The organism is Arthrobacter sp. CAN_A1 (genome assembly GCF_015751665.1).
In the GTDB taxonomy this organism is placed as follows: Bacteria; Actinomycetota; Actinomycetes; order Actinomycetales; family Micrococcaceae; genus Arthrobacter_D.
Window position 1 is genome coordinate 1 of record NZ_JADOUR010000015.1, and the last position, 55,699, is coordinate 55,699.

Consider the following 55,699-nt stretch of genomic DNA (forward strand, 5'->3'; position numbering starts at 1 on the left):
CCCTCCTCCAACGCCGCCAGGGTGGTCGGGAAGTCCCGGGTCAGCAAATCACTATGATCGATCAGGATCCCCGCGGTCACCTCCGGCACCAAGGTAGCAGCAGCGAGTTCCGCCGCGGCCAGGGCCCGGACCCGGCCCCCATCCGAAACAAAGGGATGCGCGTCCGCGGTGAGGTCGTGAAGGTGGGTGACCGCTTTGGCTTCCTGCGCATCAACCCAGGACCGCAACCGTCCCAGATCCTTCAACACCCCCAGCGTCTGCCCCGGGTCCAGGGCGGCCATCGCCGTGACCGCCACCCGGCCCGACAACACCGACGGTTCCCCAACGAGGTGTGTCTGGGCATCAGCATCACTACGACCGCCATCACGGGAACCCGCCCCGGAACCGGGGGAAGCGGCCTCAGGTCCGGGCTCCGGCGCCTGCACGGGAGGGGAAGCCCACACCGCGTCGACACCCAAGGGGCCACCAGCACCGTAACCACCCGATGTCCGGCCCGACGTTCCGCCCCGCGTCCCGTCCGAGGACCCGCTGGAAGCCCCCGCCGAGGTGTCCGCACCGGTATCCGCAGACCCGCTTGCCGAGCCGGAATCCGCGCCCGAACCGGGAAAGAATCCCGTTCCAGTAGAAGAAGCTGTCCTGCTTTTCATACCCCCATTCCATCACCGAGCACCGACATTTTAAGGGGCTAACTGGGGTGCTTGAGAAATCTTTTTCCAAGTTTTTTGGGAACCGATACGGGTCCCGAGCGCTCTTCAGCACCCTTCGCCGAAGAGTGAGACACAACAGGCCGCCGACCAACCAGAGCTCACTCTTCGACGAAAGGGGTTGAGCGAGCCCTAGTTGTACTCAGTCAGTAGGTTGGTTGCACCTGCTGATGGGTGGTTTGCCTCCGAGGCTGCCGTGGGGCCGGTGGTTGTTGTAGAAGTTTAGCCATGGTTCCAGGGCGTTGGTGCGGTCCTGGTTTGAAGTGAAGGGCTGGCGATAGGCCCAGCCTTCCTGCAGGGTGCGGTTGAAGCGTTCTGCTTTACCGTTCTGCCATGGTTGGCGGGGTTTGATCAGGATGTGCTTGGCGTCCAGTTTGGTCAGTGCGTGCTGGAAGTCTGTGGAGAGCCGGTAAGCGAACGCGTTATCGGTCATTACTCGTTGCACTGGCGCTCCGTGGGATGCCATGAACGTTGCTGCCCGGGAAAGGAACCCGGCGCAGGTGGCCCCCTTCTCATCAGGTAGCACTTCGGCGTAGGCCAAGCGGGAGTAGTCATCGACGGCGACGTGCACGTAATCGAACCCGACTCTTTGGTGGCCGGTGGCGTGGTTCGCCCGGCTCTGTTCCGGGTCTGCCCTCCATCCGCCGCCATCGGGGATCCTGCCGAGTTTCTTCACGTCGACGTGGATCATATCCCCAGGGGCGTCACGTTCATAGCGGTGATTGGTAGCACGGGAGCTGCGGATCCGGGCGCCGGTGACGGGGTCGAGCTCCCACAGCCTGGGCATACCTGCCCGCGCCAGAATCCGTGACACCGTCCGAGCGCTGACCCCGCAACGTCGTGCCAGGTCCACCGGCCCCTCACGGTGCTCCAGACGCTGCGCGAGGACATCGGCGACAACCGTCGTGGAGGTGGCGTGCGGGCAGGACCCCGGACGGGAACTGCGATCTTTCAACCCGTCCCACCCATGAGCGCGGTAGCGATTCAACCAACGGTGCGCGCAGGTCCGGGAGATACCCATTTCCTTAGCGACGTGAGCAACGGGACGGCCAGCGAGGACACGTTCGATGATGATCCGCCTACCAGTCGGAGTCAGGCGGGCATTACGGTGGGACATGAAGACCTCTTAGATTCAGTTGGCAGTTGTGGTAACCACCAACCTAAGAGGTCTTCACCCATTCACCGTGTAACCAACGTACTGACCCAGTACACCTAGGGGTTAGCGGGGGCGGGCGGGGCGGGCGGGGCGGGCTAGCCGCAGTAGGCACCCTCGGAAGCCGAGTGCACCAGCTTCGCGTACTTCGCCAGCACGCCCTTGGTGTAGATCGCCGGCAGCGGCTCCCAGCCGACCTTCCGGCTTTCCAGTTCGGCCTCGTCCACCAGGAGGTCAAAGGACTTGTTCGGAATGTCGACACGGATCCGGTCGCCATCCTTCACAAAGGCGATCGGGCCGCCGTCGACAGCCTCCGGTGCGACATGCCCTATGCACAGCCCGGTGGTGCCACCGGAGAAGCGGCCGTCGGTCAGGAGCAGCACGTCTTTGCCCAGGCCAGCGCCCTTGATTGCACCGGTAATCGCCAGCATCTCCCGCATCCCCGGACCGCCCTTGGGGCCTTCATAGCGGATAACGACGACGTCGCCGGCCTTCACTTCGCCGTCGGCGAGCGCCTTCAACGCTCCCTGTTCACGCTCGAACACGCGGGCGGTCCCTTCGAACACCTCGGCGTCAAACCCTGCGGTCTTGACCACCGCGCCGTCCGGGGCCAGCGAACCCTTCACGATGGTGATGCCACCGTTGGCGTGGATCGGGTTGTCGAGTGCGCGCAGGATCTTGCCGTCGAGGTCCGGAGGATTGATGGCCGCAAGGTTCTCGGCGAGGGTCTTTCCGGTCACTGTCAGCACGTCGCCGTGCAGCAGCCCGGCGTCGAGCAGCGCACGCATGATGACGGGGACGCCGCCCACCTTATCGACGTCGGTCATCACGTAGCGACCGAACGGCTTCAGGTCTCCGAGGTGGGGAATCCGGTCCCCGATGCGGTTGAAGTCATCAAGGGTGAGCTCAACCTCGGCCTCGCGGGCAATCGCCAGCAGGTGCAGCACAGCGTTGGTCGACCCGCCAAAGGCCATGGTCACGGCGATGGCGTTCTCAAACGCCTTGCGGGTCATGATGTCGCGGGCGGTGATGCCGAGGCGCAGCAAATTGACCACTGCCTCTCCCGATTTGCGGGCAAACTCGTCCCGACGCCGATCGACCGACGGCGGCGCAGCGGAGCCCGGCAGGGACATGCCCAGCGCCTCGCCGATGCAGGCCATGGTGTTAGCGGTGTACATGCCACCGCACGCGCCCTCACCGGGGCAGACTGCCTTCTCGATGCGGGTGAGGTCCTCTTCGCTCATCTTTCCGGCGGCGCACGCGCCCACGGCTTCGAACGCGTCGATCAGGGTGACTTCCCGCTCGGTGCCATCCTCTAGCTTCACCCAGCCCGGCATGATCGACCCCCCGTACAGGAAGACGCTCGCCAGGTTGAGCCGTGCCGCGGCCATCAGCATGCCGGGCAGTGACTTGTCGCAGCCGGCCAGCAGCACCGACCCGTCGATCCGCTCGGCCTCCATCACGGTCTCCACCGAATCGGCAATCACTTCGCGCGACACCAGCGAGAAATGCATGCCGGAGTGGCCCATCGAGATTCCGTCGGAGACGGAGATGGTGCCGAACTGCATAGGGAAACCGCCCGCCGCATGCACGCCTTCCTTGGCACTCTGAGCCAGCCGGTTCAACGACAGGTTGCAGGGAGTAATTTCGTTCCAGGAGCTCGCGACGCCGACCTGCGGCTTGGCGAAATCGTCATCGCCCATCCCAATTGCCCGGAGCATTCCGCGGGCCGGAGCCCGCTCGAATCCATCGGTGACGGCCCGGCTTCGCGGCTTGATATCTGGGGTTGTTTCCATGCTCATGGGTCAAAGTCTAGGCGTACGCGGATTCACTTCACTTCCATATGACCGGCCTGTTACGGGATCGGCGCGCCGCCCGCGCGAAGTTCCTGCCCGACGCCGTCGGCCCCGGTTACCTGCAATCCGGGGCTTCGCGGGTGCTCACCAACCTGCCGTTGGACCCTCGCACTCAGAACCGGGCACGTAAACTTGGCACTATGTCGACGCCTCCATCGGACCCTGCCCTGCCGGAACCGCCAGACCAGGCCCCCGATAGCGACCAACTCAAGGACAGCCTGCGGAAGATTTTCGATTCGCAGATCCCCAACTACGGCGACTACAACCTGGTCTTCGCGGCCAACGAACGCTATCAACACCGGGAGCCGGACGGCGCCCGCGTGGTCAGCCCCCGGTACTACGTGGTGGGCTACCGGTGGAAGCCCACGGAGATCATGATTGCCCCCGTCGACGCGCAGACGCTGGCCGGCGCGGGGGTGCCGGTGGAGATCAACATGACCAACCTGTCGCATGCCCTGCGCCTCGCCGGCGGCTTCTTTGAGGTTGGTACCAGCACCGGGCGGACCTTCCGGTTCGGCGTCCAGCCTGAAGCGCGCTTCAGCTCAGGCCCGCACTCCCGGCTGATGATCGATCAACGGGATGACCACCAGGACTTCAGTGCCTTCATGACCGCGTTCATCGCGATGGGCTGAGAGCACCGAGGATCAGCTGAACAGGGACCCTCGCTGCACCAGGTTCTCCGGTTCCTTGCCGGTGGCCAGGCAGTCCAGCTGCCGCTTCAGCAGCTTGATGATGCGTGGCCAGAAGGCGCCGGTGTTGCCTCCGCTGTGCGGGGTGATCAGGGCCCCACTGGCCGACCACAGCGGATGACCCTCCGGAACGGGTTCCGGATCGAACACATCAAGTGCCGCCGAGAGCCGGCCCGAGACGACCTCCGCGGTCAACGCCTCGCTGTCGACCACTGCACCGCGGGCAACGTTGACCACCAGGGCGCCGTCGGGCATGGCCGCCAGCACCTCGGCGTTGATCAGGCCACGGGTGGAATCGGTGAGCGGGGTGATGGCAATCAGCACCTCGGCCTGTCCGGCGAGCGCCACCAGCTCGTCGGTGCCATGCACGTGCCCCCACTCGTCGTCGCGGGCTGAACTGCCCACCCGGGTCAGCTCGACCTCGAAGGGTGCGAGCCGGCGCGCAATCTCGACGCCGATCCCTCCCACCCCGACGAGCAGCACCTTGCGATCGGCGAGGCCCTGGTAGCGCGCTGGTTTCCACTGGCCGAGGGTCTGGTTGCGCACGGCGTCGTCAATACCCCGGAGCGAGGCAATCGCCAGACCGATCGCCAGCTCGGCGGTCGCAGCGGCGTGAACCCCCGCGGCGCTGACGACGGCGACGTCGTCGCCGACCAGTTCGGGAATGCCCTCATAGCCGGTGGATTGGGTCTGCACCAGACGCAGGTTGGGAGCGCTCCGCACCGCGTCGGCGAACTGATCGGGCGACGACATGTACGGCAGAACCGCTGCATCAATGTCAGCCAGCTCCGCTCCCACCGGGCCCTCGTCGAAGTCCCACACCACCAGCGAAATGCCTGCGGGCGCCGGCTGCAGCGCATCGAACATTTCCACACTGGGCACCGAAACGGTGGTGATCTTGTCCATTCGATAGAGCCTAGCCTCCCGTTGGGTTGGAAGCCCTGCAGCGGTGGACACCCGCGAAGCGTGGCCGTAACGTCGAAGGCAGCCGGTTTGCGGCATCGGGAAGGGGGTCGTCTCGTGGATGCACTGCTCTGGGTACTGCTGATCGTCGTCGTCGTTGGCGCCGTCTGGTGGTTCCGCTTCCGCGCAACCCCCGGTTACGGCGGCCAGACCACCGATGGATCGAGGCCGACGCCGATTCCCCCGGCATCGGACGACCCCGACCCGCAGGGTCGCCGGATCGAGGAGTAGCCCGCCATGCTGACTAACCGACAGCTCACCATCGCGTTTCTGACGGTCCCGCTGCTACTCGGCGTGAGCGCGTGCACCGGCCCTGAACCCGCACCCATCGTGGCCGGGGGCACGACGTCGGCCACCCCAGCGCCGCCCATTACACCGCCGACATCAGTACCCGATCTCTCCTCCGCCGAGAATCTCGCGGAGAACCTCACCGTGCCGTGGGGGATGGCGGCGTTGCCCGACGGGTCGCTGCTCGTCACCGAGCGGGAGTCCGGCGAGATCAAACGGATCGTCGACGGGACGACCACAACGATCGGCAGCCTCGGCGGCGAAGTCGCCGCTGCGGGCGAAGGCGGGCTGCTCGGCCTCGCGATCGGCCCCGACTTCGACACTGATCCCCGCCTGTTTGCCTATCTCACCGGGCCGACCGACAACCGGGTGGTCAGCCTCGAGTACAACGTGGACGGTCTGGGCGAGCCAGTGGAGGTGCTGACCGGCCTGCCGAAGGCCAACATCCACAATGGCGGACGGATCAAGTTTGGACCTGACGGATACCTGTACGTCGGCACCGGTGACGCCGGGCAGGACTCCTCAGCTCAGGACCCGGCGAGCCTGGGCGGCAAAATCCTCCGCATCACGGCCGACGGCGAACCGGCGCCCGGCAACCCGCTGGAGGACTCCCCCGTTTACAGCCTCGGGCACCGGAATGTCCAGGGCCTCGCATGGGACTCGGCGGACCGGCTGTGGGCCAGCGAATTCGGCCCCGAAATCGACGACGAGCTGAACCTGATTGAACCCGGCGGGAACTACGGCTGGCCCACGGTGACGGGCGCCCCTGGCGCCGACGGGTTCATCGATGCCCAGGTGGTGTGGCCATCGACAGCCACCTCCTCCCCGAGCGGTATGGCGATCATTGACGACGTCGCCTACATCGGCGGCCTGCGCGGTGAACGGCTGTGGCAGGTGCCGCTTGCAGCCGGGACGGCCGGAACGCCGGTCAGCCATTTCGACGGCCAGCACGGGCGGCTGCGCGACGTGATCGAAGGGCCCGACGGCGCACTGTGGATTGCCACCAATGAGGGGGACGATTCCCGGGTGTTGTCGGTAACCACCCGCTAATCGAGCCGTGGAGGATCAATTTCTGATTTCAGCCGAAGTGCTGGTAGAGTTTCATGCTGTTGCGGTTGGCCCAATGGGCCGAATCAACATGCACCTCTAGCTCAATTGGCAGAGCATCTGACTCTTAATCAGAGGGTTTCGGGTTCAAGTCCCGAGGGGTGCACAGACACACCAATACCGCCCACCAGGTTGCGACCAAGTGGGCGGTATTTTTTTACAGAGGACTTCCCTCAGTCATTCTCACGGGCATCCGATCGCGGGATTGAAAGCGGAGTACATACCAGCAGGATTGTGCTTCCACACCCACGCGTGGAGGGTGAAAGAATATGCCCCGGGATCTACCTCAGCATCAAACACTATGCCATCGACCACCGGGGCCTGTTCAGCTGTCGACAGGAACTCAGCAGCAACCAAACGATACTTACCTGCCTTATTGGGCATGTACACCAGAACCTCGGGCTGTGCCGGATCTGTTATAGCGTCAAGCAGCCCGGGCTTAAGGAAATGCACTCCCATTCCACCAACACCTGGCACCTCAATGCAAGGGGTTACAGCCTCATATCCGTCGGCCAATGCCTTATCCAGCAGGTGATACTGGGCGGTAGCTTGCCGAATGTCGACCGCCAACTCTTGACCGTCAGGAGCACCTGGCGAGCCACCCTGTGCTGAGGCGACACCCGGCGCCAATCCTCCGACGAGCAGAGTCGCCAAGACCATGGTCGTCACTTTCACTCTTCGTTTGTACATTGTCCGCTCCAACTTTATAAACCACATCATCTATGGCCGGGGCAGACGCTTGAACAAAGACCCGTAAGCCCCGCTTGCGGAAGGTCGGTGGATTTACCGGAAATCCGGCAAAACCACCGGGCGCCGCCTAACTACCTCTACCGCTTTCTTAGCCCCCTTCGGCGCTTGTCTAGCGGCTGGTTGACCGAAGTGCATCGATGCTCGCGAGCATGATGATCAGCGTCCAGAAGCCAGCGTACGGATCTGAAGGACGCTCCCAGAAGGTGGGAGCTAAATTATCGGCCCACCCAAGAATCGCGTCAAGGTGAGATATGGGCCTATAGACGATTAGACTGGTGGGCCTTCGGCCCACCGGTTTAGGTACCAATTGGGTTGCATTTCCCGGTCAAGAGTGACGACAGTGCTCCCCAGCAGTACATTATGGCCATGGACGGGGTGGCATCCTTCGGGGAAGTACACACCGATGAAATCGGTCGGCGGGTAGCACGCGGCCGCTGGGCCTCCATTGCTGCTGAATTCGGCATGCTCACCGGCTCTGAGGTTGACGACAAGGTGGGTCCCCTCTCCCCTCCGGCTGGCTGCCTTGCGGCAAAACGGCAGATCCTCGGCGTGGTCACCAGGGCAGGGCGGGTCCTCTATCCGGGATTCCAGTTCGACCCAGTGAGCGGCCGGGCACGTCCCATGATTGCGCGGGTGGCAGTGATCGGGCTCGCGGGAGGGTGGAGAGACAGACACCTGCTGCAGTGGTTCTGCTCGCCCAATGGATACCTTGGCGGCGACAGGCCGGTCGACGTTCTGGACGATCCAGAACGCCTGATCTACGCGGCGCACAGCGATCTTGACCTTGTCTGGTGAGGTCGTCGGCTAGCCCGCCATCTGGCCAGACCAGTTCTCCCTCAAGAAATGCTGTGGCTTAGCGTTCGCCAGCGACTACTGCGCCGGGGTCATCGGAGAATCCGGCGGGCGGCAGGTCCGCGTCGGGCCGAGGATCGACGTCCAGCGACGCAACAGGGGTGTTCGAGGTCCATCGGGGGGCTCCGAGCTCGCGGATCACTCCCTGCAGGTGGTCGCGCAGTTCGTCTGAGACCAGACCTTCACCGGTGATCAGGGTACGTTCAATATCTTTAGCCTGCACCAGGACATTGCTGCCAGCGTCCGTTATGGAAACCATATGACTTCGGCGATCAAGATCATTCCGCGCGCGTGAGACGTGCCCCCGCGACTCGAGCCGGGAAAGTGTTTTACCCATTGTCTGCGCCTGGACCCGCACGATCTGGGCGATGCTCGCCTGGGTCATTGGCCCCTGGGACTCCAGGACTCCCAGGGCGATGACTCCGGCATGCGTAACGCCGAGCGAGACCAGCCGTTCATTCCACGCATGCTCGACAAGGCGAGCGGCAGTGGTCAGCAGGCGACCGGTTGGCCATTGCTCCAGGTCCGGCATAAAAGAAAGCACTTCCTCTCGCCCCACAGGCGTGCGGCGTTGATCTTGGTCCCGCTGCCGGGTGTAGTTTCAAACGTATCGACCTTATTTACTTATGATAGCTACGGATTTGCGAAAAGTGTCAGCGCAACCATGTCCAAGGCAACTGAATAGAATAGCTGAAGGAATACTGAAATGGCTGAACGACTAATACCGGGCGATACGGCTCCTGGTTTCACCCTGCCTGGTGCCGACGGATCATCCGTCTCCCTGAAGGACTATGCGGGGACCAGCGTGGTCGTCTATTTCTACCCAGCCGCCGCGACGCCTGGGTGCACCACCCAGGCGTGCGACTTCCGCGACAACCTCGCATCGTTGGCCGCTGCCGGTTATACGGTATTGGGCGTCTCCCCCGATGGTGTCTCCAAGCTCAAGAGGTTCGCCGATTCCGAAGAGCTCACGTTCCCGCTGTTGTCGGACCCGGATCACGTGGTGGCTGAAGCGTGGGGTGTCTGGGGCGAGAAGAAGAACTACGGCAAGGTCTACGAAGGGCTGATCCGCTCGACCGTCGTCGTCGGTCCCGGTGGCCTGGTGCACCTGGCCCAGTACAACGTCCGCGCGACTGGTCACGTGGCGAAGCTCAGGAAAGACCTTGGAGTTGAGTAGATTCGCGTACACTGGAGGCTGATGTTTTGGGCAGCCTGGTTGCCTGAGCTTCGAACGCGCGAGTGGCGGAATTGGCAGACGCGCTGGATTTAGGATCCAGTGTCTTCGGACGTGAGGGTTCAAGTCCCTTCTTGCGCACCATGGTGGAAAAGGCACCCCCAGCTTCGGCTGGGGGTGTTTTCTTTTGCCCGGGGGTCCCGCTCGGCTGGTGCAAAGCTCACCACATTGCCAGCGTAACCATTCCGTTACCCAATCGGGCACCGAGACAATGGGAGCTGGGTCACATTTAGCCCGAAAAATCCCCGGTTTTACGCGGTTTCTTATCCTTGTAGAAGATTTCAGGAATAGCCACCAATCCTCCGTTCGCACACGATCGAAGTACCTATGAGACATCGACACGATGTGTTCAACACGTTAGATAGCTGATCGGCAGAGTACGCCCGGTCACACCAATGAAGGAGAAAATTCAATGGGAAACATCACGAGCCGTAAGCTCTCCATCCTCGGTGTTGCTGCAGTGGCCATGTTCGGCCTCGCAGCATGCGGTGGCGGCGACACCGCAGCCGAGTCCACCACCGAAACGACCAGCGAAGAAATGACCACCACCGAGGCTGCCCCCGAAGCCACTGAGTCGGAAATGACCGAGGAAATGGACCCAGCCGCTAACCTGGTTGGCCCAGGCTGCGCCGGCTACGCCGAGCAGGTTCCAGAAGGCGACGGCTCAGTTGCCGGCATGGCCCTGGATCCAGTAGCTACCGCTGCTTCGAACAACCCGATCCTCACCACCCTGACCGCTGCTGTCACGGGCGAGCTGAACCCGGACGTCGACCTCGTTGACACCCTCAACGGCGACGAGTTCACCGTCTTCGCACCAACCGATGATGCGTTCGCCAAGATCGACGCGGCCACCATCGACACCCTCGGCACCGACGCCGACCTGCTCACCAGCATCCTGACCTACCACGTAGTCCCCGGCCAGCTGTCCCCGGACGAGGTCGCCGGAACCCACACCACCGTCAACGGTGCAGAGCTGACCGTTGAAGGCATGGGCGACGAAATCACTGTCGGCGAAGACGGCTCAGCCGTTGTCTGCGGTGGCGTCATGACCCAGAACGCAACCGTGTACATGGTTGACACCGTTCTGATGCCTCCTAGCGAGTAATCAACTCCCTGATTCGACCCCTCTAACTCGGACCAGGGTTATTTAGGCTGGGATCCCGAGCACCGTCATGGTGTTCGGGGTCCCAGCCTTTCCTCGTTGTGGGCGGCTGACCGCCGACCAGTCGCCGCCCGCGAAGGTGATCATCATTTAGACTGGAGAACCTAATCAATTTTCCGCCGTGTGCGGCTACGGCTGAGGAGACCAGGGCAATGACCGCTGCTGCCAGACCGTCCCGTTGGGCCGGACCGACACGCGGCACCGTGGCAGCTATTCTCGGCCTCACCCTCGCAGGGTGCACTGGCGCAACCCCCCTTCCAGCCCCGACGACGACGTCGTCCGCTCCCACGCCGTCGGCAACCGCTCCCGCCCAGGACCCCGAAGCCATCTTCACCTTCGGCGCAGCAGCCGATCCCACCGGACTCGACCCGGCACTGGTCGCCGATACCGAGTCCTACCGGATCACCCGCCAGATGCTTGAGGGCCTGGTAGGTATCGATCCCCTAACCTCCGAGCCCGTCCCCCTGCTCGCCGCGTCCTGGGAGGAACGGGATGACGGCCGCGCCTACGCCTTCACCCTTCGCGAGGACGTCCAATTCCACGACGGCGAACCGTTCAACGCCGAGGCTGTCTGCACCAACTTCGACCGGTGGTATTCGCTGCCCGCCGACACCCGGACCGCCGACAACACCATCGCGTTTGGTTCAGTGTTCAACGCCTACTCCGACGAACCCGACCTGTCCGTCTACTCGTCCTGTCAGCCGCTGGGCCAGTTCGAGGTCCTGATCCAGCTCGACAGTCGCCTGACCGGGTTCATCCCTGCGCTGGCGATGCCCGCCTTCGCCATGTCTTCCCCACGAGCGCTGGAGAGGCTGGCGGCCGATGAGCTCTCTGAAGAACGCAACGGCACCGCGCTCTCGGAGTACGCACTCAGTCCGGTGGGCACCGGCCCTTACACCTTCGACAGCTGGGAAGCGGGCGAGGTACGGCTGACCTCCTTCGCTGACTACTGGGGTGAACGGGGCGAAATCGGCACCGTCGTCTTCACTACGCTAGCGCGCCCCGACGATCGGTTGGACGCCCTCACCACCGGTGAGATCGACGGTTACGACTTCGTCACCGTGGACAACGCCGGCACCCTGGTGAGGGAAGGCCAGCAACTCCTGCAGCGCGACCCCTACTCGATCCTGTATCTCGGCATGAACCAGGATTTCCCCGGCGTGGACAACCTGCTGTTCCGCCAGGCCGTTGCCCACGCCATCGACAAGCCAGCGGTAATCGACGGCCTGTTCCTGAACGGCACGGCACCCGCCAATCAGTTTGTCCCACCCAAGCTAGCCGTCACCAATGAGGACATCACCACCTACGACTACGACGTCGAACTGGCCAGGGAGCTGCTCGAGGAGTCCGGCTACGACGGGGAGCCCCTTCCTTTCCACTACCCGACCGACGTCTCACGCCCGTACCTTCCTACCCCTGAAGGGGTTTTCGAGGTCCTGCAAACCCAGCTGGAAGAGGCTGGCTTCACCATTGAACCGGTGCCAACCCCGTGGGCTGACGGGTACCTCGACGCGATCCAGAACGACGACGACCGCGCGTTCCACCTCCTCGGCTGGAGCGGGACCTACCAGGACCCCGACAACTTTCTTGGCCAGCTGTTCGGCACCACCACCGACGAGTTCGCCTTCACCGACAACCAGCTGTTCAGCAAGATCGATCGCGCCCGCACGCTGCCCAACGGCGAGGACCGGGTGGCCGCCTACCAGGACATCAGCGACCAGATTGCCCGCCGACTGCCGGCGGTCCCGCTCGCCTTCCCTATTTCCGCCCTGGCCGTCTCCGAGCGGGTGACAACCTACCCGGTCAGCCCCGTGATGAATGAAGTGTTCAACCTGATCGACCTGGCCGACGTCGACCTGGAAGCCACCGAAACCGACCGATGACCCACCACCGCGCTGACCACGACGGTTGGCCAATTACCCAAGGAACCGACCAGACGCTACGCTTCAGAGCTAAGCGCCCTTTCCACTGGAGATGAAGTTGACTGCTAAAAGCCAGGCGGGAATGCCCGCAGAACACACCGACGTCGTCCTGATCGGCGGAGGGATCATGAGCGCCACGCTGGGCGCCTTCCTCAAGCAGTTGCAGCCGGACTGGAGCATCTCCCTGTTCGAGCGGCTCGACCGGGCCGGGCTGGAAAGCTCCGACCCCTGGAATAACGCGGGCACCGGGCACGCTGCGCTCTGCGAACTGAACTACACCCCCGCAGGGCCCGACGGGACGGTTGACTCCGCCAAGGCCGTCGCCATCAACGAACAGTTCCAGGTCTCACGCCAGTTTTGGTCGCACATGGTTGAAAGCGGACATTTGGGCGACCCCTCAGGGTTCATTAACCCCGTACCGCACATGAGCTTCGTCTGGGGCGAGAAGAACACCGCCTACCTCCGCAAGCGTTACGAGGCGCTGCGGAGCCAGCCACTCTTCGAGACCATCGAACACGCCGAGGATCCTGCGGCGATCGCCGACTGGGCTCCCCTGCTGATGAGCGGCCGGACCGCCGGGCAGCCCGTAGCTGCCTCACGGGTGGCCGGCGGGACCGACGTCGACTTCGGGTCGCTCACCCGGGGCCTCACCAGCTACCTCGAGACCACCGGCGTTGACCTGAACTACAACCACGACGTCGCGGACCTCTCCCGCGGTTCGAACGGCAGGTGGGAAGTCAAGGTCCGCAACCGGGCCACCGGGCAGGCGCGCACCGTGAACGCCCGTTTTGTGTTCATCGGCGCGGGCGGCGGTGCCCTGCACCTGCTGCAGCGCACCGGGATCCCCGAGGGTAAGGGCTTTGCCGGTTTCCCGGTCTCCGGCCAGTTCCTGAAGTGCGGCGACCCCGACATCGTCAACCAGCACAACGCCAAGGTTTACGGCCAGGCGTCGGTCGGAGCCCCTCCCATGTCGGTTCCCCACCTCGACACCCGATACGTCAACGGCGAACGGTCGCTCCTGTTCGGCCCCTATGCCGGCTTCTCCACCAAGTTCCTCAAGCGCGGCTCGTTCTTCGACCTGCCCGGGTCCATCCGCACGTCAAACCTGGTACCCATGCTCGCCGTCGCCAAGGACAACGTGCCGCTGACCAAGTACCTGATCTCAGAGGTGCTGAAGAACCGCGAGGCGAAGAACACCTACCTCAACGAATTCATCCCCGACGCCGACGGCGACAAGTGGGACCTGATCACGGCGGGGCAACGCGTCCAGATCATCAAGAAGGCCCCGGGCAAGGGCGGCGTGCTGCAGTTCGGCACCGAAGTCATCACTGCTGCCGACGGCTCCGTCGGTGCACTGCTGGGAGCCTCCCCCGGCGCGTCCACCGCGGCGCCCATCATGCTCGAGATCCTGCACCGCTGCTTCCCCCAGCAGTTGTCAGCCTGGGAGCCGAAGCTGAAGGACATGATCCCCGGCTACGGCGTCAAGCTCAACGAAAACAGTTCCCTCGCCGCAGACATCCTGTCCCAAACCGACCGGGTGTTGAAGCTCCAGTAATCACCGCCTGAGCCGTCGACCCGGCCGGCAGAAGTAGAAGGCGCGGCACATGTTCCGTCTGGCTCAGCTCTCCCTGGGAAATCGTGCGCTGATTGCACTCATCACCATCTTGGCGTCAGTGTTTGGTGTGATCACCATGGGCTCGCTCAAGCAGGAACTCATTCCGTCGCTCGAGTTCCCGCAAATTACCGTCCTGTCCTCGGTGCCGGGCGCATCACCTGAGTATCTCGATCAGCAGGTGAGCGAGCCGTTGGAGAGTGCCCTCAGCGGGGTGGAGGGCCTTGAGTCGTCATCGGCCACCTCCCGCACCGGGGTATCGACCATCAACCTGATGTTCGCGTACGGGACCGACCTGGACCGGGCACGCGGACAGGTGGACCGTGCCATCTCCACGGTGCGGCCGTTGCTTCCCGAGGATGTGGAACCACAATCCCTGGCCGGGAGCATCACTGACCTGCCGATCGTGTTCATGGCGGTCTCCTCGGATCAGCCGCTGAGCGAACTGAGTGGGGACCTCGCCCGGCTCACCGTGCCGCGGTTGCAGAAACTTGAGGGAGTGCGGGCTGCCGAGGTCAGCGGCGGCGCCGGTCAGTACATTTCGATCCTCCCCAACGCGCGGGAGCTGGCCGCCAACGATCTAACGATCGGGGACATCGCGACCGCGCTGGAGAACAACGGCGATCTGATCCCGGTGGGCACCCTGGCCGACGGCGACCGCTCCCTCACCATCCAGGCCGGCAGCCCAATCACCTCCCTCGACGACATCCGGGCGCTCCCCCTTCTGCCGGAGGGCGGCTCCCCCGAGGCCGGAGACACGCCGCCCACGCTCGGGTCCGTCGCCGACGTCGCGGTGGCCGACGACGACGCCACCTCCGTCACCCGCACCAACGGCACCGAGACCCTCGCGTTGACCGTGACGAAAATTCCCGACGGCGACACGGTGGCGATCTCCAACCTGGTGGGCGAACTGTTGCCCCAGCTGGAAGCCGAACTGGGAAACGGCGCCGAAATTACCGTGATCTTTGACCAGGCGCCCTTCATTGAGCGCTCCATCAGCGACCTGACCACCGAGGGCATCCTCGGCCTCGGCTTCGCCGTCCTGGTGATTCTGGTGTTCCTGCTCTCGGTCCGGTCCACCCTGGTCACGGCCATCTCGATTCCGCTGTCACTTTTGGTGACGTTCATCGGCCTGTGGGCCACCGGGTACTCGCTGAACATCCTCACGCTGGGCGCGCTGACCATTGCCATCGGCCGCGTGGTGGATGACTCGATCGTGGTGATTGAGAACATCAAACGGCACCTCAGCTACGGGGAGGACAAACGGGACGCCATTCTGACGGCCATCCGCGAGGTGGCCGGGGCCATCACCGCGTCGACCCTGACCACGGTTGCCGTGTTTGCGCCCATTGCCTTCGTGGGAGATCTGGCCGGGGAACTGTTCAGGCCGTTCGCCCTCACCGTCTCGATGGCGCTGCTGGCCTCGCTCGCCGTGTCGCTCACCATTGTTCCCGTGCTGGCCTACTGGTTCCTGCCCTCGGCGGCGTCCGACGTCGACCCCGCCACGGTGCGGGAGGAGGCACACCGGGCTGAGCAAAAATCGTGGCTACAACGCGGCTACCTGCCGGTGCTGGGCGCCACCCAGCGGCACCCGGTGTGGACGTTGACCGCCGGGGCACTGGTCCTGGCCGGAACGGCAGCAATGATTCCCCTCCTGCAGACCAACCTGCTCGGAAGTACCGGACAGAACAGTTTCAGCATCACCCAGACTCTTGAGCCGGGTTCGAGCCTGGAGACGACGGTGGCGGCCGCAGCCCAGGCCGAAGACGTGCTGGCCGGCTTCCCCGAGGTGCGGGACGTCCAGGTGACCGTGGGTAATGCCTCCAGCGGGTTTGCTACACGGTTCTCCGGTGGGACGTCGGTGGCCTCGTTCACGGTCATCACGGCCGAGGACGCCGACCAGGAACAGCTGCAGGATGACGTGCGTGACCAACTCGAAGTGGTGACCGGCGTCGGGACCTTCGCGCTGTCCGCCCAGCAGGGAGGTCTTGGCACCTCAAGCACCATCGACGTCAGCATTACCGCTCCGACGTCCGACGACCTGCGGTCGGCGAGCGACGTCGTCGTTGAGGCCATGCAGGGCGTCGAGGGCGCCGGGGATGTAACCAGTAACCTCTCGGCTGCGCAACCGCAGGTGCAGATCAGCGTGGACCGCGCTGCCGCCGTCGCGGCCGGTCTCAGCGAGGGCCAGATTGCCGGCCTGCTGGGCGGAAGCATCAGCCCGGTTCCCGGCGGGCAGGTGCGGCTCGACACCACCGACTATCCGGTCCTGATTGGCGAGGGCACCGAGCTGACCAGTCTCGAGCAGCTACAGGATCTGAGTTTGCCCACGCCGGCCGGGCCGATTCCGCTGACCTCGGTGGCGTCAGTCGTTGAGGTTCAGGTGCCCCTGTCAGTCACCAGTGCCAACGGTGAACGCACAGCGCAGGTATCCATCACGCCGTCCGAACAGAACCTCGGGGCGCTGACCGCCGCAGTCACTGAACGCCTTGACGGAGTCGACCTGCCGGCGGGTGCCACCGCCACCCTGGGTGGGGCGTCAGCGGAGCAGGCGGATTCCTTCGCCCAACTGTTCCTGGCACTCTGGGCCGCCGTCGCCATCGTGTACGTGATCATGGTGGCGACCTTCAAGTCCCTGATCCAGCCGCTGATTCTGCTGGTCTCGGTGCCGTTTGCCGCAACCGGCGCGATTGCCCTGCTGGTCATTACGCAGATTCCCCTGGGGCTCCCGTCGCTGGTGGGCATGCTGATGCTTGTGGGCATTGTGGTGACCAACGCGATTGTGCTCATTGACCTCATCAACCAGTACCGGCGTCCGCATGACGGCAGCCCTGGGATGAGCGTCGAGGACGCGATCATTCAGGGCGCCCGCCAGCGGTTGCGGCCGATCCTGATGACGGCCCTGGCCACAGTTTTCGCGCTCACGCCGATGGCCCTCGGCTTGACCGGCGAGGGTGGGTTCATCTCGCAGCCGTTGGCGATTGTGGTGGTCGGTGGGCTGGTTTCCTCCACCGCTTTGACGCTGATTCTGGTGCCGGTGCTGTACCGGCTCGTGGAGGGACGGCGGGAAGCTCGCCTGCTGGCCCGCCACGGATCCCACGCCACCGGCCGCCGCGCGAAGTCCCACTGAGGGCCCTGCCCAGCGACTCACGTTGCCGGATGTCAGTCGGATCCAGCGCGGGAACAAAGCGCCGGACACCCCGGTTGCAGGTATAGTCGATGCAGATGCATCTACTTGGAGGAGGAACCATGCAGATCGGTATTTTCACCGTAGGTGATATCACCGTCGACCCGACCACGGGGAAGGCACCCACCGAGCACGAGCGCATCAAGGCGATGGTGACCATTGCCAAGCACGCCGAGGACGTGGGACTGGATGTCTTTGCCACGGGCGAGCACCACAACCCGCCCTTCGTGCCGAGCTCGCCCACCACCCTGCTGGGCTACATTGCCGCCCAGACCGAGCGCATCATCCTGTCGACGTCCACCACGTTGATCACCACCAATGACCCGGTCAAGATCGCCGAAGACTTCGCCATGCTACAGCACCTCTCCGACGGCCGGGTGGACCTCATCCTGGGCCGGGGGAACACGGCTCCCGTGTACCCGTGGTTTGGCAAGAACCAGCAGGACAGCGTTGAGCTGACCGTAGAGAACTACAACCTGCTCCGCCGCCTCTGGGATGAGGACGTGGTGAACTGGGAGGGCAAGCACCGCACGCCGCTGCGCAACTTCACCTCCACGCCACGCCCGCTCGACGGCGTCGCACCCTTTGTGTGGCACGGCTCCATCCGTACCCCGCAGGTAGCCGAGATTGCCGCCTATTACGGCGACGGCTTCTTTGCCAACAACATTTTCTGGCCCAAGGAGCACTACCAGCAGCTAATCTCGCTCTACCGTGAACGGTATGCCCACTACGGGCATGGCACTCCTGACCAGGCGATTGTCGGACTGGGTGGACAGTTCTTCATGCGCCGCAACTCCCAGGATGCGGTCAGGGAGTTCCGTCCGTACTTTGACAACGCGCCGGTATACGGTCATGGCCCCTCGCTCGAGGAGTTCACCTCACAGACGCCGCTCACGGTTGGCAGCCCGCAGGAAATGATCGAGAAGACCCTCACGTTCCGTGAGTTCTTCGGCGACTACCAGCGCCAGCTGTTCCTGGTGGACCACGCCGGATTGCCGCTGAAGACGGTGCTCGAACAGTTGGACCTGCTGGGATCCGACGTGCTGCCGGTGCTGCGGAAGGAATTTGCCGACCGCACGCCCTCCCACATCCCCGCATCCCCGACCTTCCAGAACCGGCGTACCGCCCTGACCGGGGCCCACAGTGCCTGACACCACCGAACCAGCGATCCGTCTCACCGCCGAAGCCTGGGAGTCCCTGTTCCGGGCCCAGGTGGCGGTGATGCGGCGGCTCCGCAACGATCCGTCCTTCAAGAAACTGGCCATCGGCGAGTACGACGTCCTGTTCAACCTCACCCGCTGCCCCACGGGCTGGACCCGGCTCAACGAACTCAACCGCAGCCTGTTGATTTCCCAGCCCAGCCTCAGCCGGATGGTGGAGCGCCTGGAATCCAAGGGTCTGATCCACCGGAAACCGGCGCCCGACGATCAGCGCGGCGTGATGGTGGCGCTGACCCCGGAGGGCCGGGAACTGCAACGCGAAATTGGGGCTGCACACGTCCGGGTGATCCACACGCTCCTGGGACCGATCCTCAAGACCGGTGAACTCGAACAGCTGCTTGAGCTCACCCACCGGATCCGCGAGGGTGTGGACGACTCCGAACGCGGCGATCACTGAAGCTGGATCAACTACCGAAGTTGGATCAGCGCACCCGGCTGATCGACGGGCAGGGAATCGACCACCGCGGTCACCTCCAGCTTCTCCAGCTGCAGGCTGCCGCCCACCGTCGAAAGGAAAGCGGTGTCCGAGGCGTCCCGGCCCGTCGCAATCCGGAGCAGTGACTCCCGCGGCGCCAGCCCGGTGGCGTCCACCACATGCCAGGCACCGTCCACCCATGCCTCGGCAACAGCGTGGAAATCCATGGGGCTCAGACCGGGCGCGTACACGGCGGCGAGCCGGGCGGGGACGTCCTTCGCCCGTAGGAGGGAAATGACCAGGTGGGCATAATCCCGGCATACGCCGCGGCGGCCCAGCAAGGTCTCGACGGCGCCGTCGGTGGGCCGTGAGGAGCCGGAGACGTACGCCAGCTCCTTGCCGACCCAGTCGCGCACGGCGTTGAGCAGTTCGGATCCCGCCAGCGAGCCGAACTCCGCGTACGACGTCGGCAGCAGCCGGTCCGATTCGCAGTAGCGGCTGGGGCGGACATAGCGGATCAGATCTGTTTCGGATGCCTCTTCGGCGGAGGCGGTCCCCGTGATGGTCGCCCTGTAATCGAGGGAGATGCTCGCCTCCCCGTCCACCGTGAGGGTGTGCAGCCGCCCCCCGTGGATGTCTTCCAGTTCCCCGGGGATGACCGGCTGGTCATTGACCAGCACCACCAGGTTTTCGTCGAAGGTGCTGTACCCGGGGTTCCGCACGGCGGCCAGGGCAAAGACGAGTGACGAGGCGGAGCGGGTCCGCGCCGTGATGCGGGCGGTCACTGATCGCTGCATGGGTGTACTCCTGGTGGGGTGGGGGTGGCAGTGCGCGGCGAGCCGTGGGTGCGGACTCTATGCTGAAGCTACCACCACGTTAGAACAAGGAAGGCTCCTTAGTGAATTCCATTCCCCAGCACCAGGTCCAGGACCTCGAGGGTCGCACAGTAGTGATCACCGGAGCGAACAGCGGTCTCGGCTTGCAAACGGCGATAGCGCTGGCCCGGCGGGGAGCCTCGATAACCCTCGCCTGCCGCAGCGCAGCGCGGGGGGCTACAGCCCTCGAAACCGTCACCACCCGGGTTCCGGGTGCCACTGTTGAGCTGCGGATCCTCGACCTGTCATCGTTGGCGTCGGTGCGGAGCTTCGCGGCCGACTGGACCGAACCCCTTGACCTGCTGATCAACAACGCGGGAGTGATGGCCACACCGCGGGTCCTTACCGTGGACGGGTTCGAGCAGCAGCTGGGGATCAACCACCTCGGTCACTTCGCCCTGACGGGTCTCCTGCTGCCCTACCTCCGCGAAACCCCGGCCCCCCGGGTGGTGTCGGTGTCCAGCCTCGCCCACAAGCGGGGCACCATCAATTTCGACGACCTGAATTCCACCACCAGGTATCGCCGGTGGACCGCCTACAGCCAAAGCAAGATAGCCAACCTGTACTTCACCATGGAACTCGACCGTCGGGTCAAAGGCACCGGAGAGCAGCTACTCGCGGTGGCCGCCCACCCCGGCCTGTCCAATACCAATCTCACCGCCGGGATGGGCACCACCCCGGTGCTCCACGTCCTGGGTGGCTTCTTCAAACTCTTCGGACAGTCTGACAGTGCTGGCGCCCTACCCATCCTGCGGGCGGCTACCTCGCCGTCGGCCAGCGGTGGGGACTATTCCGGCCCCGACGGACCAGGGGAAACCAGAGGCAACGCGGTACTGGTGGCACCGTCGCCGCGCGTGCTCGACCCCGTGGTTGGCGGCAGGTTATGGGACGTCAGCGCCGCGATGACCGGCGTCACCTTCCCCGACCTACCGGCGGCCTGAGCACGGCGGGGGCTACTCGGCGAGCTGCAGCGACGCGATCATCCGGCGAATGCTGGTGAAGGTTGCCGTGTCGAAGGCCTCATCCGCGTCGGCAATGGTTTCGAAGGAAACGGTCCGGGACCCAACCTGCTCGGGGGTCAACGCGGTCAGCGAAATCGCATCGCCGAACGAGTACAGCCCAATATGTTCGGGACCCTGCACCGTGTTGGTGAGCGTGCAGGCGGCACCGTCGGCACCTCCCACCACGTCGGTGATGCCGTAGGAGCTGAAGAACCTGAAACCCTCGATCAGGCGGACCACCAGCCGCGGATCAATGGACTGGTCCGACTCCGCTGTGGACGGCAGATCCACCGGCTGGCTGAGGATCACCGTGTAGGGGCTTGCGTCGTCGGGCAAACAGTCCTCCTCCGCCCCAATGATGCCGGTGTGGAGCTGGGCCATGGGGCGTCCGTCGGCATTCTCGACGGCGACGTGGACCGATTCCGGCTCGAAACCATCACCAGGATCCTCGATTGGCTCGGCGGTCCAGTCTGGGGGAAGCTCGAAGCTCACCAGGGCCTGCGGGTCGGTGTAGATCACCCAGTCGTCGTCGGGTGCAGGCCGGTCCGCGACGGTGGGCTTCGGGTCCGGTTCGGTGGTCACCTGGGGTGCCGCCGAACTGCTGTCCGACGACGACGGCGTCCCGGACTGCGCAGGGCGGTCACCGATTTCCAGCCCGGTGCAGCCCGAGAGTGCTACTGCCGCGGTGAGCGCCAGCGCTCCCCCGGCGGTGATCCGCGCGGTTCGCGGTGATCGGCTCATCTGTATCCTGTCATCGTGGTTGCGTGCCCTGCTGCGAGTCTAATCAGTGAAACTCCTCACAGGGGGGCATCCACACCGGACACCGTGCAGAATTACAGGTATGCCCACCGCCTCGCCCCGCGCGACCGTCACCTCCGAGCGCTTTCCGACTGCGCTGGGGCCCGTTCAGGTGAGGATTTCGCGGACCGCCGGGGTTGGTGCACCCCCGTGGGTGCTGCTGCATGGGGCAGCCGGGTCGTGGCGGACGTTCAGGGAGTTGCAGGCGGCGCCCAACTTCCCCACCGGTGTTGACACTGTGGTGATCGATCTGCCGGGGTGGGGTGACTCCCCCGGCGTCGGGACCTTCACTATCGGGGCGCAGGCTGCGGCCATCGTCGAGGTGCTCACCCAGGCTGGCTACCACCGGTGGCGGATCTTCGGGCATTCGATGGGCGCCGTTCCGGCCCTGGAGATCGCGGTGCGGGAACCGGTCCGCACCGTGGCCGTGGTGGTCCTGTCTCCCACCACGGTGATCGCCTCCCGCGCCTTCCGCCAACCGTGGCGGAATCTGTCGACGATGGGCCCGCTCCTCGGGATGAAAACCATCATGCGGTTCCTGCAGCTCATCGGGCCGATGGGGCCCCGCCTGGTGGCAGTTGCCCGACGGACCGGTCTGCTCACACTGGTGTTGAGGCCCTTCGTCGTCAGCCCGGCTACCCTGACGGGACCGGTGGTCGATGCCCTCGCCGTCGATGCCCGTCCCGCCGCCTTCGCTGTTGCCGCGGCCGCGCTGGGGGGCCACGACTTTTCCCCCTGGCGGCGGGCCGGGGGCAGCCAACTGATCCTGCGGGGTGAGCGGGATGTCTTCACCTCGGCTGCCGAGGTTGCGGAACTGGCCCGCTTGCTCCCGCAGGCGCGGGCCGGAGTGTTGCCTGGTACCGGACATTTTGCCCATGTGGAGGATCCACGCGCAGTGGCGGGCTTCCTGGCGGCAGAGACAGCGCGGCTGCCCGCGGCGTGAAGCTGGGCCCGGAAACGGGCCGGGCCAGCCGCCGTCGCCGAACACCTTCAGGCGGTGCGGCCCAGTCCCCGCACCGATACGACGGCCGCGGTGACCGATCTGGCGGCGAGGGCAATGTCGCGTTCAGTAGTGGCGGCGGTCCACGAGAACCGGACCGCAGTCTGGGCGGTTTCCCGGTCTATCCCCAGTGCCAGGAGGACGGCGGACGGCTCGTCGCTGCCTGCGGCGCAGGCCGACCCGCTGGAGCAGACGACGCCGCGCCGCTCGAGTTCCAGCAACACCGATTCGCCGCTGGTGCCGGGAAAACAGAACGACGCGAGATTAGGTAGGCGCTGCCCAGAGTCTCCGGTGATTACCGCACCGGGGACGGTGTCCAGCACATGCCTGATGAGGAAGTCCCGCTGCGCTGTTGCGGCGGGGACCGCAGTGCCACGCTCCCCTTGTGCGAGGGCCAGCGCGGTGGCGAGACCCACGGCTCCGGCAACATTTTCGGTTCCCGAGCGCCTCCCCCGTTCCTGTCCGCCGCCGTGGATCAACGGTTCCACCGGGGTGCGGCCCCTGACGTAGAGCAGCCCGCTCCCTTTGGGCGCGCCCAGCTTGTGACCGGACAGCGTCAGCGCGTCGACGCCCAACTCGGCGACGGTGAGGGGGAGCCAGCCGCCCGCCTGGACGGCGTCGGTGTGGAAGGGCACCGAGACCGCCGCGCAGCGGTCTGCGAGCGCCCGCACGGGCTGGACGGTCCCCACCTCGTTGTTTGCGTACATGATGGAGCACAGGGCGGTGCCGGGGGTGAGGGCCTCGGCGAGGTCATCCGGGTTGACGAGGCCCGTGGGCGATACCGGCACCACAGTGATCCGGAACCCGTGGAACCGGCGGAGGTAGTCGAGTGTTTCAAGGACGGCCGGGTGCTCGATGGCACTGGTAACCAGGTGCCGGTCGCGGGGGGTGGCGAGGGCGATGCCCTTCAAGGCAAGGTTGTTGGCCTCGGTGCCACCTGAGGTGAAGGTGAGTTCGGAGGGACGGCAGCCGAGCACCGTCGCGGCACCCTGCCGGGCGGCGCTCAGGGCACGGGCCGCCGTTTCCCCCATCCCGTGGTGGCTGGAGGGGTTCCCAAAGTCGGAACTGAGCAGCGGCCACATCGCGGTCAGGACATCCTGCCGCACCGGTGCAGTCGCTGCTGCATCAAGGTAGATCATCAGGAGCCCCGATCTTCCGGTCCGGGGCCGGGCTGAGGTCCAGGTCCGTGCTGAGGTCCGGGGCCGGGCTGAGATCCAGGTCCAGGCCCAGATCCAGTGCATGGACGCTGTGGGTCAACGCGCCGGAAGAAATGAGGTCCACGCCGGTCCGGGCGATTGCTGCAACGGTGTCCAGCCGCACGTTGCCGCTGGCTTCCACCAGGGCGCGCCCTGCCACCAGCAGTACCCCCTCGGTCAGCTGGTCCAGGCTGAAATTGTCGAGCATGATCGTGTCCACCCCGGCGGCGAGGACCGGCTCGATCTGGTCGATCCTGTCCACCTCAACCTCGAAGTGCACGGTGTGGGGAAGCCGGGCTTTCGCCGCTGTGAGCGCGTCGGTCAGCCCGGAGCTACCACCCTGGGCCAGCAGGGCCAGGTGGTTGTCTTTGGCCATGACAGCGTCCGAGAGGCTGAAGCGGTGATTGAACCCTCCGCCGCAGCGGACCGCGTAGCGTTCCAGCACCCGCAGGCCCGGGGTGGTTTTGCGGGTATCGACAATGCGGGCGCCAGTGCCCGAGACCGCCTGCACGAACTGTGCGGTCAGGGTGGCGATCCCGCTGAGCCGCTGCGCCAGATTCAGCGCCACCCGCTCGGCGGTGAGGACCGCGCGGGCTGGACCGGTGAGAACGGCCAGCACGGCCCCGCCGTCGAACACCTCGCCGTCATGCACCAGGAACCGCACCGTGGTGCGCTGATCGGTCAGGCGCAGCGCAGCCTCAATGACCTGCTCGCCGCAGAACACACCCGCCTCCCGCGCGACGATCGATGCCTGAGCAGTGGCGGCAGCGGGAATCAGCGTCTCAGAGGTGATATCCCCCCACGGGGCGTCTTCGGCGAGCGCGCCAGAGACGATGCGATCGACGTCGGCGGGTGCTGGCTGAGAGGTCCGCTGGCTCATGGCTGCGCCCTTCGGTAGGAGGTGAGGTGGGAGGCGCCGTCGTGCGGGTTCCGTGCCGGGAAGTCGGTGCGGTAATGGGCACCCCGCGATTCTTCGCGGGCTGCCGCTGCGTGGACCAGCAGCCGCGCCGCAATGAGCAGATTGCCCGTCTCGCGTTGTTCGACTGATTCGGTGGCAGCAGAGAACTGGTCGAGCTGTTTGGCGGCCACCTGCAGTCCGGCGCCACTGCGGGTCACTGCAGCATGATCGGTCATCACGCGTTGCAGCGTGCGACGGTCGCAGACCTCGAGCGCCGTCGGGTCCGGGAACTGCAGCGCTGTGGCGGGGAACGCAGGCCAGCCGCCGTCGTCGTCATTCCTTCCGGTGAGGGCGTCCACCGCCCGGCTGGCAAAGACCAGGCCCTCCAGCAGGGAGTTGGACGCCAGCCGGTTGGCCCCGTGGACTCCGGTGCACGCGGCCTCGCCAACGGCGTAGAGACCCCTCAGGGAGGTCCTCCCCCACAGGTCGGTCTGGATGCCGCCCATCCAGTAGTGGGCTGCCGGGACCACCGGCAGCGGATCAGTCGACCAGTCAAAACCGTGGGCAGCGGTCAGCCGGTGCAGGGACGGGAACCGGGTGGCCAGGAAGTCCTGCCCGCCCAGACCTGTCGCATCGAGGTAGACCCGTTCCTCGCCGCGGTCCTTCAGATGGAGGGCAATGCTGCGGGAGATGACGTCGCGCGGGGCCAACTCCGCTGCCGGGTGGTAGTCGGGCATGAACCGGTGCCCCGCCCCGTCGAGCAGGACCGCTCCCTCCCCGCGGACAGCCTCCGAGATCAGCAGGTTGCCGGGGACATCCAGGGCGGTGGGATGGAACTGGAAGAATTCGAGATCCTTCACGACGGCGCCCGCCCGCCAGGCAGCCGCCAGCCCATCCCCGGTGGCAACCCGCGGATTGGTGTTGTGGGAGAAGAGCTGCCCCGCACCCCCGGTGGCGAGGATGACGGCGTCAGCGTCGAGGGTCGTCATGGCTCCCCCGCGGAGGATCTCAACGCCGCTTACGGCGGCGTCGGCTCTGCCGGTGAGCAGGTCTGTCAGGAAGGCGTCCTCCAGCACCGCAATACCCGGGTCCCGCCGGACGGCGGCAATCAGGGCCACCGCGACGGCCGCACCAGTGGCGTCGCCGCCGGCGTGCAGGATACGCGACGCCGAGTGCGCTGCCTCCCTGCCCAGAGCCAGGTCTCCGCCTGCTGTGCGGTCGAACGGCGTGCCCAGGGCCAGGAGCGCTTCGATGTGCCGGGCCGCCTCGGCGCAGAGGACCTGCACGGCCGCCGGCACGCAGGATCCGCTGCCGGCCGCGAGGGTGTCGGCGATGTGGCTGGCTACGCTGTCGCCGTCGTGGTCCGCGCTGTCGTGGTCCGGACCCTGCTGGTGAGCCGGATGCCCGGCTGCGCCGCGGCCCTGCAGGACGGCAGCAATCCCGCCCTGGGCATGCCAGGTGTTGCTGTCCTCCAGCTGCCCTTTCGTGATCAGGGTGACGGCGGTGCCGGGGGCGGCCCGTCGCAGGCGGAGTGCCGCGTAGAGTCCGGCAAGACCGCTACCCACCACCACGACGCGGCGGGCCGAGCCGGTGCTCATGGCTGGACGGCCAGCATGCGCTCCAGCGCCACCCTGGACGGTTCGGCGACCGACTCGTCGACGGTGATCCGGTTCAGCACCGTGCCAGCCACCAGGCCTTCCAGAACCCACGCCAGGTAGCCCGGGTGGATGCGGTACATGGTGGAACAGGGACAGATCACCGGGTCGAGGCAGAAGATGGTGTGTTCCGGGTGCTGGCTGGCCAGCCGGTTGACCATGTTGATTTCCGTGCCGACGGCGAAGGTGGTGCCAGGCTCGGCTGACTCGATGGCCCGACGGATGTAGTCGGTGGAGCCTGCGGCGTCGGCCGCGTCGACCACCTCCATGGGGCATTCCGGATGGACAATCACGCGGACGCCTGGATAGTCTGCCCTCGCCTGCTCGATCTGGCTCACTGAGAAGCGTTTGTGGACCGAGCAGAAACCGTGCCACAGGATGACCCGGGCGTCCTGCAGGATTGCCTCGTCGTTGCCGCCCAGCGGTTTGCGTGGGTTCCACAGCGGCATCTGGTCAACCGGCACCCCCATGGCCTTCGCGGTGTTCCGGCCCAGATGCTGATCGGGGAAGAACAGCACCCGCTGACCCCGTTCGAAAGCCCATTCAAGCACTGCCGCGGCGTTCGAGGAGGTGCACACGATCCCCCCGTTGCGGCCGCAGAATCCCTTGAGCGCTGCAGAGGAGTTCATGTAGGTGACGGGGATGACCGGGACGCGGCCGTCGTCGTCGGGCTCTGTCCCGAACAGCTCGGCCAGATCATCCCAGCAGTCGGTGACGGAATCGATGTCGGCCATATCGGCCATGGAACAGCCCGCAGCGAGGTTGGGGAGGATGACCGCCTGGTCCGGGCGGGAGAGCATGTCGGCGGTTTCGGCCATGAAGTGGACGCCGCAGAAGATGATGGTCTCGGCCTGGGTTTTTTCGGTCGCCGCGCGTGCCAGCTGGTAGGAGTCGCCCACGAAGTCGGCGTACTTGACCACCTCGTCCCGCTGGTAGAAGTGACCCAGGATGACCGCGCGGTCGCCGAGTGTTGCCTTGGCTGCGAGGATCCTCGCGTCGAGCTCCTCATCGCTGGCAAGCCGGTACTCTTCGGGCAGCTCCCCCTGCCGTGGGGTGGTGGGCGGGGCGACGTCGCGCATCGAGGCGCCGGGGCCGTAGGCGGGCAGGGTTTCCCGGTCGATGGTCCACGGATCCGCGGCGAGAGCCGGCGAGCACGTGGTGACGCGCTGGCTTTGGGCGTGCTCGCGGGTCACAAGCTGGATCGCAGTGGTGACACTGGTCATGGTGGCTCCTGAAGTGTTAGTCAGTGGAGGTGCTGGCAGGGACTGGGGTGGCAGGAACTGGGCTGGCCTGGGCGCCAAGGATGCTGGCTGTTCCCGTATAGCGGTAGAGCCGCGGCGGTCGGTGGCGGACGCCCTGGAGGTACTCATCGGTGGGGGTGATGTCGGGGGTAGCCCGGAGCTGGCGGCGGAAGTTCGCCGGATCGAGGTGGCGGTCCAGCACCGCCTCGTAGACCTCCCTGACCTGCGCAAGGGTGAAGGTGTCGCCGAGGAAGTGGTAGGCGATCGAGCCGTATTCCATCTTGCTGCGGAGCCGCCAGAGGGCGTAGTCAACGATGGCGTTGTGGTCGAACGCCAGATTCTCCAGTTTGTCGGCCCGGAACCACCTGACGTTCTCGGATTCCCGGGTCAGGGCCGCCTCGTCGGGTTGGACCAGCGCCCAGTAGACGATCGAGACCAGGCGCTGGGTGGCTGCGCGGTCCAGCCCGCCGAAGGCGTAGAGCTGTTCCAGGTAGTTGGGGACCAGCCCGGTGGTCTCCCGGAGATTACGTGATGCGGCGTCCTGCAGTGATTCCACCTGCGCAAGGGGACCACCGGGTAGTGCCCACTTGCCCAAGTGCGGCTGCCTGATCCGGCGGACCAACGGTAGCCACAGGGTGGGACGGCCCGACCTCGCGCTGGGCCGGAGAGCGAAAATCACTGTGGAGATGGCAAGGGCCGGAGGCTGGAGCTGCCGCTCGGAGACGTTGGCCGCGTCTGCGTACATCGGATCCCCTCACGTAGTATCCGCTCACTTAATGTCAATATGACTCTAAGTCATATTAGCCCGAATCCGCCACTTCGCCAACCCACCGCTCCTCACCCTCGCGCTGAGTCAACACCTATGACCGGTTTCCGGGGAAATTTCGGTCATATGTGTTGACTCAACCCAAAGGGGGTGGTGGTGGGGCGGGGTCAGGGGCTGGGCGGGGGCTGGGCGGCGGCTCGCATCAACGGGAGGATCCGCCCCTCGAAATGGGTGTTGAGCACGATGACGGACGACGAACGCACCACGGTCCGGGTAGCGATGATCGCGTCAATCACCCGCTGCAGGTCCGGGTTGGACCGGGCCGCCACCTTGGCCAGCAGGTCGCTCTCCCCCGAGACGGTGTGGACCTCCTGGATCTCCGGAATCTTCGCCAGCGCGACGGCGACGGCATCGTGCCCCGAGTCCTGGTGGATAGTCAGCGAGCAGTACGCGACCACTGGATAGCCGAGGCTGCGCGGCTCGATCCGCGGACCCCAGCCGGCAATCACTCCTTCGCGCTGCATCCGGTCCAGCCGCGCCTGGATGGTGGCCCGGGCAACTGAGAGTCGCCGTGACGCCTCAAGAACGCTCATCCGGGGATCGTCAGTGAAGAGCTCGGCAATCCGGGAGTCGAGCGGGTCGATGACCATGTGTGACCTTTCGGGAGCTGAGAAGACGTGCCGCGGTTGTGTCCTGGCGAAATAGTGACTACTGTCACAGTCGTTGGTCTATACGACCAAGCGGCAGGGGTGGGTTCGACGGCGCACGTGCTCCTGTCGCTTTTTTTGTGCCGTCTTTTATTCAGCTTACCTAACACTCTGTCTAGCTATCGGTCGAGTTCCGGGGCATTTCGATACACACTGCACAGCTACCGCTGCACAGATTGCAGAGCAAATGTTTTGGACGTAGCGTCGCTCCAGCAAAGTGACTTCGATCATAAGGACGGCAATGAACTCCACGCCCACCCCTCCCGAGGAGGAACTGACGACGCTGTACCGGCTCCTGGTGGCAGTGCGTCAGTTGGATATTGCGGCGGTCCGCTGGCAACGGCAGGGCATCATTCCCGGATACGCTCCCCTGCTGGGTCAGGAAGCCGCCCAGGTGGGCAGCGGGTTCGCCGTCGACACGGCCAGGGACTTCGTCTTCCCCACCTACCGCGAGATGGGCGTCGCCCGGGCGATGAATGTCGACATGGTGCAGTACATGGCCACCCACAAGGCCATCTGGCACGGCGGACTTTACGATCCCGCTGCCACCCGTCTCGCACCGATCCAGGCTGTCGTAGCCGGCTCGGTCCTCCACGCCGTCGGGTGGGCCCATGGCCAAACCCTTGCCCAGCAGGAGCGCGAACCCGGAACCGGCAGCGGAGTGGCTCTCACCTACTTCGGCGACGGCGCCAGCTCCCAGGGCGACGTCCACGAAGCAATGAACTTTGCTGCAGTCATGAAGGCTCCGGTGGTCTTCTTCGTGCAGAACAACGGCTGGGCCATCTCCGTTCCCACCTCGGCGCAGGTTGCCGGCGGCGCCGTCGCCGCCCGCGCGGCCGGGTATGGGATGCCGTCGCTGACCGTCGACGGGAACGACGTCGTCGCCGTCCTGGCCGCGACCCGCCAGGCCATCGAGCACTGCAGGGCGGGGAACGGGCCCATGCTGATCGAAGCCCATACTTACCGCCTGGGTCCTCATTCCACCAGCGACGACCCCGGCCGGTACCGCTCCCTCGCCGACGAGCAGACGGCCCGAAGCCTCGATCCGGTCCAGCGCTGCGCGGACCTGCTCAGGACCGCTTATGGCACCGGCGACGACTACTTCGACACGGTGCTGGCCGACGCGGAGGCGGAGATCGACCGGGTGCGAGAGGGCGTGGAGGCCCTCGATGCACGGCCGGGTTCCGACATGTTCGCCTACGTATTTCAGGAAAGCACCCCCGCCCTGCAGCAGCAGGAAAGAGCATGGAGAGAGGAATCAGAGCATGTCTGAGCAGACGACAACCGCCGATGCCACCGCTTCAGCAGCGAGCCAACCCGGGTCCCACCTGGAACACCTCTCCATGCAGCAGGCACTGAACCGGGCCCTGGCCGAATCACTCGAGGAGAATCCCAAAACCCTCATCTTCGGCGAGGATGTCGGCCGTCTGGGCGGTGTCTTCAGGATCACCGACGGGCTGCAGGAACGGTTCGGCGCCGACCGGGTCTTTGACACCCCGCTGGCCGAATCAGGCATCCTGGGCATGTCGGTGGGCCTGGCTATGGCCGGATTCCACCCCATTCCCGAGGTGCAGTTCGACGGGTTCGCCTACCCGGCCGTCAACCAGATTGTCTGTCAGATTGGCCGGATGAACTACCGCAGCCGCGGCACCCTCCCCATGCCGATCACGCTGCGCGTGCCCAGCTTCGGCGGGATCCGCGCGCCGGAGCACCACGGCGAGAGCCTCGAGAGTCTTTTCGCCCACGTGCCAGGGCTGAAGGTGGTCTCACCCTCCACACCGCATCAGGCCTACCACCTGCTCAAGCACGCCGCCCGGCGGCCCGACCCGGTGATCTTTATGGAACCGAAGGCACGGTACTGGCAGAAGGGGGAGGTCAACACCGCCGACGGCGGCACCCTCGATGGCGCCCATGTTGCCCGCAGCGGACGCCACGTCACGCTCATCGCCTGGGGCGCCATGGTGTCACGCTGCCTGCAGGTCGCCGAGCTGGCGGCCGAGGACGGGATCGACGTCGAAGTCCTCGACCTGCGCTGGCTGAAGCCCATCGACGCCGCCGCCCTGGCCACCTCTGTGACCAAGACGCGCCGCGCCGTCGTCGTCCATGAAGCACCACGCACCAGTGGACTCGGAGCGGAAATTGCGGCCATCGTGACGGAGCAGTGCTTCAATGTGCTTAAGGCACCGGTGGAACGGGTGACGGGATTCGACGTCCCCTACCCCTCGGGTGACCTGGAGGACGAGTACGTGCCGAACATCGACCGGATCCTGTTCGGCATTCAACGAGTATTGGAGCATCGCCGTGGCTGAACTGTCCTTCCCACTCCCCGACCTCGGCGAGGGCCTGATCGAGGCCACCGTCCTCGAATGGCTGGTGGCCGTCGGCGACACTGTCGAACGCAACCAGCCGCTGGTCGAAGTGGAAACCACCAAGTCCGCCGTCGAACTACCATCACCCCAGGCCGGAACTGTGGTTAGAGTTCATGGTGAGCCGGGCGAAGTGGTCAAAGTGGGGGAACCGCTCATTGTGTTTGAGGTCCCCGACAATACGGCCGGCATTGTCGGAACGGTCCCGCAGGAGCATGCGCCCAAGCGGCGGGTGCGCCTGAGCCCCGTGTCCGACGACGACTGATACGTCTAACCTGAGGAGATCGACATGGGACGCCACCGGGACCACCTCGTAGAGGGAATCGATCCCCATCTATCAGTTGAGGAGCACCATCCGGCACAGGAATCCACCTCCCGCCCGGTGTTGCTGCTGCACGGCTTCGCGTCGTCGGCCAAACTGAACTGGCACGATTCCGGCTGGGTCAGGGCCCTGACCGACGCCGGCCGCCGGGTGATCACCGTCGATTTACCGGGCCACGGCAACAGCGCATCCCCGGAGGAACGGGACGCCTACGCGCCGAGCCGGATCCGCGCCGACCTCCTGCAGGTGCTGCAGGACGCCCACGTGGTTCCCCTTGAGGAGTCAAAACCTGCGAGCGGCGTGGACCTCATCGGGTATTCGCTCGGGTCACGGCTGGCCTGGGAATTCGGGGCCACCCAGCATGAGCTGGTGCACCGCATGGTCCTGGGTGGGCCGGGTTCAGAGGACCCGCTGGCCGACTTCGATCTGGCGGCCGCCCAGCAGCACCTGGCCGATGGCACGCCAATCGACGATGCGTCCACCGCCGACCTGCTGCGAATGGCCCGTCTGGTGCCCTCCCACGACGTCTTTGCACTGCTCACCATGGTTGAGGCCATCAAGGGTGAACCGTTCAACCCCGCCGAGGCCGTACCGCAGATGCCGCTGCTGCTCGTCGCCGGGGAGAAGGACGACCGGGCCACCACCCTGCCGGAGCTGGCGGCCCTGAGCAAACACGCCGAGACTCTCTGGCTACCCGGTCGCACCCACACCAACGCGGTGACCTCCCGGGCCTTCAAATCGGCTGCCCTCGACTTCCTCAACGGGTAAACCTGGGGCCGTGCTGCGGGGTCCGTGTGGCGCGTCACCCGCCCCGCTGAAATACGGTAGCGTGGCATAGTCAGCGTACTTAGCACTACGGGCTGATCCCTGGCATGCCATCCGCACCGTAAGGACTCCGTGAACGAACTTTTGGCGCAGCGGTATCAAACCGCTGAGCTCCTTGGCACGGGCGGCGCGGCGGCCGTGTACCGTGCAACCGATCAGAACCTGGGCCGCGATGTAGCGGTGAAAGTGTTCAATCCCAGCACCTCCGACGACGACGACTATCGCCGCCAGCACACCGAGACGATGCTGCTGGCCACGCTCAATCACCCCGGGCTGGTGACCCTGCACGATGCAGGCCTTCACGAGGACGAATCAGGGCGGACCACCAGTTTCCTGGTGATGGAACTCGTTGACGGCCGGGACCTGAGGAAACTCCTCAAGGCCGAACGGCTGGAGCCCTTCGAGGTGGCCCAGCTCGGTGCCGATCTGGCTGACGCGCTGGCTTATGTGCACTCTCAGGGCGTCATTCACCGGGACGTGAAACCGGCCAACATTCTGTTGTTCCGTGCTGGCGAGCAGGACACCCGCCTGTACTCCAAGCTGACCGATTTCGGCATTGCCCGGATGGTTGATGCCACCACCGCCACAGCAACCGGCGCCACCATCGGCACCGCCAACTACCTCAGCCCCGAGCAGGCGCACGGCACCACGGTTGACTACAGGTCAGACATCTACTCGCTCGGGCTGGTGCTGCTTGAATGCCTCACGGGCCAGAAGGCATTTCCTGGGGCGGTGGTCGAGGCGGCTGTTGCCCGACTCCTGAGGGACCCCGAGGTCCCGGAGTCGCTGGGGCCGGTGTGGGTCCCGCTGCTGACCAGTATGACCGCGCGCAGCCCCCTGGGGCGCCCCGATGCCCATGAGGTGGCCCTCGCGCTCCGGGAATTCACCGACGACGACGCCAGCGGTCCGGTCAGCGGCTCCGGCGCAGGCCAGCCCCGTCCAGGCGAGGTAAGCCCTGACCTGTCAGAGCCCACCACCGGCGGGATTGTCACCGGTGGGATCACGACCGGCAACGTCTATATCCCCGCGCCGCCGGCACACGCTCCGACCCTCGGGTAAGCCGACCCCGATCGGGCCAGCTACCGCACCGGCGGGCCGACTCCCCCCGGCTACCGGTTTACTTGTCCTCGACCGTGTCTTCCTCGGGCTCAAAACTGGTCGGTTCCTTGGTGACGCCGGCCCCTATCCCGTCTTCGGACTCGGGGATGGTGGCATCAGGGCCCTCGGACTTCTCATCGGCGTTGATGTCTTCTCGGTTCGGCTGCTCAGTCATGGCGGTCCTCCTGGTTGCTGGTCACCTCGTCCTGCAATCCTACGAGCCAGCAGGCCCGCCCTGAAAACGCCAGCCCCCGCGCCGTCGGCTGGGAGATGGCGACATGACTCGAGGGCCGAATATGGGAAGCTGATTCCATGATGAAGTCGGATCGTGTTCACCCGTGGATACGGCGGGTTGCCATTGAAGTGGGCGGATGGACCCTGGTGGTGCTCGGCCTTGCCGCCCTGGTGCTGCCCGGCCCCGGACTGTTGATGCTCGCCGCCGGTCTGGCGGTGCTCTCACTCAGGTATTCCTGGGCGGACCGACTCCTGCACCCAGTCAAGGCTCGCGCCCTGCAAGCGGCCGCCCTGAGCGTCCAGACCTGGCCCCGCATTACGTTCAGCGTGCTGGGCGCCCTGATCATCATGGCTATCGGCATCATGTGGGGGTTGCAGCCCACCGTTCCGGGCTGGTGGCCGCTGGAAGAGCGGTGGTGGCTGCCGGGTGGCTGGGTCACCGGCGGGACCATGATCGGGTCCGGCGTGATCGCTATCTCACTCATCGTCTACAGCTACCGACGATTCCGGTCCGCGCGACCCGCGAGCTGATCAACCCGAAGGCTTTGCCTACTTGAGGAACTTCGAGGTCCGGCGGTCTGCGAGGGGCTTCCCGCCGGTTTGGCAGGTGGGACAGTACTGCAGCGAGGAATCAGCGAACGACACTTCACGCACCGTGTCACCGCAGACGGGGCACGCCTGACCCGTGCGGGCGTGCACCCGCAGGGCCTCCCGCTTGGTGTCCTTGAGTTCCTTGGCGGGCCGCCCTGCAGCCGCCTCAATAGCAGCCCTCAGCAGCTGGTGCATGGTGGCATGCAGGGTGCCGACGGCGTCGTCGTCAAGTTTATTGGCCAGCGCGAACGGTGACAGCCGCGCCGCATGGAGGATTTCGTCGCTATAGGCATTCCCGATCCCTGCCACCTTTGACTGGTCCCGCAGCAGCCCCTTGAGCTGCCCACCATGCGAATGCAGCAACTCGGTGAACGAGTCGCGATCCATTTCGAGGGCATCCGGCCCCAGCCGGGCAATCCCTGGGACTTCCTCGGGGCGCTCCACCACGTAGGCTGCCAGCGACTTCCTGGTGCCCGCCTCGGTCAGGTCAAAGCCGGGCTCGTCGCCCGACCCCTGATCGGCGAACCTTACTCGCAGGGCAATCGGCCCCTTACCCGGTTTCAGCGCCGCGGTATTGAGGCTCTCGGACCATCTCAGCCAGCCGGCACGCGCCAGATGCATCACCAGGAATAGGCCACCGATCTCCAGCACCAGGAACTTGCCGCGACGGCCCACTGAGTCCACCGGGAGCCCGGCAAGAGCCTGCACCGGGACCTTGGCGGTCTTCAACACCGAGAAGGACGCGACCTCAAGACCGGCGACGACGGCGGGCTGGCCGTCAGACGGGAGGAGCTTCCTCCTGAGGAAATCAACAAGTCCCTGCACCTCCGGCATCTCTGGCATGGACCTAGGTTAACACTGTCGCCCACGACAGAGGCCGACAGAAGCGGTGAATTTTCCCGCCACTGTCGGCCTCTGTGTGGTGTGCGAGGGCTAGTGGTGGGACACGCCCAGCGGTGCACCCTTGGTCTCCTTGACCAGGCTGACGCCGATGAAGGAGATCACGCACAGCACCATGATGTAGATCGCGACTGAACCGGACCACTCATACGCCTCAAGGAGTGCCTGCGCCACCGTGGCAGCGAATGCTCCACCGAGGATCGCGCCGAGGGCGTACCCGATGCTGATGCCCGAGTACCGGACCTGCGCCGGGAACATCTCGGCGTACATGGCTGACATCGGCCCGTAGGACAGGCCAAGCCCGATGGTCAGGATAAACAGGGCGATCCCATAGAGCACAATGTCGCCGCTGTCGATCATCATAAACATCGGGAGCATCCAGAGGAACACCAGGGCATACCCAATCTGGAAGGTGCGGACCCTGCCGATCTTGTCCGACAGCCAGCCCCCGACCATGGTGAAGATCAGCCAGCCGAAGGAAGCGAGGACTGTGGCGAGGAGTACCTGCTGGATGGGCAGTTCGAGGCGCCCGGTGGCGTAGGAGATGAAAAACGCGATCAGGAGGTACCCGGCTGCGTTGTTGCCAATGAAGATTGCTGCTGACAGGAAGACCTCTTTGGTGTGGTTCTTGAACAGTTCGCGCAATGGCGCCTTGCTCTCGGCCTTGCGCTGCGCCATTTCCTTGAAGACCGGGCTTTCCGCGACCGACCGGCGGATCACGTAACCCACCACGATCAGCACCACAGACAGCAGGAAGGGAATCCGCCAGCCCCACGCCAGGAATTCATCTTCGGTGAGGACAGTGCGCAGCAGCAGGAGCAGGCTGGTGGCCAGGATCATGCCGATGGGGACGCCAATCTGGGGAAAGGCACCGAAGAGGCCGCGCTTGTGCACCGGCGCGTGTTCGACGGCCATCAACGCCGCGCCACCCCATTCACCGCCGGCAGAGAAGCCCTGGATGATGCGGAACAGGATCAGCAGGACCGGGGCCCAGATGCCGATCTGTGCATAGGTGGGAAGCAGGCCAATCAACGCTGTCGCGCCGCCCATCAGCACGAGAGTCATGACCAGGACCGCCTTGCGGCCGATCCGGTCCCCGAGGTGGCCCGCAACAATGGCTCCCAGCGGACGGAACAGGAAACTGATGCCGATCAGGGCGAAGGACAGGATCTGGGCAAGGCCGGGATTCGAGTCGGAGAGCGGGGTGAGGAAGAGCCCGGCCAGGACCGTTGCGGTCAGCTGGGCGAAAATGAAGAAGTCGTACCACTCGATGGTGGTGCCGACAAGGGTGCCTGCCAGGACCTTGCGTTCCTCGCGGGTGACGCGCTGGCGGGGCTGGCCAACACTGGTTGAAGAAGACGTCATTGTGCACTCCAAAAATGGGACGGCTATTTACTGACAGAACGTTCGGTAATTGTGACGCTGATCATACTACCTCGTGCGCCGGATGTGCACCGCTCACAACACGGGGGCAGCATTGTTCTATAGTTGAACGGATCCTGCGGATGACGTGTGCTGCGGGTGGCCATCGGACGGCAAGGTGAAGCACTATGGAGTCAGCACCCAACGGCACCACGGCGACACCCTCGACCCATTCACAGACTCTGTCCCGGGGCATCCGTGCGCTGGAAATTCTGGCTGAGGCGAGTGCTCCCCTGTCGATTGCCGAATTGTCAGCACTCCTGGGGGTTCACCGTTCCATTGCCTATCGCATCCTCCGGACGCTGGAGGATCACGCATTGGTGGTGCGGGACACTGCTGGACGGGTGCAGGCGGGTCCCGGGCTGGCCGCATTGGCCCGCGGCGTATCGAGTGATCTGCAGTCCGCTGCCCTTCCCGAGCTCACCCTGCTCGCCAACACGCTGGGGATGACAGCGTTCGTGGCAGTGTTGAACCAACACGATTGCGTCACCCTGGTAGCGGTGGAACCACGGCACACCGGAGCAACTGTGGCGCAGCGTCCTGGCAGCCGCCATTCGGTCAGTGCCGGTGCGCCGGGAATTGCGATTCAGTCGGCGCTCACCGAACAGGATTGGGAACGTTTCGCCCCGGGCCAGCAGTATCGCGACGACGCCCGGACCGCTCAGCGCACCGGGTACGCGGTCAGTCACGACGAGGTCATCGACGGCGTGTCATCGGTTGCCGTGCCGGTCAGAATTCCCGGTCAGCTCCCCGCCGCTGTGGCGCTGGTCTACATCCGTAGCCAGCACACCCCCGCCGAGCTGGGCGCACGGCTCATCGAGTGCGCCCGAACGATCGAGCATCAGCTCCGCTGATCACCCCCGAGGCCGTCAGCCGGCCGATTCCTGGCGTGGAACGGCCAGGGAGACAAACCCCAGCACGAGGAGCACCCCGGCGGCGGCGACCGGCACCACGAAGGCGGCGCTGAACCCGTTGGCCTCGGCCAGCGTCCCAGCCACCGACGCACCTATTGCCGTCCCGGCAACAATGCCGCTGGCCAGCAAAGTCATCACCGTCCCCATCAGCTCCTTCGGGGCGACCATCGAGCCGATACTGAAGATGGTGACCATGGTGGGGCCGACGGGGATGCCGAGGACAAACAGCACCAGCAGCATCAGGGGCACCTCCTGGGGGAGGAAGAGAAACAGTCCCAGCAGTGTCATTCCACCGGCCGAGATGATCCAGCGCCAGGACGCCGAGAACCGCGCCGGCCAGTACGCGACGGACAGGGCGGCGGCCGCGGAGCTCAGTCCCATCACCGCGTAGAGCAGGCCCGCGGTGGTCGCCGCACCAAATTCGCCGGCGAAGGCGATGAGGGCGGTCTGTGTTGACCCGAAGAAGGTGCCCATGGCGACCATGCCGAGCACCGGGAGCGGGACCAGCAGCCAGAATGTGCGGCTGCCGGGCTGGCGCTGCCGGGGCGGCGTGGCTCCACGGGGTGCGGGGTGCGGCTGGCTGTTCAGTGGCAGCACCGCCTGGACCGTGCTGTGCACAGCGAAGGCACTCACCATCACAATGGTGAGTGCTGCGGCCAGCGCCAACGGCAGCCAGGGGGTGATGAGGCTTGCCAACAGGCCCACGAGCGCCGGCCCGAGCACGAAGGTCAGTTCGTCGGCGGTGCTCTCATAGGACAGTGCTGTGTCCAGGTCTCCTGGCTGTGTGCCTCGGGTCAGCGCAATCCAGCGCACCCGTGCGAGCGGTCCGATCTGCGGGCAGGTCAACCCCATGCCGAATGCCGCGGCGAGAATGAGTGTGGTCGACGACGACGAGAAGTCAGGGACGTTGTAGCTGGCGGTAATCACCAGTGCAATGGCAATTGTGTTGAGGACCGCCGAGATGAGCAGCACGGGCCGTTGGCCGGTGCGGTCGGCGAGGTAGCCCAGAATGGGAGCACCAAGAGCCGACCCCACCCCGACGGCCCCGGCAGCAAACCCGCCGGTTGCGACGGATCCGCTGGCTGCGGTGATCAAAGTGAGGGCGCCCACGGTCAGCATGGCCAACGGGAGCCGGGCGAAGAAGCCGATGGTGAGGAAGGAGGATCCGGCCAAAGCGGGGAGGCGGCCGTAGCGCCCCAACCGGCTGCCGGTTATTGCAGGAGGTGTCATGGTGAAGATCTTTCCGGGTACAACCCAACGCGCATCGTCCCCCCTCCCGATGCGCCCAACCCGGTGACAGGTCCTAATTTACACCTTTTGCAGCCACCCAGCTGGCTGCTCCTCGCCGGGCAGCTGGTCGACGATACGCAGGGTAGACCCGTTCCGGCCCTTCACTACCTGCAGCTGGGCACCGATCCGCTGCTTCAACTCAGCCACATGGCTGACGAGCCCCACCATCCGGCCACCATCACGGAGGCCTTCCAGCGCGTCCATCACCTGTTCCAGCGACTGGTCGTCGAGGCTGCCAAACCCTTCGTCGACGAAGAGGGTCTCAATCTCGATTCCCCCTGACTCGGCCTGGACGACGTCGGCCAGGCCGAGGGCGAGCGCCAACGCAGCCATGAAGGATTCCCCGCCGGACAGTGTTGCCGTGTCGCGCCGAATCCCAGTCCATCCATCAATCACGTTCAGGCCGAGCCCAGCTTTTTTGTTGCCCGACCGCGCGTCGCTGTGCACCAACGCGTATCGCCCATCCGACATGGACAACAGTCGTTCGGTGGCGGCGTCGGCTACCTGCTCCAGGCGCGCGGCCAACACATAGGTTCCGAGACTCATCTTGTAGGAGTTGTCTCCACTACCCAGGGCGGTGTCGGCCAACGACTTCACCAGGTGGTGCTCACAACGCAGCGGCATAAGCTGCTGCTCCTGCTGGTCCAGCTCCACCGCGTAGCGGTCAAGCTGGCGGGCGGACTCCTCGATCATCCTGAGCGAGACGAGGCTCGCTTCCGCTCGTGCCGATGATTCCCGCTCGGCGGCCGCGGCGGCATCAAGCGCGTCCCGTGTCACGTCCGGCAGGCCCGCGGCTTCGTCCCTAAGCCCTGCAGCGATCTCCGGGAGCTCCCGGTCTGCTTCGAGGCGGTGCCCAGCCCGCCGATAGGCACCGAGGAATAGCTCCCTGCGCTGCACCTCAGCGGAGGGAAGCAGTGCGTCCCGCACCGCGTCGGGGTCCTCAAAGATTGAGTCGGCAAGTGCCTCGGTGAGCGTAGTGGCCGCTCGACGGCGGTTCTCGCTGGTACGCAGCAAACCCTGGAGGGCGTCGCGGCACCCGACCATGGCCTGATGGGCCGACGCCAACTCGGCGATCCTTTCAGCCAGCGTCAGGTAACCATCGCGGAGCACCGTCAGGCGCTCCAGCAATTCCCCCCGCTGTTCCTGCAGACCGGTTGCCGAGGAACGCAGCTCTGCCAGGGAGGTCACCAACCCCTGCCGGGTGGCGGAGAGTTCTTCATCAAGGTCGGCCAGCTGGGCCAGCCGGATTGTGGTGCCTTCCAGAGCCAGCCGCGCTGCCGCCGCCTCCGCCATCAGGACGGTATCCCGCTCCAGGTGTGCCTGCACCTCGGCGCCGTCCCTATCGCCTCCCTGAGCCTCCAGCCTGGCCACCTCCAGCACTGCCTCATCCCTGACCCGGCGGACGCTGTCCAGTTTTTGTTCTGCGCGTTCCTGTTCCAGGCGGGCTGCCTGTTCCTGTTCGTGGGTGACCAGGCTGTCCTCATCCGCCGCCGCGGGCCGCGGATGGGAATGACTACCGCACACCGGGCAGTCACTGCCGTCTCTGAGACTGGCCGCCAGTTCGGCTGCCGCCTGCTCAAGCCGCCGCCTGAGAGTGTCAAGCCAAAGTCCTTTGAGCTCGAGGAAGTGCCGTTCCGCGCCCGTGTAGGTGTCCTGCTCGCGGGCCGCGCGGGTCCGCGCGGCCTGCAAGGCGGCGATCGTTGCGAGCAGCCGTTTATTCTCGGCCACGCTGTCCCCCAGAGCGGATTCGTTGTTGACCTGTCGCTCCAACTCACTGCGCGCCGACCGGGCCGTCGCTGCTTCCTCCTGGACCGCTGTCCGAGCGGTGACGCACTCACCGATAGCGGCGTCGATCCGCTCCTGCTCCAGCAGCGATCCGGCAAGCCTGCTGTCGAGGGACAGCAGCCGCTCTTCATCGGGCAGCGCCGCCCGCAGGGCACCCAGATCCGAGGTGACAGCGGTGCAGGCGGCGTCCAGGACAGCGAGAGTGTCGCCCACCTCGGGGCCAGCATCATCGGTACCACCTGCCAGGCTGCTGGTGTCCAGGTCAGGTAGCAGGGCTCCAGCCACCCGGGAGCCCGCAAGCGTCACGGTGGCCACCCTAGCGGTGACCTCGGCCCGGCGCAGAGTTTCCTCTGCGTGGTCAAGAGCCCGCAGGCTCCCCTCCAGAATTCGCGCTTTCCCGTCCCGTTCAACCGCGCCCTGAAACCTGTCCGCCTCGTCACGCTGAGCTGCGTGCGACTTTTCGGCATCACGGAATCGATGAAGCGCAGCGCGCCGCGCGTGCGCTGCCGACGTCTCCTGATGGGCCGCGCGCAGTGCCGTGTGCTCCAGCACGTGCTTCTCCGAAGCCTGGGCAGCAGCCGTCAGGACCACCGAGAGGCGTTCCTGTAGCACCGCGATGGAGCCCGGCTCCTCTGCACCGTGTGTCTCAGCTCCAAGTGGATCTGCATCGTGTGTCTCTGCACCGGCAGACCCGGAACCGGTCGGAATATACCGTTCCACCTCATCCATCGCCCGCCGGAGGATGTGGGTCAGCCCCGCCTCCGCGTCCGCTACCCGGGCACTGATCGCTTTGGACCGGTCAGCCAGCACCTGCTCGACCCGTTCGAAGCGGTCGGTGGAGAACAGCCGTTGAAGCAGGTCTCTGCGGGAATTAGCGTCGGAGCGCAGAAAGGCTGCGAATTCCCCCTGGGGCAACATCACCACCCGCGTGAACTGCTCACGATCCATGCCCAGGAGGGCCTGGATCTCCGCGCCGGCCTCATCATTGCGCGCAGACTTCTGGACCCATTCGCCATCGATCCGTTCACGCAGGAGGGTGCGCGCCGGCTCTGAGGTGGTACCTTTCCCCCGTTTCGCCGGGCGGCTCCATTGCGGATTGCGGATCACTTCAAGACGCCGTCCGCCCACGCTGAACTCGCAGGTCACTTCGGGGGCGAGGGACTCCGGGGCGTGGTCGCTCCGAAGCCGCTTCGCTCCCTGCCGGGCACCAGGCACTGACCCATACAAGGCGTAGCAAATCGCATCAAGGACACTCGATTTGCCGGCCCCGGTGGGACCGTTCAGGAGGAACAACCCGTGGGCGCCCAGCCGATCGAAGTCCACGTCCTGCCGGTCAGCGAATGGGCCGAACGCCTGCAGTTCGAGGCGGTGGATCCTCACCGCTCAACCTCAGACGAGCGAACCGCTTCGAGTGTCGAGGTGATGACTGTGCGTTCATCCGCGCTGGCTGGACGGGACCGCACATGGTCGAGGAAGCCACAGCAGACGTCAACATCATCGGCAGCCTGGGCGATCCGCTGGCTGTAGGTCTGCGGGGTGAGCAGCCGGTCACCTGCGGGTTCGAAAACCAGCACCAGGGTGGCGGGAAAGCGGGTGCGCAGCCGCTCCATCGCCTGGGCGGGCCGGTCAGCGTCGACGAGCGTGATGTGACAGTAGGCGTTTTCAGCCCATTCATGCCGGGGGTCCGCGAGCAGTTCATCGAGCTCCCCGCTCAGCACAGCCAGATCACGGTACCCGGGCCATTCCACGGCGGTCACCTCGCCCAACCCTGCCGGGCCGATCTCCACCAGCCAGGCACCCTTCGCCTGGTTGGCTTCGGAAAACGAGTAGGGCAGCGGCGAGCCCGAATACCGCACGTTGGGGGCCAGCCGCTGCTGACCGTGGAGGTGGCCCAGCGCTGTGTAGTCAAACGCCTCAAAAAGATCCAGCGGGACGGCGCCCACGCCGCCAACACTCAGATCGCGTTCGCTGGCGGACGTGATTCCCCCGCTGGCAAAGGTGTGAGCCATCACCAGGGACCTCACGGTCCCTGCGGACTGGCGGTGGGCAAGATCGGTGCGGACCAGGTCAAGCGCTGCCCGGGTGACTGCCGTATGGGTGGGAGCGGCGGCGCCCAGCGCGTCAGCTACCAGGCGGGGCTCGAGGTAGGGCAAGCCGTAGACGGCGAGCTCGGCGCCGTCATCGTCAAGCGGAAACAGGACGGGCCGGCCGATGTCCTCGAGGCGGGTCCGCAGGTGCACTCCCCCGCGTTCCAGGATGCGGCCGCCGAAACCCAGCCGGGTGGCAGAATCGTGGTTTCCGCTGGAAACGACCACTTGCGCGCCGGCGCCGGTCAGGCGTTCGAGCGCCTCATCGAAAAGCCCGACGACGTCCACGCCGGGCAGTGCCCGGTCGTAGACGTCGCCAGCGATCAACACCGCGTCAACCTCAAGTTCGCGGACCGACTTCTCGAGATGGTCGATGAAAATCCGCTGCGCCTGAAGGGTACCCACACCATGGAACGAGCGTCCCAGGTGCCAATCGGATGTGTGCAGTAGCCTCATGCTTCCAAGCTACCGGCCCCCACTGACATTCCTGGGCAGCGCCTTCGGCGGTGCGGATTTCGACCGAAAGAGGGTCTACTTTTCGTCGCGGCGGTTCTCGGATTCGTCGAAGAACGTTCGCGCATCGTCGCTCCCGGAAGGACGATCGACCTGTCCCCCGTCGGTCGTGTCTCCGCTGCGGGCGTGGTCGGCTGGGTACCGGTCAGTCGACTCCTTCCGTGGGGACTTCCCGGTGGAATCCGGCGTTGTGGAAGCAGCCGGCACGCTGGTGGCTGGCGCAGTGGGAGTTGCCACGGCGGGAACTGCGGCGTCGTCGGGAGTGACCGAATCGGCAGTCGACTCGTCATTCGCGGCCTCGTTCTTCCGGGCGCCAAACAGATCAGTGCTGCGGTAGATCAGTCCCGTGATGGCCGCACCCAGCACCGGTGCCACCCAGAACAGCCAGAGCTGCTCGATGGCCCAGGATTCGGAGAAGATCGCCGCAGCGGTGGAGCGTGCCGGGTTCAGAGACCCGTTGGTGATGGGCAGCAGGAAGGTCAGCAGGGCTGCGTAGACCAGGCCAATGGCGAACGGGCCGCCAGCGTTGCGCAGTGCCCCCGTTGCGGTGCGGGAGGTGGCGCCGAGCACTACTGCGACGAAGATCGCTGTGGCCACCACCTCGGCGAGGAACGCGCTGCTCAGAGCAAACTGGGTGGGGGAATGGTCAGCGAACCCGTTGGCCGAGACGGCGAACAGCGCCTGCACACTGCCGGCAAACTGCTGGTTGGCGCTCAGCAGCAACCAGATGAAGACGGCGGCGACCAGGCCACCGACCACCTGCGCCACCACGTAGGGCAGGACCGAGGCCCACGGGGTCTTGCCCGCGACGGCGGAGCCAAGGGTCACCGCGGGGTTGAAGTGGCCACCCGACACATAGCCGAACGCAACAATCGCGCCGATCAGGGCCAGCCCGAACGCCAGGGTGGGCTGGACACCGGTCTGGGTGTTCAGGATGGTGACACCCAGGCCGGCGAGGACCAGCAGGAACGAACCTGCCGCTTCGGCCAGTGAACGGGCCACGATGGAGAATTCTCTGATCGATGCAGCGCGGCCGGGATGTTCCGGCTCGGCCTGCAGATCATGGGCGGGCAGTGATGTCTGCGTCATGGTGGACGTCATCCTTTGAGCTGTTGGGGTGAGCTGAAGTTGGGGGTTCGGCACTGGGGTGGGACCGTTCTGTCCGGTCGGGCAAACCCGTCCAGCGTTCCACCTGTTGCTGGATGCCCGCTGGGAGCGGGCATCGGTGAAGGCCGGGGCAGTAGAACCCTACCCGAGATTAGACTGGGGAGGTGTCTACCCTTCCCACTTTTTCCGACCGTGTTCATGGCTGCCTGCTCGGCGGCGCCCTCGGGGACGCGCTCGGCTACGCAGTCGAAACGCTTGACCTGCGGGCCATTCGCGCGGCGTACGGTCCGGACGGCGTGACCTCGCCAGCGGTGCTGCCCGGTGCGCTCCAGTTCTCCGACGACACTCAGCTCACGCTGTACACCGTCGACGGACTGGTAGACGCCATCCAGTGGGCCAATGACGGGGTGGCCGCCGACGAAGCGGCATGTTTGTGGTTGGCGTACCTGCGCTGGCTGGCGACGCAGGGAGAGACGCCGCCGTCGTCGGCCCCTGCCCCTCCCCCGCGCTGGATCGATAGCCAGGAGGTGCTCCACCAGCGCCGCGGGCCCGGCGCAGCATGCCTCAGTGCGCTGCTCAGCGGCGACATGGGCACCCAGTCGCGGCCGATCAACCCGGAGGCCAAGGGATCGGGGACGGTCATGCGCTCGGCCCCCTTTGGACTGGTGCCGCACATTCCGGCGGAGGTGGCCGACCGGTTGGCGATGAACGCCGCAGCGCTTACCCACGGTCATCCTGCCGCCCTGCATGGGGCGGCTGTAGTCGCCGTCCTGATCCACGCCATCGTCCGTGACGGGCTGTCGCTACGGGAGGCCGTGGCAGCCGGCGTCGCCCGCGCCCATGCTGCCAACGTCCCCGAGCTCGCACGCCTGCTCGACGCGGCAGTTGAGCTGGCGGACGACGACGTCTCCCCCGAGAGGATGACAGCTATCCTTGGCGGCGGCTGGACGGCCGACGAAGCCGTGGCCATCGCCGTGTATGCCGTGCTGGCGAGCCAGACCGATGCCGGTGGCGGTGGCGGTGGCGGTGGCGAACACCACTTCACCAGTGCCATCGCCCGGGCCGTCAATCACGACGGCGACAGCGACACCACCGGGGCGATCACCGGCAACATCCTGGGCGCGCTCTACGGGGTGCAGGGCCTGCCAGCTGCCTGGACTGCCCGGCTGGAGGGGGCCGACGTCGTCAATGCCATGGCCCGTCTGCTGGTGGAGATCACCTCAGCCGAGTGAGGCCGGCCCGCTCAACGATGCGGGCGGAGCGCTGACCAATGCCTAGGCTGGGGTGATGGATACCTGGAACCCTACCGATCTGACAGACCTGGGCGGCCGCACGGTTGTGGTGACCGGTGGAAATGCCGGCCTCGGCTACTTTGCCTGTGAACAGCTGGCGGCTGCCGGGGCGACGGTGGTGATGGCGTCGAGGAACGAGCAGAAAGCCAACGCCGCGATTGCCGCGATCCGCCAGCGGGTTCCCGCCGCCAGGGTGTCATTCCAGGAACTTGATCTGGCCCGGCTCGATTCGGTGCGGCGGGCAGTGGATGTCCTGTCCGCGCGAGGTTCAGTGGATGCGCTGCTCGCCAACGCCGGCGTGGTGGGATCCGCGGCACGGCAGCACACGGCCGACGGGTTTGAGCTGCAGTTCGGGACGAACCACCTCGGCCACTTCGCCCTCACGGCTGGACTGCTCCCGGCGCTCACCGCCGCGCGCGGACGGGTGGTTCATCTGGGCAGTATCAGTCACCGCTGGGTGCGGCTGGACACGGCCGACCTGATGCCCGCCAGGTACAACAACCCGCGGGCCTATGCGACGTCAAAACTGGCGGTCATGACCTTCGGCTTCGAACTCGCCGCCCGCCTTCGCCTGCTGGGCAGCCCGGTCCAGAGCATTGTGGCGCACCCCGGCCTGGCCCTGGATATGCTCACTCCCCTGCGGCCGGGAATCGGGCTGAACAATACTTCTCCCGCACCCCAGCGGCGCATCCTCGCTCCCGTGGCACATGGCAAGGACACTGGAGCGTGGCCGCTGGTGCGCGCCGTGGCGGATCCCGCCGTGGACAACGGATCCTACTGCGGCCCGGATGGCTGGTTCCAGCTGCGGGGCCGCCCGGCAGCGGTGGCTGCACAACCGCACGCCCGCGAGCGCAACACGGCGTCACGGCTGATCGATGCATCGGAGGACCTCACCGGAGTTCCGCTGGAGCTGTAGGAGGTGAGCGCTACGGGCTGTCGATGGGCCAGCGGCCCTCGGTCATCTGGAGGAATTCGGCCTCGGACAGGACCTCGATCCGCTGGCCACGCTCGTGGAGATCAAGAACACGCCGCGCTTTTCCGGTCACCCGACCGTTGCGCAGGTCCGACGCAACGAACCCATCGCCGACCACCAGGACCGTGGTGCGGTGGGTGACCGTACTGGCCGGTTGCGCTCCGAGTCCCGCCGCCCGCTCCTTGGCCTGTGGACGCGGCATCCCGAGCGTGCCCGTGAACACCACGGTCTGCCCGTAGAGCGGGTGGGCCGGATCGGCACCACCATTCGCCGGCGGATTCAGGCCCTCTTCCGGCCACCCGGAAGGACCGGTGCGGATCGGTCCGCGGGACAGGGCGCCGCGCGTCGCTTTGGACACCGCGTTGACCCCCGGCACATAGGCATCCTGGATGGAGAATGGAAGGCGTTGTATCGCCGCAAGGTCCTCAAGGGAATCGGCATTGTTCAGCCGGGCAATATCGATCATGATCCCGGCGCAGGCCCGGGCGTCCTCGACGGCGTCGTGGTGGTTGACCAGCGGGACGCCGGCAGCCTCGGCAACAAAGGGTAGCGAGTAGGACGGCAGAGAATAGCTGCGCCTGGACAACACCACGGTGCAGGAATAGTTGTAGGCAGGACCAGCAATGTTGGACACCTCCTGCCCCGACCTGATCACGCCCAGGTCGAAGGCAGCGTTGTGGGCCACCAGCACATCGCCCCCGATGAAGGCTCCAATCTCGGGAAAGAGGTCCCCGAACCGTGGCTGGCCCGCCACCATCTCCGCTGAGATGCCATGGATGCGCACGTTGCGCCAGTCGAAGTGGTCATGGCCGGCGGGCGGGCGCATCAGCCAGTGGGCCTCGTCGACGATTCTGCCGTCGCGTACCTTGCTCAGTCCCACAGCGCAAGGGGAGCCGCGGAACCCGTTTGCTGTCTCAAAGTCGATTGCTGTGAACTCAATTCCCACCCGGCCAACGCTACGCGGCGCGGGACTGAATTTTACCCAACGTTCACCCGCGCGCCGGGAGATACCCGCCACAGTCCCCTACCCTGAGGTATGGGAAACACACAGTGGTACCTGTTCGATTACGGCATGGTGATCTCCAACGCGCCCACGCCCGAGGATTGGCTGAACCTCGAGGATGCTGCCGGCGTGGCGCTGATGGACCCCGGCTCCCCCTACTGGCGCCATCGGCTGGACTTCGACGCCGGGCGCACCACGTCGGTTGACTACTGGTCCCGTGTCACCGGGCGTGAGGTGACCCCCAACCAAACCAACCTGCTCGACACGCTGGACGCCAATCAGTGGTCCCACTTCAATCTCGAGACCATCGACGTGTTGGAGGAGCTCAGCAGTCAGGGTGCTCGGCTGGCCCTGCTCTCGAACATGCCGGCCCCCATGGTGGCGCGGTTCGAAGAAGCCTCCTGGACCGGTTACTTCTCGAAGATGTACTTCAGTTCCACCCTTCAGCTCGTCAAGCCGCAACGTGAGATCTTCGAGCATGTGCTGCGGGACTTGGGGGTGGAGCCGGGGAAGGTCACCTTTGTCGATGACGCCCCGGTCAATATCGCCTCAGCTCTCGAACTCGGGATCGATGCCCGGCTCCACCAGCCGGGCATCGACCTCCAACTGGAACTGGTCGGACCCTAGGGTACTGCCCGCCGCAAGGTCAGATAGGAGCCGCAGGCCAGGGCCAGCCCAACGACGGCGAGCCAGCCTGCCACGCTCAACTGAGACTGGCTGCCAAGGAATTGGCCGACCTGGCCCCACAGGTCCTGACGGGTCAGGTGGTAGAGCACGCCGACCAGCAGCAGCCCGGTGCCGATCCCGGCAATCAGAAGCCCTGTGGTCTGCCACCGTTTATAGATCGTCGCCGCCCAGAATCCCAGCAGGAACAGCACCATCATCACCGTGAAGTAGAACGCCATTACCGGCAGGCCGGCTCCTTCGGCGATCCACTCGAGGGCGAAGAACCTGCCGTTGACTCCCCAGCCGTCAGTTGCGATCTCGATCAGGCCGAGGACGTAATAGATGGCCGTCGTCACCACGGCAATGATCGAGAACAACCCAACGGTGCCCAGGAAAAAGGTCTTCCGGCTGATGCTCAGGCCCTGCGAAAAGGGAAAGGTCATCGTGAGCGCCTGCACCCCGAGCGCCAGAAAATACCACATGATGGCCTGGGAACCGCCCGAATATTTGGTTCCTTCATAGGGGACAAATGACCAGATGACCCAGCTCAACCCAAAGGAGGCGGCGAGGATCACGGCAGGGATGCCGATGAAGGTCCATCGATTGGTCAGTTGCATCCGCATGACCTTCACGACGCGGCTCATCGTGATACCTCCAGCGAGGGGGTTGCGACGGCGTTCAGGTCACCGGTGGACGCTGCCAGGGTTCGCCGGATCACGAGCTGCTGAAGCGAGACCGGGGCGAGTTCCAGACCCAGCTCGGCGGCTTCGCGCTTTTCCGCCGGGGTGAGGATGCCGAGGGCAGTCACCGAAGCCAGCGACGCGAAGTTGTCGGTGTGGAGTATGTCCCGGCCAGCCAGAAAAGACTTCACCACGGTGGACGATCCAACAACGGTGAATGCCGAGCCCCTGATGCTTTCGGCGTCGTCGTTCATGATGATGCGTCCCTTGTCGATCACGATGAAGTGTTCCAGGAGGTTGGCCACCTCATCGATCAGATGGGAGGAGAGCACCACGGTCCGTGGATGCAGCGCATAGTCCTCGACCAGCCGGTCGTAGAACAGTTGGCGGGCTACCGCGTCCAGGCCCAGATAGGGCTCGTCGAAGAAGGTCAGTTCCGCCCGTGATGCCAGGCCGATAATCACACCGACGGCTGAGAGCTGTCCGCGGGACAGCTTTTTGATGGAACGTTTGATCGGCAGCTGAAAATCATCCACCAGCCGATCGGCCAGGGACTGGTCCCAGTTGCTGAAGAACAGGGCCGCCGACCGGAACGCGTGCTTCGCAGCGAACGAGTCAGGGTACTTCTGGGATTCGCGGATGAAGCAGATCCTGCTCAGCACGCTCTCGTTCTCGTACGGGTTGGCCCCGAAGACCGCGACACTCCCCGAGGTGGGGAATCCCTGAGCCGTCAGGATAGACATCAGGGTGGTCTTCCCGGCACCGTTACGGCCGAGCAGCCCATAGATCTTCCGCGGCTCCAGCGACAGGGTGACCCCGTCGAGTGCTGTTGACTTCCGGTAGGTTTTGACCAGATTCCGGGTTTCGATAACGCTACTCATGGTGTCCCCCTGACACTGATTCGCTGGTGCGGACCATTTCCGCGAGTTCAGGTGGGCTGATGCCCAGCTTTCGGGCCTCGATCGCCAGCGGGCGAACGTATTGATCAAAGAAGCGGTCCCGCCGGCGCTGCAGGAGCTCGGCACGGGCACCAGAGGCAACAAACATTCCTATTCCCCGTTGCTTGTACAGGATGCCCTCGTCCACGAGCCGGTTGACACCCTTGGCGGCGGTGGCCGGATTGATGCGGTGGAAGGCGGCAAACTCGTTGGTTGATGGGACCTGGGCCTCTTCAGCCAGGGTGCCCTCGACAATTTCGTTTTCGATCTCTTCGGCGATCTGCAGAAAGATGGGCCTGCTGTCATCGATCATGGCGGCCCTCCGGCAATCTGCTGCTAGTTCAGTTGGTCAGGTCAGTTGGTTAGTTACTGATGCAACTAACCATACAACCCGGTGCGGGCGATGCCAAGGGTTTCAGGGAAGGATGTCCGCGGGTTCGACGACGTCGGGACCTACGGCGCAGCACTGGCGGGTCACCCCCACCCAGCCCGATCACGTCGGGACCTATTGCGCAGCACTGGCGGGTGAAACAGGCTCCAACCCGCCGCTACTGCGCATTCGATGACGCTCACCCACCACAGCTGCACAATTCCTGCGATTCGCGGCCAGGTAGCGCGTGCAACCAGAGTGTTCTATGGCGAGAGCAGCGCGGGGCGGGCAGCGTCGAAGCCGTTGACGGTGATCGCCCAGCTGGGCCTCACGAAATCTGCAGCGCTCAGGCGGACATGCTGGAATTCCTGGGATTCGCCTGGCCTGGCAACGCCAACGCTGACTCCGTTAGCCGTGTAGCCGAGGTTCCGGGACACTGCCAGCGATGCGGCGTTCCACGAGGCGGCGTCGGAAACGGCCCAGTGCGCGCCGAGAAAGTCGAAGGCGAACTGGAGCACAGCTACGCGCATCTCCTTGCCCAGCCCCTTGCCCTGCTCCGAGTGGGTGATCCAGGAGCCGGTCTGGACGGTCCGGCGGACGCCCAGGTCCTCGGCCGAGAGATCCTGCATCCCGATCACCCTGCCCTGATAGGACACGGCGAAATTGAGGGCCCACTGATCGGGCAGCACACTGCAACGCTGCCTCCACTGGTGCTTGAGCGTCTCCCTGATCAGTTCCTCGCGTGGCGCGTCGGTCCAGGGAACCGTGAATGGCATCACCGACGGATCGTGGATCCCGGCCAGCACCGCGTCGACAAGGCCGGGCAGCTGGTCGTCGCGGACCGGGTTCAGTTCGAGCCGGGGCGTCGAGATCCTGAGCCCGAAAAGCGGCCAAACGTTTTCAAGCAGCGTCATGCTCGGCACGTTTGCGACGGATCTTGAGCACCTTACTCACCACGAAGTACCCGACCAACAGGATCACCGAAGCAATCACAATCTTCTGGAACACGTCGGCGTAGGCCTGCACCAGATGCCAGTTCTCGCCTAGATAGAAGCCGGCCATCACGAAGATGCAGTTCCAGATCAGGCTTCCTGCCGTGGTCAGAACAAGGAACTTCCACAGTGTCATCCGCTCTATGCCCGCCGGTATCGACACCAGACTTCGGAACAGCGGAATCATCCGGCCAAAGAACACCGCTTTGTACCCGTGGCGGTTGAACCAGTCCTCCACGTGGTCGACGTCCGCAAGATCCACGAGGGGCACCCGGGACACGATCGCCCGCATCCGGTCCCGGCCCAGCCAGGCGCCCAGGAAGTACAGGGCCAGCGCGCCAACCACTGAACCCGCAGTGGTCCAGAAGATCGCTTCGAACAAGGAGAAGTTGCCCCGGCTGGCGGTGAAGCCGGCCAGCGGCAGAATGACCTCGCTGGGGAGCGGCGGGAATAGGTTCTCCAGCGCAATCGCCAGACCTGCCCCCGGAGCTCCGATCGTTTCCATCATGGAGACGGCCCAGTCGGAGATCGATTCGATCAGGGACCCGCCCCCGCTGGGCGTTGTGAGTGTGGCGCGCAGTGAAGTAGTCATATTCCCATCAAGTTTGCCTTACCAAGCTGAATATTGCCTTACCGCCCTCGTCAGCTGAGCGCGTTGACCAGGTGCGGCAGCAGCGCCGCGAAGGCCTGTGCCCGGTGACTGATGGAGTTCTTCTCGTCGGCCGACAACTCGGCGCAGCTCCGGTGCTCTCCGAGGGGCTGCAGGATGGGGTCATACCCGAACCCACCGGTCCCTCTGGGTTCGGTGAGCAGGGTTCCCCTGAGCTCTCCGAGCGTCGCCTGCGCCGAGCCATCCGGCAGTGCAACGGCCGCTGCGCAGACGAAGGACGCGCCACGCTGCCCGGCGGGAATGTCCGAAAGCTGGGCGAGGAGAAGACGCAGGTTGGCGTCGTCATCGCCGTGGCGGCCCGACCACCGCGCCGAGAGGATTCCCGGCGCCCCGTTCAGGACGTCCACGGCGAGACCCGAATCGTCGGCCACCGCCACCAGGCCGGTGGCCGCAGCCACTTCCCGTGCCTTCAGCAGCGAGTTGGCTTCAAACGTGGTGCCACTTTCGACGACGTCGGGCGCCCCGGCGGTCTCCGCGTCAATCACCTGGGTATCGACGTCGAGGCCGGGCACCGTGCCGCGCAGCAGCTCGCGCAGTTCCCGCAGCTTGCCGGGATTGCGGGTGGCGAGGACCAGCCGCGGCTCTGGTGGATACTGTGACACCGCCGCCGGGTCAGACACCAGCACCCTCGCCGAGGATGTCGAGCTGGATCTGGGTGAGCTGCGAGGTGCCGAGCAGGGCGAGATCCAGGAGAGCGTCAAGTTCGTCCCGGTCAAACGGAGCGCCCTCCGCCGTTCCCTGCACCTCGACGAACTTGCCGCTGCCGGTCACGACCACGTTCATATCGGTCTCCGCCCGCACGTCCTCGACGTAGGGCAGATCCAGCATGGGGACGCCGTCAATGATTCCCACGCTGACCGCTGCCACCGTGTCGATCAGGGGACGCGCGGACGCCGCAATGAGCTTGTTGTCCTTGGCGTAGCGGATGGCTTCGGCCAGGGCCACGTAGGCGCCGGTGATCGCTGCGGTCCGGGTCCCGCCGTCGGCCTGCAGCACGTCACAGTCCAGCACGATGGTGGTTTCGCCCAGCGCCCTGGTGTCGATGATGGACCGCAGGGACCGGCCGATCAGGCGGGAGATCTCATGGGTGCGCCCGCCGATCTTGCCCTTGACCGATTCACGGTCCGACCGGGTGTTGGTGGCCCGCGGGAGCATGGCGTACTCGGCGGTCACCCAGCCCTTGCCTTCACCCTTGAGCCAGCGGGGTACGCCCTGGGTGAGAGAGGCGGTGCAGAGGACGCGGGTGTTGCCGAACTCGATGAGGGCCGAGCCTTCGGCCTGGGTGGACCAGCCACGGGTGATGCTGATGGGCCGGAGCTGGTCAGGAGTCCGGCCATCCGCCCGGAGGGTGGCAGCGGCGGGTGAGGAAGTGTCTGCTGGATTCATGGTGTCAAGTCTACGGGGGGCGCTCCTCGGCGAAGGAAAACTGCCTCTGGACATCTTTTCTACAGAGCGTAGAATCATTCCATCTATAAACGAAACGAGGCACCTCCCTTCACTGCAACTGGCGGTGAAGGGCTCATCCAACTTTGTACATGGGAGAACGTTCATGATCCCCGATGCTCTAACCCAAAGTCAGTTCGACACGGTGTACAACCTGCTGTCGCTCGTCATCGCAGCGCAGCTCTTTACGGCGCTTTTTCTGGTCCTTGCCCTGCAACGGGTCCTGCCGCGCTACCGCCAAGCAATCATTATCGCAGCGGTGGTCTGTGGCATTGCCGCTTATCACTACTTCCGGATTTTTGATTCATTCAAGGAGGCGTTCGTCACTGACGCGGTGGGCGGACGTGGTCTCTACACTCAAGCGGACGGCGCGTCGTTCAACGAAGGATACCGTTACGTCGACTGGCTACTGACCGTGCCGCTGCTCCTCGTGGAGTTGATAGCGGTGCTCGCGTTAGCGCGCAAAATTCAGACGGCGCTCCTTTGGAAACTCGTTCCGGCCGCCACCCTGATGATCCTGCTCGGCTATCCCGGTGAGGTGAGTTCGACGGACGGCACCCGGATACTGTGGGGTGTTCTGTCAACGATCCCGTTCCTGTACATCCTCTATGTGCTGTTCGTCGAGTTGACTAAATCACTCGACCGACAGCCCGAGCGTGTTCGTGTACTGATCAGCCGTCTTCGGCTCCTCCTCCTCGCAAGCTGGATCGTCTACCCGCTCGCCTACGCCCTGCCACTCCTGGGAATCTCGGGCGCCGACGCCTGGGTGTTGAAACAGGGTGGTTACTCTATCGCTGACATAGCTGCGAAGGCGCTCTATGCGCTGATCATTTACCGCATCGCCAAACTCAAGTCCTACGCCGACGATCCCGCGTTCGCGGCAATCGAAGATCACCATGACCACGCGTCGGCCGGTGAGCAGGCATCCCAGCGGAAACAGCGGACGGAGCGGGGCTGACAGGAGGGTGGGTCCGCCGATCCACCCTCGGGAAATGAGGCAGCAGTCGTCTCAGATCTCGTAGGACACGCCGGCGACGGCGACGGCGAGGTCCCCGCGGTAGCTGGTCCTGGCTTCTTCGACGGTGCGGTTGGCGTCGTTCCACACCGGGATGTGGGTCAGCAGCAACCGGTCGGTCGCCGCGGCCGCCGCGACCTGTCCGGCCCGACGTCCGGTGAGGTGGACACCCTCAATCCCGTCGTCGCGCCCCTCGTGGAAAGCCGCCTCGCACAGGAATACATTCGACCCTGCGGCTGCCTCGATCAGGCCGTCGCAGGCGTCGGTATCGCCGGAGTAGGTCAGCACGCGGGGCGGGTCTCCGGGCTTCTCGCCGGCCACCTCGACGCGCAGGGCGTAGGCCTCCTGAACGGGGTGCAGGACGGGGTAAGGGGTAATGGTGAAGGGGCCCACGGCAACCGGGGCGCGCGGTTCCCAGATCTTGAAGTCGAAGTCTTCATGCATGCCGGGATCGAGATCCAGTCCGTAGGCGGTAGCCATCCGGTCGGCGGTGTCCTGCGGGCCCCACACCGGGATGCGCGGCTGGTTCCAGCCGTTGGGATCCCAGTGGACCGCCACGTGCAGCCCGCACAGGTCCATGCAGTGATCGGGGTGGAGGTGGCTCAGGAACACTCCGTCAATATCGCGCAGATCCATGTACCGCTGCAATGCACCCAGGGCGCCGTTGCCGAGATCCAGGAGGATCCGCCAGGTGCGGGTGCTGTCGCCGTCGGGCACCGTTGCGGTGATCAGATAGCACGACGCCGGCGACTGGGGGCCGGGGAAGGACCCGCTACAGCCCACGATGGTCAGCTTCATCCCTGGGGGTTTCCCACCGCGTCAGCGCGGGCGGCGGCGATCATCTCAGGGGTGATCCGGGCCATGCTTCCGGTGGGGTACTGCGCGGCGACGTGGTCGACGTGCTCCACACTGAGCACCTCGGGGCCAAGGAACCGGCGGGCCAGTTCCCCAA

At 65.3% G+C, this 55,699-nt stretch carries 54 protein-coding genes, 2 tRNA genes and 1 pseudogene (1 of these 57 cut by a window edge); 26 read left to right on the plus strand and 31 right to left on the minus strand.

Annotation, left to right across the window (positions count from 1 at the left end):
- The 3 genes and pseudogenes from IWX62_RS14265 to ilvD all read right to left on the minus strand — a co-directional run.
- A pseudogene (locus IWX62_RS14265) lies at positions 1–458 on the minus strand (hypothetical protein); the annotation flags it as partial.
- Positions 459–846: 388 nt separating this feature from the next.
- Complete coding sequence (locus tag IWX62_RS14270; protein ID WP_196842082.1) at positions 847–1,821, minus strand: IS481 family transposase; 975 nt, start codon at positions 1,819–1,821, stop codon at positions 847–849.
- Between the two features lie 134 nt (positions 1,822–1,955).
- Positions 1,956–3,659: a dihydroxy-acid dehydratase gene (gene ilvD / locus IWX62_RS14275; protein ID WP_196842083.1), complete on the minus strand. Its 1,704-nt coding sequence runs from the start codon at positions 3,657–3,659 to the stop codon at positions 1,956–1,958.
- 41 nt (positions 3,660–3,700) lie between these two features.
- On the opposite strand from ilvD, the gene IWX62_RS14280 reads away from it, so the two are divergent.
- The gene (locus IWX62_RS14280) at positions 3,701–4,345 is read left to right on the plus strand and encodes a hypothetical protein (protein WP_333483442.1); all 645 of its coding nucleotides are present in this window, start codon (positions 3,701–3,703) and stop codon (positions 4,343–4,345) included.
- 12 nt (positions 4,346–4,357) lie between these two features.
- On the opposite strand, the gene IWX62_RS14285 is transcribed toward IWX62_RS14280, so the two are convergent.
- Entirely contained in the window at positions 4,358–5,308 is a 951-nt protein-coding gene (locus IWX62_RS14285; protein ID WP_196842084.1) for a 2-hydroxyacid dehydrogenase, read from the minus strand.
- Positions 5,309–5,422: 114 nt separating this feature from the next.
- Here IWX62_RS14285 and IWX62_RS14290 point away from each other — a divergent pair, with 114 nt between their 5' ends.
- The 3 genes from IWX62_RS14290 to IWX62_RS14300 all read left to right on the plus strand — a co-directional run bounded on the left by IWX62_RS14290 (position 5,423) and on the right by IWX62_RS14300 (position 6,866).
- A complete protein-coding gene (locus IWX62_RS14290; protein WP_196842085.1) occupies positions 5,423–5,596 on the plus strand; it encodes a hypothetical protein in 174 nt (57 codons plus the stop codon).
- A gap of 6 nt (positions 5,597–5,602) precedes the next feature.
- Positions 5,603–6,703 carry a PQQ-dependent sugar dehydrogenase gene (locus IWX62_RS14295; protein WP_196842086.1) on the plus strand — a complete coding sequence of 367 codons (1,101 nt, stop codon included), beginning with the start codon at positions 5,603–5,605 and terminating at the stop codon, positions 6,701–6,703.
- Positions 6,704–6,793: 90 nt separating this feature from the next.
- Positions 6,794–6,866 (plus strand) — tRNA-Lys (locus IWX62_RS14300).
- Positions 6,867–6,943: 77 nt separating this feature from the next.
- On the opposite strand, the gene IWX62_RS14305 is transcribed toward IWX62_RS14300, so the two are convergent.
- Positions 6,944–7,435 (minus strand): hypothetical protein, encoded by a 492-nt coding sequence (locus IWX62_RS14305; RefSeq protein ID WP_333483443.1) that lies wholly within the window; start codon positions 7,433–7,435, stop codon positions 6,944–6,946.
- Between the two features lie 441 nt (positions 7,436–7,876).
- Here IWX62_RS14305 and IWX62_RS14310 point away from each other — a divergent pair, with 441 nt between their 5' ends.
- Entirely contained in the window at positions 7,877–8,305 is a 429-nt protein-coding gene (locus IWX62_RS14310) for a hypothetical protein (RefSeq protein WP_196842087.1), read from the plus strand.
- A 58-nt stretch (positions 8,306–8,363) separates the two neighbouring features.
- Here IWX62_RS14310 and IWX62_RS14315 read toward each other — a convergent pair whose 3' ends face one another.
- On the minus strand, positions 8,364–8,894 hold the full coding sequence (locus IWX62_RS14315) for a MarR family winged helix-turn-helix transcriptional regulator (RefSeq protein WP_333483444.1): 531 nt from the start codon (positions 8,892–8,894) through the stop codon (positions 8,364–8,366).
- A gap of 174 nt (positions 8,895–9,068) precedes the next feature.
- On the opposite strand from IWX62_RS14315, the gene bcp reads away from it, so the two are divergent.
- The 8 genes from bcp (at position 9,069) to IWX62_RS14355 (ending at position 19,096) form a co-directional block, all read left to right on the plus strand.
- Complete coding sequence (gene bcp / locus IWX62_RS14320) at positions 9,069–9,539, plus strand: thioredoxin-dependent thiol peroxidase (protein ID WP_196842088.1); 471 nt, start codon at positions 9,069–9,071, stop codon at positions 9,537–9,539.
- A gap of 56 nt (positions 9,540–9,595) precedes the next feature.
- Positions 9,596–9,680: transfer RNA gene (locus IWX62_RS14325), tRNA-Leu, on the plus strand.
- A 328-nt stretch (positions 9,681–10,008) separates the two neighbouring features.
- On the plus strand, positions 10,009–10,701 hold the full coding sequence (locus IWX62_RS14330; RefSeq protein ID WP_196842089.1) for a fasciclin domain-containing protein: 693 nt from the start codon (positions 10,009–10,011) through the stop codon (positions 10,699–10,701).
- A 209-nt stretch (positions 10,702–10,910) separates the two neighbouring features.
- The gene (locus IWX62_RS14335; RefSeq protein ID WP_196842090.1) at positions 10,911–12,641 is read left to right on the plus strand and encodes an ABC transporter substrate-binding protein; all 1,731 of its coding nucleotides are present in this window, start codon (positions 10,911–10,913) and stop codon (positions 12,639–12,641) included.
- A 91-nt stretch (positions 12,642–12,732) separates the two neighbouring features.
- On the plus strand, positions 12,733–14,235 hold the full coding sequence (locus IWX62_RS14340) for a malate:quinone oxidoreductase (RefSeq protein ID WP_196842091.1): 1,503 nt from the start codon (positions 12,733–12,735) through the stop codon (positions 14,233–14,235).
- Positions 14,236–14,284: 49 nt separating this feature from the next.
- Entirely contained in the window at positions 14,285–17,422 is a 3,138-nt protein-coding gene (locus IWX62_RS14345) for an efflux RND transporter permease subunit (RefSeq protein ID WP_196842092.1), read from the plus strand.
- Positions 17,423–17,541: 119 nt separating this feature from the next.
- On the plus strand, positions 17,542–18,630 hold the full coding sequence (locus IWX62_RS14350) for an LLM class flavin-dependent oxidoreductase (protein ID WP_196842093.1): 1,089 nt from the start codon (positions 17,542–17,544) through the stop codon (positions 18,628–18,630).
- Entirely contained in the window at positions 18,623–19,096 is a 474-nt protein-coding gene (locus IWX62_RS14355; protein ID WP_196842094.1) for a MarR family winged helix-turn-helix transcriptional regulator, read from the plus strand. The genes IWX62_RS14350 and IWX62_RS14355 overlap by 8 nt, the downstream gene beginning before the upstream one ends.
- Positions 19,097–19,107: 11 nt before the next feature.
- Here the strand turns inward: IWX62_RS14355 and IWX62_RS14360 are convergent, their stop codons facing one another.
- Positions 19,108–19,911, minus strand: a complete 804-nt coding sequence (locus IWX62_RS14360) for a transglutaminase-like domain-containing protein (RefSeq protein ID WP_196842095.1) — start codon at positions 19,909–19,911, stop codon at positions 19,108–19,110.
- Between the two features lie 101 nt (positions 19,912–20,012).
- On the opposite strand from IWX62_RS14360, the gene IWX62_RS14365 reads away from it, so the two are divergent.
- Positions 20,013–20,930 carry an oxidoreductase gene (locus IWX62_RS14365; RefSeq protein WP_196842096.1) on the plus strand — a complete coding sequence of 306 codons (918 nt, stop codon included), beginning with the start codon at positions 20,013–20,015 and terminating at the stop codon, positions 20,928–20,930.
- Between the two features lie 12 nt (positions 20,931–20,942).
- On the opposite strand, the gene IWX62_RS14370 is transcribed toward IWX62_RS14365, so the two are convergent.
- Positions 20,943–21,731, minus strand: a complete 789-nt coding sequence (locus IWX62_RS14370; protein ID WP_196842097.1) for a hypothetical protein — start codon at positions 21,729–21,731, stop codon at positions 20,943–20,945.
- 100 nt (positions 21,732–21,831) lie between these two features.
- Between IWX62_RS14370 and IWX62_RS14375 the strand changes: the two genes are divergently transcribed.
- Positions 21,832–22,731 carry an alpha/beta fold hydrolase gene (locus IWX62_RS14375; protein ID WP_196842098.1) on the plus strand — a complete coding sequence of 300 codons (900 nt, stop codon included), beginning with the start codon at positions 21,832–21,834 and terminating at the stop codon, positions 22,729–22,731.
- A gap of 47 nt (positions 22,732–22,778) precedes the next feature.
- On the opposite strand, the gene IWX62_RS14380 is transcribed toward IWX62_RS14375, so the two are convergent.
- The 6 genes from IWX62_RS14380 to IWX62_RS14405 all read right to left on the minus strand — a co-directional run bounded on the left by IWX62_RS14380 (position 22,779) and on the right by IWX62_RS14405 (position 29,194).
- Positions 22,779–23,927, minus strand: a complete 1,149-nt coding sequence (locus tag IWX62_RS14380; RefSeq protein WP_196842099.1) for a cysteine desulfurase family protein — start codon at positions 23,925–23,927, stop codon at positions 22,779–22,781.
- On the minus strand, positions 23,914–24,864 hold the full coding sequence (nadC, locus tag IWX62_RS14385) for a carboxylating nicotinate-nucleotide diphosphorylase (protein ID WP_196842100.1): 951 nt from the start codon (positions 24,862–24,864) through the stop codon (positions 23,914–23,916). Before nadC ends, IWX62_RS14380 begins: the two co-directional genes overlap by 14 nt.
- Positions 24,861–26,480: an L-aspartate oxidase gene (gene nadB / locus IWX62_RS14390; RefSeq protein ID WP_196842101.1), complete on the minus strand. Its 1,620-nt coding sequence runs from the start codon at positions 26,478–26,480 to the stop codon at positions 24,861–24,863. The genes nadC and nadB overlap by 4 nt, the downstream gene beginning before the upstream one ends.
- Positions 26,477–27,760 (minus strand): quinolinate synthase NadA, encoded by a 1,284-nt coding sequence (gene nadA, locus IWX62_RS14395; RefSeq protein ID WP_196842102.1) that lies wholly within the window; start codon positions 27,758–27,760, stop codon positions 26,477–26,479. The genes nadB and nadA overlap by 4 nt, the downstream gene beginning before the upstream one ends.
- Positions 27,761–27,776: 16 nt before the next feature.
- Positions 27,777–28,523 carry an NUDIX hydrolase gene (locus IWX62_RS14400; RefSeq protein ID WP_196842103.1) on the minus strand — a complete coding sequence of 249 codons (747 nt, stop codon included), beginning with the start codon at positions 28,521–28,523 and terminating at the stop codon, positions 27,777–27,779.
- A 188-nt stretch (positions 28,524–28,711) separates the two neighbouring features.
- Positions 28,712–29,194 carry an Lrp/AsnC family transcriptional regulator gene (locus IWX62_RS14405; protein WP_196842104.1) on the minus strand — a complete coding sequence of 161 codons (483 nt, stop codon included), beginning with the start codon at positions 29,192–29,194 and terminating at the stop codon, positions 28,712–28,714.
- 298 nt (positions 29,195–29,492) lie between these two features.
- Between IWX62_RS14405 and IWX62_RS14410 the strand changes: the two genes are divergently transcribed.
- From IWX62_RS14410 to IWX62_RS14430, 5 genes are all read left to right on the plus strand, one after another.
- Positions 29,493–30,524 carry a thiamine pyrophosphate-dependent enzyme gene (locus IWX62_RS14410; RefSeq protein WP_196842105.1) on the plus strand — a complete coding sequence of 344 codons (1,032 nt, stop codon included), beginning with the start codon at positions 29,493–29,495 and terminating at the stop codon, positions 30,522–30,524.
- A 70-nt stretch (positions 30,525–30,594) separates the two neighbouring features.
- Positions 30,595–31,560 carry an alpha-ketoacid dehydrogenase subunit beta gene (locus IWX62_RS14415; RefSeq protein WP_442859267.1) on the plus strand — a complete coding sequence of 322 codons (966 nt, stop codon included), beginning with the start codon at positions 30,595–30,597 and terminating at the stop codon, positions 31,558–31,560.
- Positions 31,553–31,882, plus strand: coding sequence for a biotin/lipoyl-containing protein (locus IWX62_RS14420; protein WP_196842107.1), 330 nt, complete (start codon positions 31,553–31,555; stop codon positions 31,880–31,882). The genes IWX62_RS14415 and IWX62_RS14420 overlap by 8 nt, the downstream gene beginning before the upstream one ends.
- Positions 31,883–31,906: 24 nt before the next feature.
- Positions 31,907–32,707 (plus strand): alpha/beta fold hydrolase, encoded by an 801-nt coding sequence (locus IWX62_RS14425; RefSeq protein WP_196842108.1) that lies wholly within the window; start codon positions 31,907–31,909, stop codon positions 32,705–32,707.
- A gap of 129 nt (positions 32,708–32,836) precedes the next feature.
- Complete coding sequence (locus IWX62_RS14430; RefSeq protein ID WP_196842109.1) at positions 32,837–33,823, plus strand: serine/threonine-protein kinase; 987 nt, start codon at positions 32,837–32,839, stop codon at positions 33,821–33,823.
- Positions 33,824–33,881: 58 nt separating this feature from the next.
- Here the strand turns inward: IWX62_RS14430 and IWX62_RS14435 are convergent, their stop codons facing one another.
- Positions 33,882–34,037: a hypothetical protein gene (locus IWX62_RS14435; RefSeq protein ID WP_196842110.1), complete on the minus strand. Its 156-nt coding sequence runs from the start codon at positions 34,035–34,037 to the stop codon at positions 33,882–33,884.
- A gap of 137 nt (positions 34,038–34,174) precedes the next feature.
- Between IWX62_RS14435 and IWX62_RS14440 the strand changes: the two genes are divergently transcribed.
- Complete coding sequence (locus tag IWX62_RS14440; protein ID WP_196842111.1) at positions 34,175–34,627, plus strand: PGPGW domain-containing protein; 453 nt, start codon at positions 34,175–34,177, stop codon at positions 34,625–34,627.
- An 18-nt stretch (positions 34,628–34,645) separates the two neighbouring features.
- Here IWX62_RS14440 and IWX62_RS14445 read toward each other — a convergent pair whose 3' ends face one another.
- Positions 34,646–35,530, minus strand: a complete 885-nt coding sequence (locus IWX62_RS14445) for a DNA-formamidopyrimidine glycosylase family protein (protein WP_196842112.1) — start codon at positions 35,528–35,530, stop codon at positions 34,646–34,648.
- Positions 35,531–35,620: 90 nt separating this feature from the next.
- Positions 35,621–36,952 (minus strand): MFS transporter, encoded by a 1,332-nt coding sequence (locus IWX62_RS14450; RefSeq protein WP_196842113.1) that lies wholly within the window; start codon positions 36,950–36,952, stop codon positions 35,621–35,623.
- Positions 36,953–37,137: 185 nt separating this feature from the next.
- Here IWX62_RS14450 and IWX62_RS14455 point away from each other — a divergent pair, with 185 nt between their 5' ends.
- Positions 37,138–37,863 carry an IclR family transcriptional regulator gene (locus IWX62_RS14455; RefSeq protein WP_196842114.1) on the plus strand — a complete coding sequence of 242 codons (726 nt, stop codon included), beginning with the start codon at positions 37,138–37,140 and terminating at the stop codon, positions 37,861–37,863.
- 15 nt (positions 37,864–37,878) lie between these two features.
- On the opposite strand, the gene IWX62_RS14460 is transcribed toward IWX62_RS14455, so the two are convergent.
- The 4 genes from IWX62_RS14460 to IWX62_RS14475 form a co-directional block, all read right to left on the minus strand.
- Positions 37,879–39,153, minus strand: a complete 1,275-nt coding sequence (locus IWX62_RS14460; protein ID WP_196842115.1) for an MFS transporter — start codon at positions 39,151–39,153, stop codon at positions 37,879–37,881.
- A gap of 78 nt (positions 39,154–39,231) precedes the next feature.
- Positions 39,232–42,378 carry an AAA family ATPase gene (locus IWX62_RS14465; RefSeq protein ID WP_196842116.1) on the minus strand — a complete coding sequence of 1,049 codons (3,147 nt, stop codon included), beginning with the start codon at positions 42,376–42,378 and terminating at the stop codon, positions 39,232–39,234.
- Positions 42,375–43,541, minus strand: coding sequence for an exonuclease SbcCD subunit D (locus IWX62_RS14470; RefSeq protein WP_196842117.1), 1,167 nt, complete (start codon positions 43,539–43,541; stop codon positions 42,375–42,377). Before IWX62_RS14470 ends, IWX62_RS14465 begins: the two co-directional genes overlap by 4 nt.
- Positions 43,542–43,616: 75 nt before the next feature.
- Positions 43,617–44,687, minus strand: a complete 1,071-nt coding sequence (locus IWX62_RS14475) for an aquaporin (RefSeq protein ID WP_196842118.1) — start codon at positions 44,685–44,687, stop codon at positions 43,617–43,619.
- A gap of 182 nt (positions 44,688–44,869) precedes the next feature.
- On the opposite strand from IWX62_RS14475, the gene IWX62_RS14480 reads away from it, so the two are divergent.
- Both IWX62_RS14480 and IWX62_RS14485 read left to right on the plus strand, forming a co-directional pair.
- Positions 44,870–45,937: an ADP-ribosylglycohydrolase family protein gene (locus tag IWX62_RS14480; protein WP_196842119.1), complete on the plus strand. Its 1,068-nt coding sequence runs from the start codon at positions 44,870–44,872 to the stop codon at positions 45,935–45,937.
- Positions 45,938–45,992: 55 nt separating this feature from the next.
- Entirely contained in the window at positions 45,993–46,913 is a 921-nt protein-coding gene (locus IWX62_RS14485; RefSeq protein ID WP_196842120.1) for an SDR family NAD(P)-dependent oxidoreductase, read from the plus strand.
- A 10-nt stretch (positions 46,914–46,923) separates the two neighbouring features.
- On the opposite strand, the gene IWX62_RS14490 is transcribed toward IWX62_RS14485, so the two are convergent.
- Positions 46,924–47,916: an exonuclease domain-containing protein gene (locus tag IWX62_RS14490; RefSeq protein ID WP_196842121.1), complete on the minus strand. Its 993-nt coding sequence runs from the start codon at positions 47,914–47,916 to the stop codon at positions 46,924–46,926.
- 90 nt (positions 47,917–48,006) lie between these two features.
- On the opposite strand from IWX62_RS14490, the gene IWX62_RS14495 reads away from it, so the two are divergent.
- Positions 48,007–48,600 carry an HAD family hydrolase gene (locus IWX62_RS14495; RefSeq protein WP_196842122.1) on the plus strand — a complete coding sequence of 198 codons (594 nt, stop codon included), beginning with the start codon at positions 48,007–48,009 and terminating at the stop codon, positions 48,598–48,600.
- Here the strand turns inward: IWX62_RS14495 and IWX62_RS14500 are convergent.
- The 7 genes from IWX62_RS14500 to rph form a co-directional block, all read right to left on the minus strand.
- Entirely contained in the window at positions 48,597–49,283 is a 687-nt protein-coding gene (locus tag IWX62_RS14500; protein WP_333483445.1) for a hypothetical protein, read from the minus strand. The genes IWX62_RS14495 and IWX62_RS14500 overlap by 4 nt on opposite strands.
- Positions 49,280–50,200, minus strand: coding sequence for an ABC transporter ATP-binding protein (locus IWX62_RS14505; RefSeq protein WP_196842123.1), 921 nt, complete (start codon positions 50,198–50,200; stop codon positions 49,280–49,282). Before IWX62_RS14505 ends, IWX62_RS14500 begins: the two co-directional genes overlap by 4 nt.
- Entirely contained in the window at positions 50,193–50,570 is a 378-nt protein-coding gene (locus tag IWX62_RS14510; RefSeq protein ID WP_196842124.1) for a GntR family transcriptional regulator, read from the minus strand. Before IWX62_RS14510 ends, IWX62_RS14505 begins: the two co-directional genes overlap by 8 nt.
- Positions 50,571–50,890: 320 nt before the next feature.
- Positions 50,891–51,541, minus strand: coding sequence for a GNAT family N-acetyltransferase (locus IWX62_RS14515; protein ID WP_196842125.1), 651 nt, complete (start codon positions 51,539–51,541; stop codon positions 50,891–50,893).
- Complete coding sequence (locus IWX62_RS14520) at positions 51,528–52,211, minus strand: DedA family protein (RefSeq protein ID WP_196842126.1); 684 nt, start codon at positions 52,209–52,211, stop codon at positions 51,528–51,530. Before IWX62_RS14520 ends, IWX62_RS14515 begins: the two co-directional genes overlap by 14 nt.
- Positions 52,212–52,261: 50 nt before the next feature.
- A complete protein-coding gene (gene rdgB / locus IWX62_RS14525; RefSeq protein WP_196842127.1) occupies positions 52,262–52,909 on the minus strand; it encodes an RdgB/HAM1 family non-canonical purine NTP pyrophosphatase in 648 nt (215 codons plus the stop codon).
- The gene (rph, locus tag IWX62_RS14530) at positions 52,902–53,675 is read right to left on the minus strand and encodes a ribonuclease PH (protein WP_196842128.1); all 774 of its coding nucleotides are present in this window, start codon (positions 53,673–53,675) and stop codon (positions 52,902–52,904) included. The genes rdgB and rph overlap by 8 nt, the downstream gene beginning before the upstream one ends.
- A gap of 163 nt (positions 53,676–53,838) precedes the next feature.
- On the opposite strand from rph, the gene IWX62_RS14535 reads away from it, so the two are divergent.
- Positions 53,839–54,690 carry a bacteriorhodopsin-like gene (locus tag IWX62_RS14535; protein WP_196842129.1) on the plus strand — a complete coding sequence of 284 codons (852 nt, stop codon included), beginning with the start codon at positions 53,839–53,841 and terminating at the stop codon, positions 54,688–54,690.
- 51 nt (positions 54,691–54,741) lie between these two features.
- Here IWX62_RS14535 and IWX62_RS14540 read toward each other — a convergent pair whose 3' ends face one another.
- Both IWX62_RS14540 and murI read right to left on the minus strand, forming a co-directional pair.
- The gene (locus IWX62_RS14540) at positions 54,742–55,545 is read right to left on the minus strand and encodes an MBL fold metallo-hydrolase (protein WP_196842130.1); all 804 of its coding nucleotides are present in this window, start codon (positions 55,543–55,545) and stop codon (positions 54,742–54,744) included.
- Positions 55,542–55,699 carry the 3' end of a glutamate racemase gene (gene murI, locus IWX62_RS14545; RefSeq protein ID WP_196842131.1) on the minus strand. Its footprint extends 778 nt past the window's final position, so the window shows 158 of its 936 coding nt (coding positions 779–936); the start codon falls outside the window, past its right edge; the stop codon is at positions 55,542–55,544. Before murI ends, IWX62_RS14540 begins: the two co-directional genes overlap by 4 nt.

Excerpts from the sequence above, each read along its gene's own strand:
- IWX62_RS14340 (WP_196842091.1), top strand. The coding sequence starts at position 12,733 with ATGAAGTTGACTGCTAAAAGCCAGGCGGGAATGCCCGCAGAACACACC.
- IWX62_RS14405 (WP_196842104.1), bottom strand. The coding sequence starts at position 29,194 with ATGGTCATCGACCCGCTCGACTCCCGGATTGCCGAGCTCTTCACTGAC.
- IWX62_RS14415 (WP_442859267.1), top strand. The coding sequence starts at position 30,595 with ATGCAGCAGGCACTGAACCGGGCCCTGGCCGAATCACTCGAGGAGAAT.
- IWX62_RS14485 (WP_196842120.1), top strand. The coding sequence starts at position 45,993 with ATGGATACCTGGAACCCTACCGATCTGACAGACCTGGGCGGCCGCACG.
- IWX62_RS14505 (WP_196842123.1), bottom strand. The coding sequence starts at position 50,200 with ATGAGTAGCGTTATCGAAACCCGGAATCTGGTCAAAACCTACCGGAAG.
- IWX62_RS14450 (WP_196842113.1), bottom strand. The coding sequence starts at position 36,952 with ATGACGTCTTCTTCAACCAGTGTTGGCCAGCCCCGCCAGCGCGTCACC.
- IWX62_RS14280 (WP_333483442.1), top strand. The coding sequence starts at position 3,701 with ATGACCGGCCTGTTACGGGATCGGCGCGCCGCCCGCGCGAAGTTCCTG.
- IWX62_RS14495 (WP_196842122.1), top strand. The coding sequence starts at position 48,007 with ATGGGAAACACACAGTGGTACCTGTTCGATTACGGCATGGTGATCTCC.
- IWX62_RS14475 (WP_196842118.1), bottom strand. The coding sequence starts at position 44,687 with ATGACGCAGACATCACTGCCCGCCCATGATCTGCAGGCCGAGCCGGAA.
- nadA (WP_196842102.1), bottom strand. The coding sequence starts at position 27,760 with ATGACCAGTGTCACCACTGCGATCCAGCTTGTGACCCGCGAGCACGCC.
- IWX62_RS14295 (WP_196842086.1), top strand. The coding sequence starts at position 5,603 with ATGCTGACTAACCGACAGCTCACCATCGCGTTTCTGACGGTCCCGCTG.
- ilvD (WP_196842083.1), bottom strand. The coding sequence starts at position 3,659 with ATGAGCATGGAAACAACCCCAGATATCAAGCCGCGAAGCCGGGCCGTC.
- IWX62_RS14360 (WP_196842095.1), bottom strand. The coding sequence starts at position 19,911 with ATGCAGCGATCAGTGACCGCCCGCATCACGGCGCGGACCCGCTCCGCC.
- IWX62_RS14345 (WP_196842092.1), top strand. The coding sequence starts at position 14,285 with ATGTTCCGTCTGGCTCAGCTCTCCCTGGGAAATCGTGCGCTGATTGCA.
- IWX62_RS14500 (WP_333483445.1), bottom strand. The coding sequence starts at position 49,283 with ATGAGCCGCGTCGTGAAGGTCATGCGGATGCAACTGACCAATCGATGG.
- IWX62_RS14535 (WP_196842129.1), top strand. The coding sequence starts at position 53,839 with ATGATCCCCGATGCTCTAACCCAAAGTCAGTTCGACACGGTGTACAAC.
- IWX62_RS14315 (WP_333483444.1), bottom strand. The coding sequence starts at position 8,894 with ATGCCGGACCTGGAGCAATGGCCAACCGGTCGCCTGCTGACCACTGCC.
- IWX62_RS14520 (WP_196842126.1), bottom strand. The coding sequence starts at position 52,211 with ATGACTACTTCACTGCGCGCCACACTCACAACGCCCAGCGGGGGCGGG.
- rph (WP_196842128.1), bottom strand. The coding sequence starts at position 53,675 with ATGAATCCAGCAGACACTTCCTCACCCGCCGCTGCCACCCTCCGGGCG.
- IWX62_RS14285 (WP_196842084.1), bottom strand. The coding sequence starts at position 5,308 with ATGGACAAGATCACCACCGTTTCGGTGCCCAGTGTGGAAATGTTCGAT.
- nadC (WP_196842100.1), bottom strand. The coding sequence starts at position 24,864 with ATGAGCCAGCGGACCTCTCAGCCAGCACCCGCCGACGTCGATCGCATC.
- IWX62_RS14335 (WP_196842090.1), top strand. The coding sequence starts at position 10,911 with ATGACCGCTGCTGCCAGACCGTCCCGTTGGGCCGGACCGACACGCGGC.
- IWX62_RS14380 (WP_196842099.1), bottom strand. The coding sequence starts at position 23,927 with ATGATCTACCTTGATGCAGCAGCGACTGCACCGGTGCGGCAGGATGTC.
- IWX62_RS14510 (WP_196842124.1), bottom strand. The coding sequence starts at position 50,570 with ATGATCGATGACAGCAGGCCCATCTTTCTGCAGATCGCCGAAGAGATC.
- IWX62_RS14440 (WP_196842111.1), top strand. The coding sequence starts at position 34,175 with ATGATGAAGTCGGATCGTGTTCACCCGTGGATACGGCGGGTTGCCATT.
- nadB (WP_196842101.1), bottom strand. The coding sequence starts at position 26,480 with ATGAGCACCGGCTCGGCCCGCCGCGTCGTGGTGGTGGGTAGCGGTCTT.
- IWX62_RS14425 (WP_196842108.1), top strand. The coding sequence starts at position 31,907 with ATGGGACGCCACCGGGACCACCTCGTAGAGGGAATCGATCCCCATCTA.
- IWX62_RS14470 (WP_196842117.1), bottom strand. The coding sequence starts at position 43,541 with ATGAGGCTACTGCACACATCCGATTGGCACCTGGGACGCTCGTTCCAT.
- IWX62_RS14455 (WP_196842114.1), top strand. The coding sequence starts at position 37,138 with ATGGAGTCAGCACCCAACGGCACCACGGCGACACCCTCGACCCATTCA.
- IWX62_RS14400 (WP_196842103.1), bottom strand. The coding sequence starts at position 28,523 with ATGTACGCAGACGCGGCCAACGTCTCCGAGCGGCAGCTCCAGCCTCCG.
- IWX62_RS14350 (WP_196842093.1), top strand. The coding sequence starts at position 17,542 with ATGCAGATCGGTATTTTCACCGTAGGTGATATCACCGTCGACCCGACC.
- IWX62_RS14435 (WP_196842110.1), bottom strand. The coding sequence starts at position 34,037 with ATGACTGAGCAGCCGAACCGAGAAGACATCAACGCCGATGAGAAGTCC.
- IWX62_RS14330 (WP_196842089.1), top strand. The coding sequence starts at position 10,009 with ATGGGAAACATCACGAGCCGTAAGCTCTCCATCCTCGGTGTTGCTGCA.
- IWX62_RS14370 (WP_196842097.1), bottom strand. The coding sequence starts at position 21,731 with ATGAGCCGATCACCGCGAACCGCGCGGATCACCGCCGGGGGAGCGCTG.
- IWX62_RS14310 (WP_196842087.1), top strand. The coding sequence starts at position 7,877 with ATGGACGGGGTGGCATCCTTCGGGGAAGTACACACCGATGAAATCGGT.
- IWX62_RS14445 (WP_196842112.1), bottom strand. The coding sequence starts at position 35,530 with ATGCCAGAGATGCCGGAGGTGCAGGGACTTGTTGATTTCCTCAGGAGG.
- IWX62_RS14515 (WP_196842125.1), bottom strand. The coding sequence starts at position 51,541 with ATGACGCTGCTTGAAAACGTTTGGCCGCTTTTCGGGCTCAGGATCTCG.
- IWX62_RS14460 (WP_196842115.1), bottom strand. The coding sequence starts at position 39,153 with ATGACACCTCCTGCAATAACCGGCAGCCGGTTGGGGCGCTACGGCCGC.
- IWX62_RS14375 (WP_196842098.1), top strand. The coding sequence starts at position 21,832 with ATGCCCACCGCCTCGCCCCGCGCGACCGTCACCTCCGAGCGCTTTCCG.
- IWX62_RS14540 (WP_196842130.1), bottom strand. The coding sequence starts at position 55,545 with ATGAAGCTGACCATCGTGGGCTGTAGCGGGTCCTTCCCCGGCCCCCAG.
- IWX62_RS14270 (WP_196842082.1), bottom strand. The coding sequence starts at position 1,821 with ATGTCCCACCGTAATGCCCGCCTGACTCCGACTGGTAGGCGGATCATC.
- IWX62_RS14410 (WP_196842105.1), top strand. The coding sequence starts at position 29,493 with ATGAACTCCACGCCCACCCCTCCCGAGGAGGAACTGACGACGCTGTAC.
- bcp (WP_196842088.1), top strand. The coding sequence starts at position 9,069 with ATGGCTGAACGACTAATACCGGGCGATACGGCTCCTGGTTTCACCCTG.